The organism is Streptomyces sp. NPDC006516 (genome assembly GCF_040611875.1).
In the GTDB taxonomy this organism is placed as follows: Bacteria; Actinomycetota; Actinomycetes; order Streptomycetales; family Streptomycetaceae; genus Streptomyces.
This window is the reverse complement of record NZ_JBEXPD010000002.1, coordinates 1,182,528-1,240,198: the sequence shown is the minus strand read 5'-3', so window position 1 is coordinate 1,240,198 and position 57,671 is coordinate 1,182,528. Positions and strand designations below refer to the sequence as shown.

The following is a 57,671-nucleotide window of genomic DNA, read 5'->3' as shown; positions in this document are numbered from 1 at the left end:
CTCGGTCCAGCTGATCGTCACCATGTGATCGGTGAAGTGGCGGCCGAAGCCGGGGCTGGCCAGGATCGCCTCGCGCTCCGCGTCGGACAGCGGATTCGAGGAGGGCTTGAGCTCGATCGTGGGCGTCGTCATGAGTGCGTGTCCTTCACCGGTCTTGTGTCTGATGGACCACGCTCGCTCCCGCCCTCGCCCGGCGCCGGCCGGAAAGGTTGTAGGACGTCCGAGCACTACCGCGAGCCGCGGTCCCGTTCGATTATCTCTCTCGGGCGGCCCTGCACGAAATGACGTGTTTGCGGTGACGTCGACCGTATCGCTACGGCGACGCGAAAACGCGGTCCTGGGGTCGATGGTGGCACCCGGGGACCGCAAGGTGAAGCCGCCGGGTGCGGTTGCGACCCGGCGGCTTCGAAGTGGAGACGTCGGGTCAGCCTGCTACGCGTACCGCGAGCGCGTCGCCGATCTCGTCGGTGGTGCGCGGGTTCTTTCCGTCACGCTCCGCGAGATCGGCGGAGACGGCGTCCTCGATGCGCACGGCCTCGGTCTCGTAGCCGAGGTGGCGCAGCAGGAGGGCGACGGAGAGGATCGTGGCGGTCGGGTCGGCCTTGCCCTGGCCCGCGATGTCGGGGGCAGTGCCGTGGACCGGCTCGAACATGGACGGGAAGGCGCCCGTCGGGTTGATGTTGCCGGAGGCGGCCAGGCCGATACCGCCGGTCACGGCAGCGGCGAGGTCGGTGAGGATGTCACCGAAGAGGTTGTCGGTGACGATGACGTCGAAGCGCTCCGGCTGGGTGACGAAGAAGATCGTCGCGGCGTCGACGTGCAGGTAGTCGGTGGTGACCTCGGGGAACTCGGCCGCGACCTTGTCGAAGGTGTTCTTCCACAGGTGGCCCGCGTACACGAGGACGTTGTTCTTGTGGACGAGCGTCAGCTTCTTGCGCGGACGGGCGGCGGCACGCGCGAAGGCGTCACGCACGACGCGCTCGACACCGTAGGCGGTGTTGACGCTGACCTCGGTGGCGACCTCGTGCTCCGTGCCGGTGCGCAGGGAACCGCCGTTGCCCGTGTACGGGCCCTCGGTGCCCTCGCGGACGACGACGAAGTCGATCTCGGGACGGCCGGCGAGCGGCGTCGTGGTGTTCGGGAAGAGCTTCGACGGCCTCAGGTTGATGAAGTGGTCGAAGGCGAAACGCAGCTTGAGCAGCAGCCCGCGCTCCAGCACGCCGGACGGGACCGAGGGGTCACCGATGGCTCCGAGCAGGATGGCGTCGTGGCCCTTGAGGGCTTCGAGCTCCGCGTCCGGGAGGGTTTCACCGGTGCGGTGCCAACGCTGGGCGCCGAGGTCGTACTCCTTGGTCTCCAGCTTCACATCCTGCGGGAGAACAGCGTTGAGGACCTTGAGGCCCTGGGTGACGACCTCCTGGCCGATACCGTCGCCGGGGATCACTGCGAGATCGATGCTGCGAGACATGCATGCACCCTAGCCCCCGTCCCACCCCATGACATCCGACGTCCATCATGCGGACAGGGCCCGACGTCGGCGGCCCTGGGGCGGGAGGCCGGCCTCAGTGACCCGTCGACCCGCCGTTGTCCCTGCGGTCGAGGGCACGCTGCAGTGCTGCGGCGGCGTTCTTGCGCTCCGGCTCGGTGGTGCGGGGGGTGTGACGGACGCGGCGGGCAGTGGTCTCGGCCATGACGGATCGACTCCTTGAGATCGCGTGGATTTCGAGATCGGGACTTCGCGCAACGGATGTCGAGATCGGGATTTCGAGGCGCCGGAAGGGGCGGGGAGCGGATGCCGCAGGGGTTGCCTGCTTCGGGGCGCGCTCACTTCCGCCGGTCGCTGGTCATGCGATTCGTTCGGCTCCTACAAAGCTAGGGCAGCTGGAGCCATCTGTCTCCACAGATACTCGGACTTCCTACTATCTGAGACGGTGCGGCCGGCTGCCGTACCGCGCGGCCCGCCCTCCGACGCACGCCATGCGCCTCCTCCCGGCTCAGAGATCCACGGTGAGCTGCGCCTGGAGGTGTGCGCGCAGGACGCCGGCCATGTCCGTCGCACGGTCGCTGAGCAGCCACTGCACCTGGAGGCCGTCCATCAGGGCGATCAGCTGCCGGCCCGCGTCGTCCGGGGTGATCCCGGCACGCAGCGCGCCGTCCAGGCCCGCCTGGGCGTACGCACGTTGGGCGCCCGCCACCGAATTCTCGTAGCGGCGGACGAAGTACCCGTGCGCAGGGTGGTCCGCGGCCGTCGCCTCGGCGGAGACCACCGAGAAGAGCTCGACGATCCCGCGCCGGGTGGAGTTCAGCTCCGCCAGTTCGGCGAACCGCCGCAGCCGCCCGACCCCCGTGGTGCCGCCCAGCGACAGCCACGCGCCGTCCACCTCGTCGCGATGCTCCAGGACGGCGAGCAGCAGCGCCTCCTTGGTCGGGAAGTGGTGCAGCAGTCCGGTGTGCGAGATGCCGCACCTGGTCGCGAGAACCCGGAGCGACGCGCCCCGGTAACCGGCCTCGCCGAACAGGGACATGGCCTGGTCGAGGATCTCCAGCCGTTTCGCCCGGCCCTTCGCGTATCCACGCGGCGCTCCGGCCGTCACTCGCCACTCCCCCGGCCCGCCGGCGCGGGGCGGGCCGGCTGTTCGGTGCGTCGGATCGCCATGCGTCCTCCAGAGACTCGGCCGGAGATTCGGCTCCGGAGATACTTACCAGGTGGTCGGGATTGACTCTATGGTGAAGGTGAACCGTGTCGCGAAAGGACCCCCCGTGGCCCCCTCCCTGCCCTACCTCGACCCCGCGCTGCCCGTCGCCGAGCGGGTCGGCGACCTCATCGGCCGCATGACCCTGGCCGAGAAGGCCGGCCAGATGCTCCAGCTGAACGCCAAGGACGGGGTGCGCCACCTCATCGAGGACCTGCACGCGGGCTCGATCCTGCACGCCTCCCCCGACCGCGTACTGGAAGCGGCGGCGCTGACCGAGCGGACCCGCCTGCGCATCCCGCTGCTGGTCGCGGAGGACTGCATCCACGGCCACTCCTTCTGGGAGGGGGCCACGATCTACCCCACGCAGCTGGGCCTGGCCGCCACCTGGGACGCCGGTCTCGTGGAGCGCGTCGCCCGCGCCACCGCCGTCGAGGTGGCCGCCACGGGCGTGCACTGGACGTTCTCGCCGGTCCTCTGCATCACCCGGGACCTGCGGTGGGGCCGGGTCAGCGAGACCTTCGGCGAGGACCCCTTCCTGATCGGCGAACTGGCATCGGCGATGGTGCGCGGCTACCAGGGCGACGGGCTCGCCGACCCGACGGCGGTCCTCGCCTGCGCCAAGCACTTCGCGGGCTACTCCGAGACACAGGGCGGCCGTGACGCGAGCGAGGCGGACATCTCCCGCCGCAAACTCCGCTCGTGGTTCCTGCCGCCGTTCGAGCGCGTGGCCCGGGAGGGCTGCCGTACGTTCATGCTCGGCTACCAGTCCATGGACGGCGTGCCGATCACCGTCAACGACTGGCTGCTCAACGAGGTGCTGCGCGGCGAGTGGGGCTACACCGGCACGCTGGTCACGGACTGGGACAACGTCGGCCGCATGGTGTGGGAGCAGAAGGTCTACGCCGACCACACCCAGGCGGCGGCCGCCGCCGTCCGCGCGGGCAACGACATGGTGATGACCACCCCGCAGTTCTTCGAGGGCGCGCAGAACGCCGTTGCCGAAGGCACCCTGGACGAGGCGGAGATCGACGCGGCGGTACGGCGCGTCCTCACCCTGAAATTCGAGCTCGGCCTCTTCGAGAACCCGCGCCACCCGGATGCCGCCCGGCAGGCAGCGGTCATCGGCAGCGCCGGTCACACCGAGCTGAATCTGGAGGCCGCGCGCCGTTCCCTGGTGCTGCTCACCAACGACGGCACCCTGCCGCTGGCGGGCGGCCTGGTGGCGGGGCCGGACGGACGCGCCCTCGCCGAGGACGGTTCGGCTCCCCGCCGGGTCGCCGTCGTCGGCCCCAACGCCGATGACGCCCAGACCCAGCTGGGCGACTGGGCGGGTTCCTCGGGCCAGGCGGACTGGCTGCCGGACGGCCACCCGCGCCACATGATCCGTACCGTGCTCGACGGCTTCCGCGAGCACGTACCGGCCGACTGGACCGTCACCTACGCCCGGGGAGCCGAGATCCTCTCCGTGGGCCCCGACCCGGAGGGCGCGTTCTTCCCGGACGGGCAGCCCCGCCCCGAGGTCGTCGTGCCGGCCGAGCCCTCCGGCGAACTGATCGGTGAGGCCGTCACCGCCGCAGAGGCCGCCGACTACGTCGTCGCCGTCGTGGGCGACCGTATCGAGCTGGTCGGCGAGGGCCGTTCGACGGCGACCCTGGAACTCGTGGGAGACCAGGTCGCGTTGCTCGACGCGCTCGCCGCGACCGGCAAGCCGCTCGTCGTCGTGGTCATCAGTTCCAAGCCCCTGGTGCTGCCGCCGTCCGCCCACGGCGCGGCGGCGATCGTGCACGCCTTCAACCCGGGCATGCAGGGCGGCAGGGCGGTGGCCGAACTCCTGCTGGGCCTCGTCGAACCCTCGGGCCGGCTGCCCGTCTCCTTCGCCCGGCACGCGGGCCAGCAGCCCACGTACTACAACCAGATCAGGGGTCAGCACGGCTCCCGGTACGCCGACCTCACCCAGCGCCCGGCCTTCGTGTTCGGCGAGGGCCTGAGCTACACGACCGTCGCCTACTCCGGTCTGGAGGTGCTCACCGCCTGCGTCGGCGAGGCCGACACGCTGCGGGCGCGTGTCACCGTCCACAACACGGGCGCGCGGCCCGCCGTGGAGACGGTGCAGATGTACGTCAGCGACAGCGTGACGTCCGTGACCTGGGCGGAGAAGGAACTGAAGGGCTACCGGCAGGTCACGCTCGCCCCGGGCGAGCGGAGCGAGGTGCTGCTCGAACTGCCGGTCGCCGACTGCACCCTGGTGGACGCGGCCGGCCGTCGCGTGGTGGAGCCGGGCGCCTTCGAACTGCTCGTCGGCCCCTCCTCGCGCGACGACGCCCTTCTGCGGGCGGGCTTCACCGTGAAGGGCTGAGGCCACGCGGAGAGCACCCGGCACGCGTGACACCCATCCGGGTGCGGCAGCCGTCGGCGGGCCGCCCGCCGACGGAGGACATGGCGGGCAACCGCCGCTCGACGGGAGCCGATCCCTACGAGGGCGCCAGCGTGGTGCGGGTGCCCCGGCGCCACACCTCACGCAGGTTGAGGGTGTCGCCGATCGTGACGGTGGGGTCGCCGTCCACGAGCAGCAGGTCGGCCCGCAGGCCCTCGGCGACGCGCCCACGGTCCTCCAGGCCGAAGCGACGCGCCGGGGTGAGGGTCGCCGCGCGCAGGGCCTGGACCGGGGTGAGACCAGCCCGGACGAGGTACTGGAGCTCTTGGTGGACGCTGGCACCGTGGACCATGCCGCCGAGGAACGGCAGCGGCATGGGGGCCGCGTCGGTGCCCGCCATCAGGTCGACGCCGGCGTCGTGCAGGGCCTTGACCGAGGCCAGGACATCCTCCAGTTCTCCCTGCGGATAGCGGTCGTAGCTGCTGACCAAGGTGTTCGTCCAGGCCTCGTCCAGGCGTGATCCGACGCGCGGGTCCTCGGCGAGGGACGATCCGGTGACGCCCGTCATGGAGGCGTTCAGGACGACGCACGGGACGACGAACGCACCCGAGGCGGCGATGAGTTCGATGATCTCCCCGGTATGCGGCCGGTCCATGAACAGGTGGGCGAAGCCGTCGACGCCGGCCTCGACCGCCATCCGTGTCGCATCGACGGTCAGGGTGTGGGCGATGGCGAGCATCCCGTGCCGGTGGGCCTCGGCGACACCGGCGGTCAGGGTCGCCTGGTCGAGCATGGGCAGACCGGGGTGCCCCTCGACCGTACCGTCGTCGACCATGAACTTGATGTAGTCCGAGCCCGCGGCGACCAGCCGGGGGACGAAGGCGACCGCTTCCTCGGGCGTGGTGGAGAACGGCATCAGGGGCATCTCACGCGGAGCGGGCCGATCGCTGTGGCCGTCCGGTTCTCCGTGGCCGCCCGGCTTGAAGCCCTTGGGCATGAGTTCGCTGGGGTGGCCACCGGGAGGCGTGATGCCGAACCCGGCGGAACGGACATCGGCGAGGGAGTCGTTCTCCGTGATGTGCGCGCGGCGGTCCCTGGTGTTCAGTCCCTGCATCTCCAGCTCGGTGGTGATCCCGAACCGCAGGGCCAGCGAGAGGGCCTCGTCGGAGGTGTGCACATGGGCGTCGATCAGGCCGGGCAGGAGTGTGCCGCCCCTGGCGTCGACGATGTCCGCCCCGGCGGGCGGCCGGCCTCCGACCGCCACGATCCGCGTTCCGTCCAGCACGACGGTGGTGTCCTCCAGCACGTGCTCACCGTCGAACACCCGGCCGTTGATGATGGCTGTGATCATGACTCTCTCCTCCGGGCGGGCACGTCGCTCTGCTGGCGCCGAGCTCTCCCACCGCGTCGACCACATTAATGCAAGTTGCAATTTCATGCACGATTGCATGTATCTGCCGCCGTGCAGATACATGCGATAGGCTGCGGGGGTGACCGACAAGGACGCCTCCATGCCGCAGGGCCAGGCCCTCCTGGACGCCGTCGGCACGGCCTTCGCCCGCTTGCGGCGGCGCACCATGCAGGCGCCGGTCGACCCCCCTACGGGGCCCAAGGACCTGAAGCGCAACCTTGTCCTCAACATCGTGGACGAGGCGGCCGAGACGGACACGGAGATGACGGTCGGCGGGCTCGCCGACCACCTGCTGGTGGACCCGTCGGTGGCGAGCCGCATGGTCAGCGACTGCATCTCGCACGGCTATCTGATCCGCGCGGCCTCGCAGCAGGACGGCCGCCGTACGGTGCTCCACCTCACGGAGGAGGGCACAGCCCTCCTCCGTCGCTTCCGCCACCAGCAGCGGCAGGCATTCGAATTCATCACCCGGGACTGGCCCGAAGCCGAGCGGCTCGAATTCGCACGCCTCCTGCTCAAGTACGCGGACTCCACCGCCCAGCTGCCCGCACCGGGCGCTGCGGGCGGACAGCCGCCGGTCACTCCGTAGGGCGGCCGGGTCGCCGAGCCTGCGACGGCGCGTCGGTCGGCTCGTCGGCCGCCCGGAGCCCTCACAAGGGGGCGATGACCCGCTGGCCCTGCGGCCGGGAAGGCCGGACACCACCATCCAGAACCGGGCGCGCTCCGAGGAAGCGAGGGCCCGGAAATGGAAACCGCCTCCCGGCAGGCGGGGGGAGCCGGCCGGGAGGCGGAGTGCGGGGCGGGGCGCCCGTGACGGGCGCCCCTGGGCGTCAGCCCTGGTGGGGGTAGGTGTACTCGGTCGGCGGAACCAGCGTCTCCTTGATGGCGCGGGTCAGCGTCCAGCGCTGCAGGTTCTGCGGGGCGCCCGCCTTGTCGTTCGTCCCGGAGCCACGGCCGCCGCCGAAGGGCTGCTGGCCGACGACGGCACCGGTCGACTTGTCGTTGATGTAGAAGTTGCCCGCGGCGTAGCGGAGCTTCTCCATCGTGTACGCGGCGGCGGCGCGGTCACCCGCGATGACGGATCCGGTCAGGGCGTAGTCGCTGACCGACTCCATCTGCTCCAGCATCGCGTCGTACTTCTCGTCCTCGTAGACGTGCACGGCGAGGATCGGGCCGAAGTACTCGGTGGTGAACACCTCGTTGGCCGGGTCGTCGCAGACGATGACCGTGGGGCGGACGAAGTAGCCGACGGAGTCGTCGTAGGTGCCGCCGGCGATGACGGTGCAGGTCGGGTCGGCCTTGGCGCGGTCGATCGCGGCCTTGTTCTTGGCGAAGGAACGCTCGTCGATGACGGCGCCCATGAAGTTCGACAGGTCGGTGACGTCACCCATGGTGATGCCGTCGACCTCGGCCGCGAACTCCTCCTTGAAGCCGGAGTTCCAGATGGAGGCCGGCACGTAGGCGCGGGAGGAGGCGGAGCACTTCTGGCCCTGGTACTCGAACGAGCCACGGGTCAGCGCGGTCTTCAGGACGGCGCGGTCGGCGCTGGGGTGCGCGACGACGAAGTCCTTGCCACCGGTCTCGCCGACGAGCCGCGGGTAGGTGCGGTAGTTGGCGATGTTGTTGCCGACCGTCTTCCACAGGTGCTGGAAGGTGGGCGTCGAGCCGGTGAAGTGGATGGCGGCCAGGTCACGGTGGTTCAGCGCGACCTCGGAGACGGCGATGCCGTCGCCGGTGACCAGGTTGATGACGCCCTTGGGCAGACCGGCCTCCTCCAGGAGCTGCATCAGCAGCACGGCGGCGTGGGTCTGCGTCGGGGACGGCTTCCACACCACGACGTTGCCCATGAGGGCGGGCGCGGTGGGGAGGTTGGCCGCGATGGCGGAGAAGTTGAACGGCGTGATCGCGTAGACGAAGCCCTCGAGCGGACGGTGGTCCATGCGGTTCCACACGCCGGGGGAGTTCGCCGGCGGCTGCTCGGCGAGGATCTGGCGCGCGTAGTGCACGTTGAAGCGCCAGAAGTCGACGAGCTCACAGGGACAGTCGATCTCGGCCTGCTGGGCGGTCTTGCCCTGGCCCAGCATGGTGGAGGCGGCGAGCGTCTCGCGCCAGGGGCCGGAGAGCAGTTCGGCGGCGCGCAGGATGATCGCGGCGCGGTCGTCGAAGGACATCGCACGCCAGGCCGGGGCGGCGGCGAGGGCGGCGTCGATCGCGTCCTGCGCGTCGGCCTCGGTGGCGGCGGCACCGGTACCGATGACGGAACGGTGGTTGTGCGGCTGCACGACGTCGAAGCGCGCGCCGCCACCCAGCCGCTTCTCGCCGCCGATGGTCATCGGCAGCTCGATGGGGTTCTGGCTGAGCTCCTTGAGCTTCGCCTCCAGACGGGCGCGCTCCGCGGTGCCGGGGGCGTAGGAGTGGACCGGCTCGTTGACCGGCGCGGGGACCTGGGTGACAGCATCCATGAGTGCCTTGTCTCCTTGGTTGAGGTGGGTGGTCGGCCGGGCAGGTCAGCCCTTGTTCAGCCGGGGTGCGGCCCTTGGTCCGGACCTCGGTCCAGCGCGGTGGCTCAGCCCTTGGTGAGGATGGACCGGCCGAAGAACAGCAGGTTGGCCGGCTTCTCCGCGAGGCGGCGCATGAAGTATCCGTACCAGTCGGTGCCGTACGCCGTGTAGACGCGCATCCGGTGGCCCTCTGCGGCGAGCCGGACGTGCTCCTCGCTGCGGATGCCGTACAGCATCTGGAACTCGTACTCGTCCAGTTTGCGCCCGGCCTGGCGCGCGAGCTCCTGGCCGATGGCGATGAGACGGGGATCGTGCGAGCCGATCATCGGGTAGCCCTCGCCGTGCATCAGCGTTTTGAGGATGCGGACGTACGCCTTGTCGATCTCCGGCTTGTTCTGGTACGCGACGGAGGCGGGCTCCTTGTAGGCGCCCTTCACCAGGCGGACCCGGCTGCCCGCGGCGGCGAGGCGGCGGGCGTCGGCCTCGGTGCGGAACAGGTAGGACTGGATCACGCAGCCGGTCTGCGGGAAGTCCTTCCGCAGCTCCTCGTGGATGGCGAACATCGAGTCCAGCGTGGTGTGGTCCTCGGCGTCCAGCGTGACCGTGGTGCCGATCGCGGCGGCGGCCTCGACGACGGGGCGGACGTTGGCGAGGGCCAGCTCGTGACCGCCCGGGAATTCGGGGGCGGGCCCGGAGGGCTCTCCGTCGAGGGCGGTGGTGGGTGACGGGAGGGATTGGCCGAACATCGACAGCTTGACGGACATCTCGGCCCGGGCACCGAGCCCGAGCTCCTTCAGACGCCCGATGAGCTCCAGGTAGGCGTCACGCGCGGCGGCGGCCTGCTCGGGGGTGGTGATGTCCTCACCCACGACGTCCAGGGTGACCTCGAGGCCCTTGGCGGCGGCGTCCTGGATGACGGGGACGACCTGGTCGACGCTCTCACCGGCGATGAAGCGGTCGACGACCTGCTTGGTGCCCGGCGCTGCCGAGATGAAACGACGCATCTTGTCGCTGCGTGACGCGGCGAGAATCACGGGACCCAGCACGGGGCACCTCCACGGAGTACGAACGAGGCCGGACCGGGACGGAAGTGAACGGACCGGGACGGCACGGAGAACCACTGTGAAATCTAGGTACCCCCGCATTCCCGTGCCATCGACAGCTGTCACGCATCCGTGCACCGGTTCTCAGACATATGTCTGAAGGGGTGCGAGAATGGCGAGGTGAAGGGCGATTACCAGGAGCTGGTCGACGAGATCTCCGCGCTGCTCAGCGCCCCCGCGACCCTGGAGAACCGCGATTTCGGCCTCGTCGCCTTCGGGGCGCACGACAGCGACGACGACACCGCCATGGATCCGGTCCGTACACGCTCGATCCTGACCCGTCGCTCCACCCCCGCCGTCCGGTCCTGGTTCGAGGGCTTCGGCATCACCCGTGCGACGGGACCGGTCCGTATCCCGGCCGCCCCGGAGGCGGGGGTGTACCGGGACCGCATCTGCCTCCCGGTACGCCATCGGGGTGTCGTCCTCGGCTACGTGTGGCTGCTGGACGCCGATCCTGGACCGACCGAGGGACAGCTGGCGTCAGCGATGGACGTCGCGGCCCGGATCGGCGCCCTGCTCGCCGACGAGGAGCGGGCCGGAGCGGACCTCTCGCGGGAATTCGGCGCGGCGCTGGCCGCCGGGCGCGGCTGGCAGCGGGACATGGCGCTGGCCGCGCTGCACGAGGCCCTCGGCACCGACGCGGACGGCCTGCACACGGTGGTGTGCGTGACCCCGTGGCAGAGCGAGACCCCCTCCGTGCGTACGGTGCCCTCGGCCGCCGCCCTCGCCACGGTGCCGGGGGCGGCAGGCCAGGATCTGGCCGCCCTGATCCGCTTGCGGTCCCCCGACGCCCTCGACCCGGCGACGACCGCCGCCGAACGGCTGCGCGGCGCGGCCGGGGGCGCCGCCACCGGTGGCTTCGCCACCGCCCGCCGGGGCCTCGCGGAACTGGCCGGCTCCTGGCACGAGGCCCTGTCCGCCGCCCGCGCGGCCTCCGCCGAATCCCGCTACGGGCCGGTCGCCGGCTGGTCGGCCATCGGCCCGTACCGGCTGCTGGCCTCCCTGCCCCACGGCCAGGACAGCGCACCGGACCAGGCCGTCCGGCCCCTGCTGACCCCGCCCCACGCGGAACTGGCCCGTACCGCCGAGGTCTTCCTCGACCGCGCGGGCCAGGCGAGCCGTACGGCCACGGAGCTGGGCATCCACCGCCAGACCCTGTACTACCGCCTGGCCCGGGTGCAGCAGCTCACCGGCCTGGACATCAACGACGGCGAGGACAGGCTGCTGCTCCACATGGCGCTGAAGCAGGCCCGGCTGTAGACACCCGGGCGGTTGAGTACGCCACCGGCGCGTCCTGAGTACTCCGGCGGAGGAGCCGGGGTCGCGCGGGCGGTGAACTGGAGCCATGAGCAACGACATCCGGACGCCCGTCTCACTCGCCCCGCGCGCACTGTCCGGCTCGCGGTGGTGGGCGGTCCCCCTGACGGGGACCCTGGCGGCGCCGGCACTGACCGTGATCGTCTCCTCGGCGGAGAACGCCTTCGCCGGCAGGACGTTCCTCCTGACCGGCGGGATGGTCCTGGCCTACGCGCTGATCCTGCCGAGCTGGTTCCTCGGGCGGACACCGGACCGGCGGCATCGGCGGACCGGGCTCGTCGTGTCCGGCTGCGCGATCGCCTTCTCGTTCCCCGCCCTGATCTCCACGCTCGGCTGGACCGTGTTCCTCGTCGCGCTCCTCACCGGGCAGGTGGACGGCTAGAGCGTGTCTCCTTGGTGCTGTCCGCCGTGCGAAGCTGTGCGCCATGGAGCCTTCGATAGTCCGTGGACTTGCTCTGCCCGCCCTGCTGACGTCGCTCATCGATCGCGACCTCTGGCGTCACCCGGGCGATGTGGTGCTGGCGAAGGCCATTCCGTGGTTCAAGGACCCACTTGGCTTCGTGTCGAACCCCGAGCAGATGGCGTACGCGTCCCAATCGATGGACATGTTCGCCGATGATCCGCACTCCGCCTTCTTTCGCCAGGCACGCGGAAGCAGAAGCGTCGCCCCGCTCGAACTTCCTTGGCTTGACGTTGACCAGGCAGTGCTGATCGCCACCACTCGCAACCCCGGTGATGACGGCGCCTTGGCTCTCGACTACCGGACTGACCCCTCAGATCCCCGCATCGTCGGCAGTGACTTCTGGACGGACCCACTTCTGTGCCAGTGGAGGGTCGTAGCACCTACTTTCTCAGGCTTCGTCTCAAGCTTGGGCCTGTAGCTTCCGCAGTCATGTCACTGCCGCGCCCAGAGAAGGATGGACGCGACGTGGAGTGCGGCCTGGTAGGCGATGGCTAGTTTGTCCGTCCGCAGGGCCAGGCCGCGCCACTGCTTGAGGCGGGCGATGCACCGCTCGACGGCATTGCGCTCCTTGTATTTCGCGGCGTCGAAGCTGGGTGGGCGGCCTCCGGCACGGCCTCGCCGCAGGCGGTGACCGATCTGGTCTGCGGGCTGCGGGATGACAGCCCGGATGCCTCGGCGACGAAGGTGTCCACGGATCGCGCGGGACGAGTAGGCGCGATCCGCCAGGACGGTTGTCGGGCGGGTTCTTGGCCTTCCGGGTCCGCTGCGCGGGATCCGAATCCTGGCCATGACCGCCTCGAAGGCCGGCGCGTCACCAGCCTGGCCGGCGGTGACGTGGATGCCCAGAGGACGGGCCCGGCTGTCACCGGCCAAGTGGACCTTCGTGCTCAGCCCGCCACGGGAACGTCCGAGCGCGTGATCCTCAGGCTCCGACCGGCCGGGCGCCCCCTTTTCCTGGCTCCGGCCGAATGTCGGTGAGCCCGGCAGACAGTGGAGTCCACAGAGACTGTCCAGTCCATATCGTCACCCTCATCCGCCGCAGCAAGTAGTGCCGCGAAGATGCGTTCCCACGTGCCGTCCACGGCCCACCTGATCAAACGCTTGTGAGCGGTCTGAAAAGACCCGAGCTCGCTGGGCAGGTCCCGCCAGGGCGAGCAGGTGCGGTACTTCCACGCAATGGCCTCAAGGGTTCGGCAGTGGTCAGCCCACCGTCGCCCACGGGCCGGATCGGCCGGCATCAACGGTTCGATCCGGTCCCACATCGCATCGGTGATCACCAATCGGACAGACACATCCGATCAACTGGCCAGCCCATCAAAGAGACACGCTCTAGACCCCGTCCGGGGCCCGAACGGCCCGCGCCCGGGCGCAGATCGGAATCTGCGCCCGGGCGCGGGCTGTCGCACGACTGCGGATCAGTCGGTGAGGTTCACCGAACGGGCCGAGGTGGCACCGATCTCCTCGGCGATCTCGGTCAGGACCGACTGCGGAATGGTGTCGTCGACGGTGAGGACGACCAGCGCCTCGCCGCCCGCGTCCTGCCGCGAGACCTGCATACCGGCGATGTTCAGCCCGGCCTCGCCGAGGATCTTGCCGACCGCGCCGACGACGCCGGGGCGGTCCTCGTAGCGCAGGACGACCATGTGGTCGGCGAGCGCCAGGTCGACGTCGTGCTCACCGATCGCGACGATCTTCTGGAGGTGCTTGGGGCCGGCCAGCGTGCCGGAGACCGCGACCTCCTCGCCGCTCGACAGCGTGCCGCGGACGGTGACCACGTTGCGGTGGTCCGGCGACTCGGAGCTGGTGGTGAGGCGGACCTCGACACCGCGCTCCTGCGCGAAGAGCGGGGCGTTGACGTAGCTGACGGTCTCGTCGACGACATCCTCGAAGACGCCCTTGAGCGCGGAGAGCTCCAGCACCTTCACGTCGTGCTGGGTGATCTCGCCGTAGACCTCTACGTCGAGACGGGCCGCGACCTCGCCCGCGAGCGCGGTGAAGATCCGGCCGAGCTTCTCGGCGAGCGGCAGACCGGGACGTACGTCCTCGGCGATCACGCCGCCCTGGACGTTGACCGCGTCGGGCACGAGCTCACCGGCGAGGGCCAGACGGACGGACTTGGCGACCGCGATGCCCGCCTTCTCCTGCGCCTCGTCGGTGGAGGCACCGAGGTGCGGGGTGCAGACGACCTGGTCGAACTGGAAGAGCGGGGAGTCCGTGCAGGGCTCCTTGGTGTACACGTCCAGACCGGCGCCGGCGACCCGGCCCTCCTTGAGGGCGGAGGCGAGCGCCTCCTCGTCGACGATGCCGCCGCGCGCGGCGTTGACGATGCGCACCGAGGGCTTCACCTTGTGCAGCGCCTCGTCGCCGATCAGGCCGAGCGTCTCGGGGGTCTTGGGGAGGTGCACCGTGATGAAGTCGGAGACCTCGAGCAGCTCGTCCAGAGTGAGGAGCTTGACGCCCATCTGCGCGGCGCGCGCGGGCTGCACGTAGGGGTCGTACGCGACGATCTTCATGCCGAACGCGGACATGCGCTGCGCGACCAGCACGCCGATGCGGCCGAGGCCGACGACGCCGAGGGTCTTCTCGCTGAGCTCGACACCCGTGTACTTGGAGCGCTTCCACTCGCCGTTCTTCAGGGCGGTGTTGGCCTGCGGGATGTTGCGCGCGGTGGCGACGAGCAGACCACAGGCCAGCTCGGCGGCGGTGACGATGTTGGAGGTCGGCGCGTTGACGACCATCACACCGGCCTTGGTGGCCGCGGAGACGTCGACGTTGTCCAGACCGACGCCGGCCCGGGCGACGACCTTGAGCTGCTTCGCGGCGGCGATGGCCTCGGCGTCGACCTTGGTCGCGGAGCGCACCAGGATCGCGTCGACGTCGGCGATCGCGGGGAGGAGTTCGGCGCGGTCCGCGCCGTTGCAGTGCCGGATCTCGAAATCCGGACCCAGAGCGTCGACCGTGGCGGGCGACAGCTCTTCGGCGATGAGTACGACAGGTTTCGAGCTCACGTGAGTCCTCACAAGTCCAGTGCGGACGGCCGTCCCGACGGCCGCAGGCGGTGGAGGGGCTAGCCGCGTGGAAGACGCACGACACTGTGGGCCCTGACGCGTGTATGTGTTGTTGAGAGTGTAGTCATGCGGCCGGGCACATACTGCGCCCCGGTGGAAGGATCACCCGCACGGGGTGGACGGTCTGTACAGACGTACGGCCGCGCTTCGCTGCCACCCACCTCCCCCGCAGTGACACGGGAGTGAGGCCGGCCTGGTGCCGGGGGCGGGTCCGCGCGGACCCGCCCCCGGCGAGAACTCAGGCGTCCTCGTTGTCGACCCAGCTCATGAGCTTGCGGAGCTCCTTGCCGGTGGTCTCCAGCAGGGACTCGCTGTCGGCCTTCTTGTACTCGTTGTACTTGGGCAGACCGTTGTGGTACTCGGCCATCCACGCCTTGGCGAAGGTGCCGTCCTGGATCTCGGCGAGGACCTTCTTCATCTCGGCCTTGGTGGCGTCCGTGATGATGCGCGGGCCGGTGACGTAGTCGCCCCACTCGGCGGTCTCCGAGATGGACCAGCGCATCTTCTCCAGGCCGCCCTCGTACATGAGGTCCACGATGAGCTTCAGCTCGTGGAGGCACTCGAAGTACGCGATCTCCGGCTGGTAGCCGGCCTCGGTCAGGGTCTCGAAACCGGCCTTGACCAGGGCGGCGGTGCCACCGCAGAGGACGGCCTGCTCACCGAACAGGTCGGTCTCGGTCTCCTCGGTGAAGGTGGTCTTGATGACGCCGGCGCGGGTGCCGCCGATGCCCTTCGCGTAGGAGAGCGCGAGCTCCAGGCCCTTGCCCGAGGGGTCCTGCTCGACGGCCACGATGCACGGGACGCCGCGGCCCTCCTCGTACTGACGGCGGACGAGGTGGCCCGGGCCCTTGGGCGCGACCATGCAGACGTCGACGTTGGCCGGCGGCTTGATGAAGTCGAAGCGGATGTTCAGGCCGTGGCCGAAGAACAGCGCGTCGCCGTCCTTGAGGTTGTCCTTGACGGACTCCTCGTAGACCTGGGCCTGGATCGGGTCCGGGACCAGGATCATGATGACGTCGGCCTCGGCTGCCGCCTCGGACGGGGTCACCACGCGCAGGCCCTGCTCCTCGGCCTTGGCCTTGGACTTCGAACCCTCGTGCAGACCGACACGGACGTCGACACCCGAGTCACGCAGCGACAGCGCGTGGGCGTGGCCCTGGCTGCCGTAGCCGAGAACCGCGACCTTGCGGCCCTGGATGATGGACAGGTCGGCATCGTCGTCGTAGAACAGCTCGGCCACTGGGTCTTCTCCTTGGTGTGCAGGTGTTGCGTCCCACCGTACGGCGGGGTGCGTGGGGTACGTTGCCGGGTCTCGCCATACGAGCGGCGAGGGGTCCCTGAGGGTTACGCCGTACGGTCGAGAGCGCGCAGGGAACGGTCGGTGATCGAGCGCGCGCCGCGCCCTATGGCGATGGTGCCGGACTGGACGAGCTCCTTGATGCCGAACTGCTCCAGCATCTTGAGCATGGCCTCCAGTTTGTCGGCCCCCCCGGTCGCCTCGATCGTGACGGCCTCCGGGGAGACGTCCACGGTCTTGGCGCGGAACAGCTGGACGATCTCGACGATCTGGGAGCGGGTCTCGTTGTCTGCGCGGACCTTCACCAGGACGAGCTCCCGCTGGATCGCTGCGGTGGGCTCGAGTTCGACGATCTTCAGGACGTTGACCAGCTTGTTGAGCTGCTTGGTCACCTGCTCCAGGGGCAGGCCCTCGACGTTCACGACAATGGTGATGCGTGAGATGTCGGGATGTTCGGTGGTACCGACCGCGAGCGAGTCGATGTTGAAGCCGCGCCGGGAGAACAGGGCCGTGATCCTGGCGAGGACGCCCGGCTTGTTCTCGACCAGGACGGAGAGCGTGTGCTTGCTGGACATGGAGTCGGTCTCTCTCTGTCTCTCAGTCGTCTTCGTTGTCGCCGAAGTCGGGGCGGACGCCGCGCGCTGCCATGACCTCGTCGTTGGAGGTGCCGGCGGCGACCATCGGCCACACCATGGCGTCCTCGTGGACGATGAAGTCGATGACGACCGGGCGGTCGTTGATCGCGTTGGCCTCGGCGATGACCTTGTCCAGGTCGGCCGGGTCCTCGCAGCGGATCGCGTAACAGCCCATGGCCTCGGACAACTTGACGAAGTCCGGGACGCGGGTGCCCTTGGCGGGGACTCCGTCCGTGTCCGCGCCGGAGTGGAGCACGGTGTTGGAGTACCGCTGGTTGTAGAACAGGGTCTGCCACTGGCGGACCATCCCGAGCGCGCCGTTGTTGATGATCGCGACCTTGATCGGGATGTTGTTGAGCGCGCAGGTGGTGAGTTCCTGGTTGGTCATCTGGAAGCAGCCGTCACCGTCGATGGCCCAGACGGCGCGCTCCGGCATGCCTGCCTTGGCTCCCATGGCCGCCGGGACCGCGTAGCCCATGGTGCCCGCGCCGCCGGAGTTGAGCCAGGTGGCGGGCTGCTCGTACCGGATGAAGTGCGAGGCCCACATCTGGTGCTGGCCGACGCCGGCGGTGAAGATGGTCCCTTCCGGGGCCAGCTCGCCGATGCGCTCGATGACCTGCTGCGGCGAGAGGCTGCCGTCCTCGGGCAGGTCGTAGCCGACCGGGTAGGTCTCGCGCCAGCGGTTGAGGTCCTTCCACCAGGCGCTGTAGTCGCCCGCGTTGCCCTCGGTGTGCTCGGCCTGGACCGCCTGCACGAGGTCGGCGATGACCTCCCGGGCGTCACCGACGATCGGGACGTCGGCGGCACGGTTCTTGCCGATCTCCGCCGGGTCGATGTCCGCGTGGACGATCTTGGCGTACGGCGCGAAGCTGTCCAGCTTGCCGGTGACGCGGTCGTCGAACCTGGCCCCGAGCGCGACGATCAGGTCGGCCTTCTGCAGCGCGGTGACTGCGGTGACCGAACCGTGCATGCCGGGCATTCCCACGTGCAGCGGGTGGCTGTCGGGGAAGGAGCCGAGCGCCATCAGGGTGGTGGTGACGGGCGCTCCGGTGAGCTCTGCCAGGACCTTCAGCTCGGCGGTCGCGCCGGCCTTGATGACGCCGCCGCCGACGTACAGCACCGGGCGCTGGGCCTGGGTGATGAGCTTGGCGGCCTCACGGATCTGCTTGGCGTGCGGCTTGGTGACCGGGCGGTAGCCAGGCAGGTCCATCACCGGCGGCCAGCTGAAGGTGGTCCTCGCCTGGAGCGCGTCCTTGGCGATGTCGACGAGGACGGGGCCCGGGCGGCCGGTGGAGGCGATGTGGAAGGCCTCGGCGATGGTGTGCGGGATGTCCTCGGCGCGGGTGACCAGGAAGTTGTGCTTGGTGATCGGCATGGTGATGCCGCAGATGTCGGCTTCCTGGAAGGCGTCCGTACCGATGGCGGACGAGGCCACCTGGCCGGTGATCGCGACCAGCGGGACCGAGTCCATGGCGGCGTCGGCGATCGGGGTGACCAGGTTGGTCGCACCGGGGCCCGAGGTGACCATGCAGACGCCGACCTTGCCGGTGGCCTGCGCGTAACCGGTGGCGGCGTGCCCGGCGCCCTGCTCGTGGCGGACCAGGATGTGGCGGACCCGGGTGGAGTCCATCAGCGGGTCGTACGCCGGGAGGATGCAGCCGCCGGGGAGCCCGAATACGGTGTCGGCGCCGACTTCCTCGAGAGAACGGATGAGGGACTGCGCGCCCGTGAGGTGCTCAACGGAGGCGGAGGACGGTCCGCCGTTACGGGCCCGCGGCTGCGGGTGCTGGGCCCCGGTGGCCTGCTCGGTCATCGGCATTCTCTTCTCGAAGCTGAGGGTTTATGCGGTGTGTTTGTGGGGTTTTGAGAGGTCCCGGTGCAACAAAAAACCCCTCGTGCCGTGAGGCAAGCGAGGGGAGCGCGCCGGTGCGGTCTGCAAGGTGTCCATGAGTGACCCTGCTTCAGCCGACGCGCTTTCCAAGTACGAGAATTCGGGTGCGCATGGCATTGACCCTCTCTCCGGCACGCGTGCGGTGTCAAGTGGGTGGGACGGGAGTCTCATCATGTGAGCGGCTCTGGAGCGGGATCGAGCCGCCCGCGAGCACCGGCTGAGCGGTCGGCCCGATGCCCGGGACGGGGTACTTCCCGCGGATCAGGGTGCGTCGCAGCCGGTACTCGTCCAACGGCCCGTTGAAGGCCATCCCCTGGCCGTGCGTGCACCCCATGGCCCGCAGGGCGCGCACCTGCTCGGGTACGTCGACCCCGTCGGCCACGGACTGCATGCCGAGATCCCCTGCGATGCGCAGCAGACCACTGGTGATCTTGTGCAGTCTCGCGGACTCCACGACGCCCTCCACCAGGCACCGGTCGAGCTTCAGTACGTCGATGGGCAGCCGGCGCAGCGCGTTGACGGCGGCGTACCCGCTGCCGAAGCCGTCGAGTGCGATCCGTACACCGAGGCGCCTCAGCGCGACCAGCCGCTGTTCCAGCTCGTCGAAGGAGATCCGGGGGTCGCTGTCGGCCACCTCGATCATCAGCGCGCCCGAGGGCAGCCCGTACCGCGTCAGCAGCGCCTCCACGGAACCGGGGGGCAGGGTCCGGTCCAGGAGTCTGGCGGCCGACACCCGCACGGAGACGGAGACGGGATGCCCGGCCCTGGCCCGGTCGGCCGCCTGCTCCACGGCTTCCTCCAGGAGCCAGCTGCCCAGCTCCGCGGCGCGGTCGCCGCCCTCGGACACGCGGAGGAATTCGGCGGGGGTGAACAGGAGCCCCTGGGTGGAGCGCCAGCGCGCCTGTGCGGAGACGGCCGCGACCGTGCCGCTGGCCAGATGGACCACGGGCTGGTGGAGCAGCGCGAATTCGCCCTCGCGGAGCGCGGTGCGGAGCCGGGCCGCGAGCTCCGAGCGGCGCACGACGTCGGCCTGCATCTGGGGGGCGTACAGCTCGACGCGGTCCTTGCCGCCCGCCTTCGCGCGGTACATGGCGAGGTCTGCGTTGCGCATGAGGTCCTTGGGTGTGATGGAGGGCTCCGCGAAGGCGACCCCGATGGAGGCGGCCACCCGCACCTCTCCCGTGCCGATCCGGTACGGCTGGGAGAGCTTGAGACGCAGCCGGTCGGCGATCTCGTGGACCTGGTACTCCCGGGCGGCCTGGTCGCGGGTGCCGTCGCCGACGATGAGCGCGGCGAACTCGTCGCCCCCGAGGCGCGCGGCGGTGTCCGAGGCCCGTACGGATTCCTGGAGGCGCCGGGCGGCCTGGACGAGGAGTTCGTCGCCCGCCTGGTGGCCGATGGAGTCGTTGACCGCCTTGAAGCCGTCGAGGTCGATGAAGAGCACGGCGGTGCCCGGGTCCCCGGCCCGGCGTCCGCCGAGCGCCTGTCCCACCCGAGCGGTGAAGAGGGCGCGGTTGGGCAGGTCGGTGAGGGGGTCGTGCTCGGCGTTGTGCTGGAGCTGCGCCTGCAGTCTGACCCGCTCGGTCACATCACGGCTGTTGAGGAGGAGGCCGCCCTGGTGGCGGTTGACGGTGGACTCCACGTGCAGCCAGTCACCGGTGCCCGAGCCGAAGCGGCACTCGATGCGGGTGGTCGGCTCCTCGCGGGGGGAGGCGGCGAGGAAGCGCCGCAGCTCGTGGACGACTCCCCCGAGATCCTCGGGATGGATGATCGACGACAGCTCCGTCCCGATCAGGTCCTCGGCGTCCCGGCGGTAGACACCCGCCGCCGCGGGGCTGACGTAGCGCAGGACGCCGTTGGGCTCAGCGATCATGATGACGTCGCTCGAACCCTGGACCAGGGAGCGGAAGTGGTTCTCCTTCTGGGCCAGTTCCTGGGTGAGCGAGATGTTGTCGAGCAGCATGATGGCCTGCCGGACGACCAGGGCGAGGGCGACCGTGCAGCCGGTGAGGACGACGACCCCGTCGATCCTGCGGCCCTCCACCACGTTGTACAGGATTCCTAGCGTGCAGACCGCGGCGGCCAGGTAGGGCGTGAGCGCGGCGAGGGACCCGGCGATGGGGCGGCTGGCGGGCGGCGTCCGGGCGTCGGACTCGACAGCGTTGTCCTCGCCGCGCCTGGCGGCCCAGGGGGCGTACGCGAGGAGCAGCGAACCGGCGAACCAGCCCGCGTCCAGGAGTTGGCCCGACTGGTACGCCGAGCGGAGCAGCGGGGCGGTGAACAGGGCGTCGCACAGCACGGTCAGGGCCAGACCGGCGATCGCGGTGTTCACCGAGGAGCGGTTCGCGCTGAACCGCCTGAAGTGCAGGGCGAGGACCATGGACACCAGCACGATGTCGAGGAGCGGGTAGGCCAGCGAGAGCGCAGCCCTGGCCACGCTCACTCCCGCCGCGTTGGCGACGTGGGCGGTGTGGGCGAGCGCGAGGCTCCAGGAGAGCGTCAGCAGGGAGCCGCCGATCAGCCAGGCGTCCAGCACCAGGCAGACCCATCCGGCCCTGGTCACAGGACGTTTGGCGAGGACGAGCAGCCCGACGATGGCGGGCGGGGCGAAGCAGAGGAAGAACAGGTCCGCGAGGGACGGGGTGGGCACGGAGCGGCCCAGCACCACCTCGTACCACCCCCAGACCGCGTTGCCTCCGGCAGCCATGGCCGAGGAGAGCGAGAAGAGGAACCAGGCGGGCCGGAACCGGATGCCGCCGGCGCGGGCGTAAAGGAAGCAGGACACCGCGGCGATCAGCGCGGCGACGCTGAGGCCGAAGTCGCCCATGAAGAGCGCGAGTTCGGGTGAGCCCCAACCGAAGGCCGCACCCACCGCGTATCCGGCGCAGACCGCGGCGAGGGCGAGCCGGGAACGCAGCCCCGCACTCTGTCCGGTGGCCGCCCGCCCGGAGAGCAGGGCCCCGGGGGCGCTCACCGGAGAGCTCCACGAGCCGGTCCCGGCACCACCGGCCGCTCTCGCGCGCCCTGCCCGCTCGTCCCGTCTCTCCATCGGCCGCACATCGCCCGTCGCCCCCTCGCGTTCCTCTGCCGCCCCGGCGCCGCCCCTTCCACGGCACTGCCCTCATGTGGACGATACACCAGAGCCGTCACTCAGGGACATAGCTTCTCTACTCTCCGTGACGACCTGCCGTGTTGCCGGTACGGAGAGCTGCTGATCCGGTTCACAGCGTGTTCAGCCGGTGGTGAGGACGAGGTTCGCGACCGGCTCCCCCGCGGCGAACCGGGTGAGCTGTCCGGCCAGCAGACGCTTGGCCCGGGGCAGGAACGCGGATGTGCTGCCGCCCACATGCGGACTGATCAGCGTGTGGGGAGCATGCCAGAGCGGGTGACCGGCGGGCAGCGGTTCCGGATCGGTCACGTCCAGCGCGGCACGCAGCCGCCCGGACTCGAGCTCCGGCAACAGGGCGTCGGTGTCCACGACGGAGCCCCTCGCGACGTTCACGAGCAGGGCGCCGTCCTTCATCGCGGCGAGGAAACCGGAGCCCACCAGCCCTTGTGTGGACGGGTTCAGCGGGGTGGACAGGATGACGATGTCGGCCTCGGGCAGCAGTGCGGGCAATGCGTCGATGGCGTGGACGGGGCCGCGCGCAGTGGTACGTGCGGAGCGTGCGACGCGTACCACCCGCGCGCACTCGAAGGGTTCGAGCCGGTCCTCGATGGCCGAGCCGATCGATCCGTAGCCCACGACGAGAACGGACTTGTCGGCGAGGGCCGGATAGAAGCCGGAGCGCCACTCCTCCTTGTCCTGGCCCTCCACGAAGCCGGGGATGCCCCGGAGCGAGGCGAGGATCAGCGCGAGGGTGAGCTCCGCGGTCGATGCCTCGTGCACGCCCTTGGCGTTGCACAGCCGCACCCCGGCGGGCAGGAGGGAGAGCCCCGGCTCCACGTGGTCGATGCCGGCGGAGAGGGTCTGGACGACCTGGACGGCGCCCATCTCGCCGAGCGGCCGGACCGCGACGTCGGCGCCCTTCATGTACGGAACGACGTAGAAGGCGCAGCCGGACGGGTCCGCGGGGTAGTCCCGGCCGCCGTCCCAGAACCTGTAGTTGAGACCCTCGGGGAGTCCGTCGATGTCCTCGGCCGCGAACGGCATCCATACGTCGGTGGCAGGTGTGGAAGTCATGGTCAGGAGGCTATGCGAAGGGTCAGGAGCGGCAGAGGCTAGTTTGGGGTGCTGGTGGGCCTGTGATCATGGGGCCGAGGGAGGGTTCGGGGAGTTGGAGCGCAGGACTATCGGTGCGGCGGCGCTCGCCGTGGGTGCGGTCGGGCTGGGCTGTATGCCGATGAGCTGGGCCTACAGCACGTCGCAGCAGCGCGGTGACCGTTCGGTGCGCACGGTGCACGCCGCACTGGACGCGGGCGTCCAACTGCTCGACACCGCCGACATGTACGGCCCCTTCACCAACGAACTCCTCGTCGGGCGGGCGCTCAAGGGCCGCCGCTCCGAGGCGTTCCTCTCCACCAAGTGCGGTCTGCTGGTGGGTGACCAGCACATCGTGGCCAACGGGCGCCCTGGCTATGTGCGCCGGGCCTGCGACGCGTCGCTGCGGCGGCTGCAGACCGATGTGATCGATCTCTACCAGCTGCACAGGGCGGATCCCGAGGTCCCGGTCGAGGAGACCTGGGGTGCGATGGCGGACCTGGTGACCGCCGGCAAGGTGCGGGCGCTCGGGCTCTGTGCGGTGGGCGCGCGTGCCGGCCGCGGCCGGGGAGCGCGGATGCACGACGCGACCGTCCGGCAGCTGGAGCGGGTGCAGCAGGTCTTTCCGGTGAGCGCGGTCCAGGCGGAGCTCTCCGTGTGGTCGCCGCAGGCGCTGGAGGACCTGCTGCCGTGGTGCGCGGCCCGGGGTGTGGGGGTACTGGCCGCGATGCCGCTGGGCAACGGCTATCTGACGGGGACGCTCAAACCGGGCCAGGGCTTCGAGCCGGACGACCCGCGGGCCAGGCATCCCCGCTTCACGGCGGAGATGATGGCGGCCAACCAGCCGGTCGTGGTGGGGCTGCGGCGGATCGCGGAGCGGCACGGCGCCACCCCCGCGCAGGTGGCCCTCGCGTGGGTCCTGCGGCAGGGCCGCCATGTGGTGCCCGTACCCGGCGCGAAGCACGAGCGGTGGGCCGTGGAGAACGCGCAGGCGGCGCGGCTGACGCTGACCGACGCGGACCTGGCCGAGATCGCCGCACTGCCACCGGCCCGCGGGTCGTGGGACTGACCCGTGGCGGGGCAATTGGCGAGATCGGGAACTCCGGGCGGATCGGCGGGGTAAGAACAGTAGTCGTGCGACCGTCGAAAGGATTCGGTGCTGTGCAAACTCCCGTGCTGCGCAAGGGGGTGGTGGCCCTGCTCGCCTCGGCCTCCCTCCTGCTGTCCGCCTGCTCGTCCGACGACGGCGGCGCGACGGACGAGAGTTCCGCCCCGTCCGCGGCGGGCACCGCGTCCTCCCCCGCGGTATCCGCGAGCCCTTCGGCGGACCTCGCTCCGGCCAAGGGCTCGGTCGAGGTGGTGAAGACGCTCACGGACGGTCTCGCCTCCCCTTGGGGCCTGGCGGCGCTGCCCGGGGGTGATCTGCTGGTCGGCTCACGTGACGAGGCGACGATCACCCTGGTCGACGGGGAGAGCGGCAAGAAGACGCTGCTCGGGTCGGTGCCGGGGGTCTCCCCCGCGAGCGAGGGCGGTCTGCTCGGACTCGCGGTCGCCCCGACGTTCGGCGCGGACCATCTGATCTACGCGTACTTCACGACCGAGTCCGACAACCGCGTCGCGCGCCTGCTGTACGACGAGAGCAAGCCCGCCGGGCAGCGGCTGGGCGCGCCGGACACCATCCTGCGCGGGATCCCCAAGGGCGCGGTGCACAACGGCGGGCGCATCGCCTTCGGGCCCGACCGCATGCTGTACGTCGGCACGGGTGAGACGGGGGACACCGGACTCGCCCAGGACAAGGAGTCCCTGGCGGGCAAGATCCTGCGGATGACGCCCGACGGGGAACCCGTACACGGCAATCCCGAGGCCGACTCGGTGGTGTACACCTACGGGCACCGCAATGTGCAGGGCCTGGCCTGGGACCGCCAGAAGCAGCTCTGGGCAGCCGAGTTCGGCCAGGACACCTGGGACGAGCTGAACCGCGTCGAGCCCGGGAGGAACTACGGCTGGCCCGAGGCCGAGGGCCGGCAGGGCACGTCCGGCTTCGTCGACCCCGTGGCCCAGTGGAAGACGTCGGAGGCGTCGCCGAGCGGCATCGCGTACGCCGAGGGGTCGGTCTGGATGGCGGGCCTGCGAGGCGAGCGGCTCTGGCGGATCCCGCTGTCGGGCGAGGCGGACAGGAAACCCCTGGCGGCGCCTCAGGCGTTCCTGAAGGGGAAGTACGGCCGGCTTCGTACGGTGCTCGCGGCCGGGGGCGACACCCTGTGGCTGGTCACGAGCAACACGGACGGCCGGGGCGCCCCGAAGGCGGGCGACGACCGGATCCTGCTCCTGAAGGTGCGGTAGCGGCTCACCGGGGAGGTGCGCCGGCGGGGGCACCGGCACGAGACCGGAGTGCGCCCGGAACCGCGCCCGCGGGGAGCCGTGGGCCTGTCGAGCCCGGGCCGGCCCGGGCTCAGCTCGGCGCGTACAGCCGGAGGCGGTGGGCCAGGGCCGCCGCCTCCCCGCGGCTGGAGACGCTCAGCTTGGCCAGGATGTTGGAGACGTGCACGCTCGCGGTCTTGGGCGAGATGTACAGCTCCTCCGCTATCCGGCGGTTGGTGTAACCCGCGGCGACCAGCTGGTGCACCTCCTGCTCCCGTGAGGTCAGCCCGAAGGACCCGATGGCGTCCACGGCCGGGCCGGGCTCGGACGCCTCGTCCTGTGCCGCCTCTTCGCCCGCCCCCGCCAGCGCGACGCGGGCCCGGCCGGCCAGCAGTTCGATGCTCTCGGCGAGCGGTCGCGCCCCGAGGTGTGACGCCACCGTGTGGGCCGCGCGCAGGAGGTGCGCCGCCGGAGCCCGGTCGCCGGACGCGACGAGGATCGCCTCGGCCCAGCGGTGGCGGACCTGGGCCAGCTCGTAGGGCCGCTGGAGCGGGGCGAACGCCTCGGCGGCCCGGCGCCAGTGGTCCGGGGTGTCCACGCCCTCCGCACGGGCGAGTTCCGCCTCGACCAGCACTCCGTAGGCGGTCCATACGGGCACGAGTGTGGGCAGCTGCTTGAGGTGGCGGCGGACGCGCTCCAGGATCGCGGGGCGGCCGGCCTCCATGGCGGGCAGCCCTCGCGCGTCGGCCTCGATCGAGGCGACGGCGTGCAGGAGCGGCAGGGAGTACCGCTGGGTGCCCGGCGGCAGGCCGGTCTCGGACTGCGCCTCGAACGCGGCCCGGGCGTCGAACAGCCGGCCCTGGTGGGCGGCGAGGATCACCGCGTGCCGGACCGGGCTGATCAGGTGCTGCGGCTGCGGGTCGTGGAGGCCGAGATGGCGGCGGTTCAGGGCGAGCTGCTCCTCCGCCTCCTCGAAGTCCCCCCGGGCCAGGGCGAGATCCGTACGCCGGGAGGCGACGAGCCCGCTCGCCTTGCGGGAGCGGGCCAGCGGGGCCGCGGCGTCGACGGCCGACCGGCTCTCCTCCCAGCGGCCCAGCGAGAAGTAGGACTGGGCCTGGTTGGCCCGCACCCAGGCCTCGGAGTCCGGCAGTCCGTGGCTGTGACAGATGTCGATGCCGTGATCGGCCGCCGTCACCGCCTCCTGGGAACGGCCGGTGGATTCGAGCGAAGAGGGCAGGTTGATGCTGGCCCGGCTCATCACCCCCACCAGGTGCAGTTCCTCCGCGCGGTCCCGCACGCCGTACATCTCCGCGAGGCCCTCCTCGACACCGCCCGCGTCGATCGTGAGCCAGCCGCGGGTGAGCCGGGCCTGGAGCTCGATGGACTCCTCGCCGACCAGCTGGGCGTATTCGACGGCGCGGTCGGCGGCGGTCAGCGTCTCCGGTCCGGGTCTGTGCAGGGCGCCCCAGCTCGCCGCGGCGGCCAGGACCTCGGCGTGCACCGCGGAGGGCTGCATCCCGCGCACCAGGTCCTGGGCGGTGGCGAGCTCCTGCCAGCCGTCGCCCCTGGAGAGGCTCTGCATCAGGGTGGAGCGCTGCACCCAGAACCACGCGGCGCGCAGCGGCTCCGTCTCCGTGCTCAGGATCCGCAGGGCCTTCTTCGCCAGGGCCAGGGCCCGTTCGCGGTCGCCGCCGAAGCGGGCGGCCACCGCCGCCTCGGCCATCAGGTCGAGGTAGCGCAGCGGACTCGTCCCGTGATCTCCGGCGCAGCCCGGGTAGACCTCGGCGTGGTCGAGGGGGCGCAGGGTGGCGCGTACCTCGTCGGGGACGTCGTCCCAGAGTTCCATCGCCCGGTCCAGCAGGCGCAGTTGCTCGGAGTAGGCGTATCGGCGCCTCGCCGCGACGGCCGCCTGGAGCACGGCGGGGAGCGCCTTGGCGGGGTCATGTGCCGCGTACCAGTAGCTCGCGAGGCGTGCGGCGCGCTCGTCGGCGCGCACGAGAGACGGATCGGCCTCGAGGGCTTCGGCGTAGCGGCGGTTGAGGCGGGTGCGTTCGCCGGGCAGCAGGTCGTCGCTGACGGCCTCGCGGACCAGGGAGTGCCGGAAGCGGTAGCCGTCGGTGTCGGGCGCGGGCAGCAGCAGGTTGGCGCCGACGGCGGCGCGCAGCGCCTCGTCGAGCTCGTCCTCGTCGAGTCCCGCCACGGCGGCGAGGAGCGGGTGTTCGACCGTGGAGCCGCCCTCGGCGAGGGTGCGGGCGATCCGCTGGGCGTGTTCGGGAAGCGCCTCGACGCGTACGAGCAGGAGGTCGCGCAGCGAGTCGGAGAGGCCGGAGCTGTCGCCGCCGCAGCACTCCATGCTGCGGGCGAGTTCCTCGACGAAGAAGGCGTTGCCGTCGGAGCGGTCGAAGATGTCGTCGACCAGCGCCGCGTCGGGGAGCACCGCGAGGATGCCGGTGAGCTGGCGGCCGACCTCCGCGCGGCTGAACCGGTCGAGCTCGATGCGGCGGACCGTGCGGAGCCGGTCCAGCTCGGCCAGGAGCGGGCGCAGGGGGTGACGGCGGTGGACGTCGTCGGCGCGGTACGTGGCGATGACGACGAGCCGGCCGCTGCGGAGGGTCCGGAAGAGGTAGGCGAGCAGATGGCGTGTGGAGGCGTCGGCCCAGTGGAGGTCCTCCAGGACGAGGACGACCGTGCGGGTGGCGGAGACCCGCTCCAGCAGCCGGGCGGTGAGCTCGAAGAGACGGGCGGTGCCGTGCTCGTCGTTCGCCGCCCGCTCGGCCTCGCCCAACTCGGGCAGCAGCCGCGCGAGTTCGCCCTCCTGGCCGGCCAGGGCCTCGGTCAGTTCCTCCGGCAGCGCCCGGCGCAGGGCCCGGAGAGCGGTGGCGAACGGAGCGAAGGGCAGGCCGTCGGCCCCGATCTCCACACAGCCGCCGACGGCCACCACCGCCTCCCGGCGGCAGGCCGCGTCGAGGAACTCCTCGACCAGCCGGGTCTTGCCGACCCCAGCCTCGCCGCCGACGAGCAGCGCCTGCGGCTCGCCCGCGCCGGCGCGGGCCAGCGTGTCGGTGAGCGCGGCCAGTTCGGCGGCCCGGCCGACGAATACGGGGCTGACGGTGTTGGTCTCCACATCGCCGAGCATCGCATATGCGTACGACGCGCCGGAGACCGTTTTCTGCCGCGCGGCCATCGCTACGCGGCGTGGACGAAGCTGCCCCGCTCCCTGCCCACCTGCCCTCCGGTCTCGTCCGGCCCGGAACGCCGGGCCGATCGCCGGGCGGCCCGGCGGGCGAGCACGGCCTGGCGGACGGTGCGCTGCTCGTCGGCGCGGCGGATCAGCTCGGCGACGTTGAGCTGGTGGAGCTCGTACTCGTACATGTTCTTCTCCCTGGTGCGGAACGCGGTGGGGGCACGGCTTCTGCCGTGCCCCCACTCTCGTCCGCCAGGGGGTGCCGCCACATCGGGCGACTGCCGCATCTCTGCGGCCGGGGGGCCTTAGGCCCGGGTGACGGATGCCTTAGGTACCTGCCGACGGGGACTCAGCCGGCGGTGGCGGAGGGCAGGGCGAGGAAGAGGTCGAAGTACATGCCTACGGAGATCAGTACGCCGAGCACACCGAGTGCGACGCCCGCCCGGCCGACGGAACGGACCCAGCCGGCCTGCGGGCGTTCGGAGGGTGCGCCGAACGCGGGGCGGACCAGGACGAAGACGCCGATGAGCAGGGCGAGGAGGGCGAAGACGCCGTTGACGAGCGCCGTGCTGTGCCAGGCGTCACCGTAGATCTCGGAGATCTGCTGGGCGGCGCTCCCGCCGCCCGACGTCTTGATCTGGCCCATCAGGGTCTCGCGTTCGGCGGCCACCCGGCCGGTCCACGCTCCGGAGAGGGAGACGACACCCAGCCCGGCGGCCGCGACGGCCGCGGCGCCGGTGCCCGCTCCCGCGGCTGCAACGGCCTCCGCCTCGGCGTACGGGTCGGGCTCGAGCTCGGCCTCCGGGCCGTCCTCGGCGGCGGCGTCCGTGGCGGCGACGTCCATCTCGGTCACGTCCGCCGCGGTCAGGCCCGGCGCGACCCCGTCCGGCACAGCGTCCTCCGCGGGACCTGCCTGCTTCGTGATGTCCGGTGCGGCGGCGGTCCCGGCCGCCGCCTTCTTCTCCTCGGTGTCGTCGGTGGTCGCGGTGGAGGGAGTGGTGTTCATGCGCCGCACGCTAGGGGCCCCGTATGAGAGCCTCCTTAACGCCGGACGTCCCCGTCCCTCGCTCCACGCCGCTCGGGGGCCGGTACGGTCCAGATCGCCTCGTCGTGCCGAGCCGCGGCGTCCCGCGACGTGTCAGTGGACGCGCCGCCCGACGGGCCGGTCCGGGCTGCCGGTGCGCTCCTGGGGGATTTCCGCATGCGTCAGCGGACGGTCCGGCGGCTCGATGCTGATGCGGGGAAGGAGCCGGTCGATGCGGGTCGGCAGCCACCAGTTCGCACCTCCGAGCAGGTGCATCAGGGCCGGCACGAGCAGGGTGCGCAGGACGAACGCGTCGAGCGCGACGGCGGCGGCCAGCGCGATGCCGAACATCGCGATGACCCGGTCGCCGCTGAGCACGAACGCGAGGAAGACCGAGATCATGATCACGGCCGCCGAGTTGATCACCCGGCCGGTCTCGGCGAGGCCCACCCGCACGGACCTGCGGTTGTCCCCGGTCTCGAGCCATTCCTCGTACATCCGGCCGACGAGGAAGACCTGGTAGTCCATCGACAGCCCGAAGAGTACGGAGACCATGATCACCGGGAGGAAGGGCTCGATGGGTCCGGCGCTGCCGAGCCCGAGGAGCTCGCTCCCCCATCCCCACTGGAAGACCGCGACGACGACGCCGAACGAGGCCGCCACCGCCGCCACGTTCATCACGGCGGCCTTGAGCGGTACGGCGAGCGAGCGGAACGCCACCAGCAGGAGGAGGCAGCCGAGTGCGACGACCACCCCCACGAAGAGGGGCAGCTTGCCGATGATGATGTCGGCGAAGTCGTCGTGACCAGCCGTCACGCCGCCCACGTGGGTCCGGAGCGAGGTGGTCTCCTCCGTATGCGGCAGGACGTCGTCCCGCAGCCGGTCCACGAGTTCGCTGGTCCGCTGCGACTGCGGGGCGGACTCGGGGACGACGGTGACGAACGCGGTGTCCCCTGCGGCGTTGTACGTCACCGGGGACACCGACGCGACGCCGTCGGTCTCCCGGAGTACGGCGGGCAGACCGTCCAGGGCGAGCCGGTCGTCGGCCCCGTCCAGCCGGGCGGCTATCGTCAGCGGGCCGTTGACGCCGGGGCCGAACCCGTCGGCCAGCAGGTCGTAGGCCTGCCGGGTGGTGGCCGTGGCCGGGTTGTTGCCCTGGTCGGAGGTCCCCAGGTGCAGCCCGAGGGTGGGCAGCGCGAGCACCGACATGACGGCGGCCGCGACCACTCCGAGCGGCTTGGGGTGCCGCTCGACGAACGCGGACCACCGGACGGCGAAGCCGGTGGCCTGTTCGGGCCTCGGTCCGTGCGCGGCGAGCCGGTCGCGTTCGCGCCGGCCGAGCGCCCGCATGCCGATGAGGGAGAGCAGCGCGGGCAGCAGTGTCACGGAGGCGGCGACGGTCAGCACCACGGTGAGGGAGGCAGCGATCGCGACACCGTTGAGGAAGCCGAGGCGCAGCACCAGCATGCCCAGCAGGGCGACGCAGACGGTGGCTCCCGCGAAGACGACGGCCCGCCCGGTGGTCGCGACGGCGTTCTGCGCCGCTTCGGTCACGGACAGGCCGCGCCGCAGGCCCCGCCGGTGCCGGGTGACGATGAAGAGCGCGTAGTCGATGCCGACGCCGAGCCCGATGAGCATGCCCAGCATGGGGGCGAAGTCGGCGACGGTCATGACATGGCCGAGCAGCACGATGCCCGCGTAGGCCGTGCCGACGGAGACGAGAGCGGTGGCGATGGGCAGCAGACTGGCCGCGACCGAGCCGAAGGCGAGGAAGAGCACGACGCCGGCGACGATCACACCGACTGCCTCGCCCAGGTGGAGGGAGGGCGTTTCGGTCAGTGCGACGGCGGCCCCGCCGAGCTCCACCTGGAGCCCTTCCGTCTCCTCGGCGCGGGCGGTGTCGACGACGGCCTGGGCCTGCTCCGGCGGGATCCGGTCCGCCCGGTGGTCGAAGGTGACCGTGGCGTACGCGGTGTGCCCGTCCGCGCTGATCTGCCCCTGGCCCGACGCCCCGTAGGGGCCGGTGACGTCACCGACGCCGGGCAGCGATCCGATCCTGTGGAGCGTCTCGGTCATGGTCCGCTCGACGTCCGTGGCGTGGACGGTGGAGCCGGAGGTGTGCCAGACGACGGTTGCGGTGTCGCCGCCGAGGTCTTCGAAGCCTGACTCCAGGAGCTCGCCCGCCCGGCCCGATTCGGTGCCGGGCACCTCGTAGTCGTCGGAGTACGAGGTGCCCGCGAGCCCCGCCGCGGTGGCCGCGCCACCGAGGGCGAACAGCCAGATGAGGACGGCGGCGAGGCGGTGCCTGAGGCACCAGCGTGCGATGGCGGCCAACGGACGTGCTCCTGAGCGCTGGTGGAGACTTGTCCGGCATTGGCGTGACAACGACGAGGAAAGCCTCACATGACCTGAACCGTCACTCTGACAGCCGGAGGTGATCAACGGCACCGTTCGTGGCCATGGTCACACCGGTGGTCCTCAGGTCCCGCCCCTCGCCCTGTCCGCCGCCCTCCCCCTCACTCGCCCGGCCGGGGGAAGCGTTCAGCCGGAGACGCTGGCCCTGCCGTTCTCCATGTGCCCCATGAGCCGGCGCCGGAAGGAGCTCTCCTCGTCGGCTGTCACCAGGAGGTCGTACCAGCCGTGGGCGTCGGCCGCCGAATGCACCAGCGTGCGGCTGCGCCCCGGCTTGACCTTGACCGTCCGTCGCCAGTCCCGCAGGTCGTCCTCGTCGACGTACCCGAGCGGGCGCACGGTGTACGTCAGCGTCCGGCTGCCGTCGTTGCGCAGGGTGACGTGCAGGTCCCTCTCGCGGGCGTCGATGCGCGTGGACACCCCGGCGGCTCCGTCGGCCGCCCCCGCGAACTCCCGCCGGAAGCCGTTCGGGCCGGTGACCGTGAAGCGGTACCCCTCACCGGTCGACGGCACCTGCCACCGGGCCGTCCCCCTGACGTCCAGGTGCTGCGGAGCGGGGAACTCGTTCGCGTAGGGGTAGAGCGTGAAGTGCGCCGAGGACCGTCCGGAGTTACTGAGGGCCACCACCAGGCCGGAGCCCTCCCGCTCGGCCTGGGCGTCGGGCTGGTACGGCAGGGGCCTGGCCGGGCGGGTGCCCGGTTCCTGCACGGGCATGTGCTGGACGGCCGGAGGCTTCGGCCGCCAGCGTCCGCCGAACGGCGGAATCGCGGCGGGGCGCTCCGTCTCCGGCTGCCGCCGCGCCCGCGTGAAGTCGAAAGCCGAGGTGAGGTCACCGGTGATCCTGCGCCGCCACGCGCCGATGTTCGGCTCCTCCACCCCGGTCCAGCGTTCCAGGAGGCGGATGACGGAGGTGTGGTCGAAGACCTCGGAGCAGACGTATCCGCCGACGGACCACGGCGAGACGACCAGCAGGGGCACCCGCACCCCGAGCCCCGTGGGCCTGCCCTGCCAGTGCTCCTCGGTCACCTCTGCGGGGGCGACGGGCGGCGGCACGTGGTCGAAGAAGCCGTCGTTCTCGTCGTAGTTGATGAGGACGACGGTGCGCCGCCACACGTCGGGATGCCGGCCCAGCGCGTCGAGGATCTTGTAGACGACCGTCGCGCTGTGCACCGGCGAGGAGACGCTCGGATGCTCGGAGTCCACCGCCGAGGGCACCAGGTAGGAGACCTCGGGCAGCGTCCCGGCGGCGACGTCCCGGGCGAACTCGTCGGCGAGCGTGCCGGTGGGGACTCTGCGCAGCCCTCGTTCGAACAGACTGCGCTCGGCCGTCGTCAGAGTGGCGACGCCCTCGTCGAGGAGGGCCAGCAGCCGTTCCCGCTCGCCGGCCGTGTCCGCGTCGCGCACGGTGGCGTAGAAGGACTCCATGTAGGTGTGCCCGGTCCGCGTCAGCGCCTTGCGGGCGAGGGCCTTGAAGGTGGAGAAGAACTCGATCTGGTTGTCGGTGAAGTTCTCCCACTCCGTGTACGTCCTCCAGCTGCGCCCGGCCTTCTCCAGCCGCTCGGCGTACGTGCCCCAGTCGTAGCCGGGGTGGGAGCCCTCGTCGTACGCGTCGTTCCCCACGGCCCGCCTGCCGTCGGCCTCGTAGCCGGTCCGGCCGCTCCACAGGTGGTTGCGGTTCGGGCTGGTGGAGGTGTGGATCGAGGAGTGGTAGGCGTCGCAGACCGTGAACGTGTCGGCGAGCTCGTAGTGCAGCGGGATGTCACCCCGGTCGTAGTACGCCATGGTCGCGGCCGTCTTGGCGGTGACCCATCCGTTCATCCAGCCGCCGGCCCAGGCCCTGGCGCCGCCGTTCCAGGAGTGGTCGAGGTCGCCTATGTACTGCAGGTCCTGCTGCTGCGCCTCCGCCGCCCCGCGCACCGGGAACGGCAGGACCGTCGTGCCCAGGGGGCCCGGCTGCTCGAAGACGGGCTTGCCGGAGGGGAGTTCGATCGCGTTCCGGTCACCGAAACCGCGCACCCCGCGGAGCATGCCGAAGTAGTGGTCGAACGAACGGTTCTCCTGCATCAGGATCACCACGTGCTCGATCGCGTCCAGACCCCCGTGACCGGACCTGTCCGCGGGCTGCGCGGCGATCGCCGCCTGGAGCGACGGGGGCAGGAACGATCCCGCCGCGGCGGTGCCGAGTGCGCCGCCGCCGAGCGCGAAGAGCCGCCGTCGTGACATGTCCGTGGTCAATTGAGCCTCCCGGTTCCGTATCTAAGGCGGGAAGCTAGTCACGCCGGATGGCGGCGGGAAGTCGGCGGCACGGCCCGGCGGTGAACGTCCCGGCGCCTCTTTCGGGCGAGCCGTGGCGCACACACGCGAGAGGGGGCGGGGAAACCGCGTCGCGGTTTCCCCGCCCCCTCTCGCGGAGCGTGGCGTGGATCAGCCTTCGACGCCGAGCTTCTCCAGGATCAGCTCGCGCACGCGCGCCGCGTCCGCCTGACCTCGGGTCGCCTTCATGACCGCGCCGACCAGGGCGCCCGCGGCGGCGACCTTGCCGCCACGGATCTTGTCGGCGATCGCGGCGTTGGCCGCGATGGCCTCGTCGACCGCCGTGCCCAGCGCGCCTTCGTCCGAGACGACCTTCAGTCCGCGCTTCTCGACGACGGTGTCCGGGTCGCCCTCGCCCGCGAGGACACCCTCGAGGACCTGGCGGGCCAGCTTGTCGTTGAGGTCGCCGGACGCGACGAGCTCGGCCACGCGGGCGACCTGCGCCGGGGTGACGGGCAGCTCGTCCAGGCTGCGGCCGGTCTCGTTGGCGTTACGGGCGAGCTCGCCCATCCACCACTTGCGTGCCTGGTCGGAGGGGGCGCCCGCCTCCGTCGTGGCGACGATCAGGTCGACCGCACCCGCGTTGAGGATGGACTGCATGTCGTGCTCGCTGACACCCCACTCCTCCTTCAGCCGCTTGCGGCGCAGCCGGGGCAGTTCGGGAAGCCCCTTGCGGAGCTCCTCGACCCACTCGCGGGACGGGGCGACCGGCACCAGGTCCGGCTCCGGGAAGTAGCGGTAGTCCTCGGCGTTGTCCTTGATGCGGCCGGCCGTGGTGGAGCCGTCCTCCTCGTGGAAGTGCCGGGTCTCCTGCACGATCGTCCCGCCGGAGTTCAGTACCGCCGCGTGACGCTGGATCTCGAATCGCGCGGCGCGCTCGACGGAGCGCAGCGAGTTGACGTTCTTCGTCTCCGAGCGGGTGCCGAAGGTCTCGGTGCCGTTGGGGCGCAGCGACAGGTTCACGTCGCAGCGCATCTGGCCCATCTCCATCCGGGCCTCGGACACGCCGAGCGCCTTGATGAGCTCGCGGAGCTCGGCGACGTACGCCTTGGCGACCTCGGGGGCCCGTGCGCCCGCTCCCTCGATCGGCTTGGTGACGATCTCGATGAGCGGAATGCCCGCGCGGTTGTAGTCCAGCAGCGAGTGGGAGGCGCCGTGGATACGGCCGGTGGCACCGCCGACGTGTGTCGACTTGCCGGTGTCCTCCTCCATGTGCGCGCGCTCGATCTGCACACGGAAGATCTCGCCGTCCTCCAGCTGGACGTCCAGATAGCCGTTGTAGGCGATCGGCTCGTCGTACTGAGAGGTCTGGAAGTTCTTCGGCATGTCCGGATAGAAGTAGTTCTTCCGGGCGAAGCGGCACCACTCGGCGATCTCGCAGTTCAGCGCGAGCCCGATCTTGATGGCGGACTCGACGCCGATCTCGTTGACGACCGGCAGCGCGCCCGGCAGCCCGAGGCAGACCGGGCAGGTCTGCGAGTTGGCGTCCTGCTTGAGCTCGGTCGAGCAGCCGCAGAACATCTTCGTCTTGGTGCCGAGCTCCACATGGACCTCGAGGCCCATGACGGGGTCGTACGCCGCGAGGGCGTCCTCGTACGACTCCAGGTCGATGACAGTCACGTTGAAAACTTTCCCTCTCAGCCCAGCAGGACGTCGTCGTCGCCGAGACGCTTGAGCTCGCGGTAGAGGATCGCGAGTCCGGTCACGATCGCGGCGGCGGATACGGCGGCGTCGATGAGCCGCAGCGTGTCGTTGTCCTGGCGGGCCATCCTCGCCTGCTTGACGACGCTGAGCGCGCCGAAGGCCGTGGTGCCCAGGGACACGTACACGCCGGACTTGGACTTCTTGAAGTTCTTGGCCTTCTTAGCCATGGCGCTCATAGCGACGGAGCCTCCTCGAGCAGCGGGTGTCCCCACTTTTCCACGAAAGCGGCCTCGACGGCTGCTCCGACCTTGTACAGACGGTCGTCCTTCATGGCGGGCGCGATGATCTGCAGCCCCACCGGCAGGCCGTCCTCCGGGGCCAGGCCGCAGGGCAGCGACATGGCGGAATTGCCGGCGAGGTTGGTCGGAATGGTGCACAGGTCCGCGAGGTACATCGCCATGGGGTCGTCGGCGCGCTCGCCGATCGGGAAGGCGGTGGTGGGCGTCGTCGGCGAGACGATCACGTCCACCTGCTCGAACGCCTTCTCGAAGTCCTGGGTGATGAGGGTGCGGACCTTCTGCGCCGAGCCGTAGTACGCGTCGTAGTAGCCGGAGCTCAGCGCGTACGTACCGAGGATGATGCGGCGCTTGACCTCGTCGCCGAAGCCGGCCTCACGGGTGAGGGCGGTGACGTCCTCGGCGGAGCGCGTGCCGTCGTCGCCGACGCGCAGCCCGTAGCGCATGGCGTCGAACCGCGCCAGGTTGGAGGAGCACTCCGACGGGGCGATCAGGTAGTACGCCGAAAGAGCGAGGTCGAAGGACGGGCAGTCCAGCTCGACGATCGTGGCGCCGAGCGACTTCAGCAGCTCGACCGACTCGTTGAATCGCTGGACGACACCGGCCTGGTAGCCCTCGCCCGCGAACTGCTTGACGACACCGACGCGCATGCCCTGGACCGAGCCGTTGCGCGCGGCCTCGACGACCGGCGGGACCGGTGCGTCGATCGACGTCGAGTCCAGCGGGTCGTGTCCGCCGATGACCTCGTGCAGCAGGGCCGCGTCCAGGACCGTACGGGCGCAGGGGCCGCCCTGGTCGAGGGAGGACGAGAAAGCGACCATGCCGTAGCGGGAGACCCCGCCGTAGGTGGGCTTGACGCCGACGGTGCCGGTGACGGCGGCGGGCTGGCGGATGGAGCCGCCGGTGTCCGTGCCGATGGCGAGCGGTGCCTCGAAGGACGCGAGCGCGGCGGAGGAGCCGCCTCCGGAGCCGCCCGGGATACGGGTGAGGTCCCAGGGGTTACCGGTCGGGCCGTAGGCGCTGTTCTCGGTGGAGGACCCCATGGCGAACTCGTCCATGTTGGTCTTGCCGAGGATGACGACGTCGGCGGCCCGCAGCTTCTTGGTGAGGGTCGCGTCGTACGGCGGGACCCAGCCCTCGAGGATCTTCGAGCCGACGGTGGTCGGCATGTCCCGCGTGGTGAAGATGTCCTTGAGCGCGAGCGGGACGCCGGCCAGCGGGCCGAGCTTCTCGCCCGCCTCACGCTTGGCGTCGACGGCGCGGGCCTGCGCGAGCGCGCCCTCCCGGTCGATGTGCAGGAAGGCGTGGACCTTCTCGTCGATGGCGTCGATCCGGGCCAGGTGGGCCTCGGTGACCTCGACGGCCGTCAGCTCGCCGGAGGCGATCTTCGCGGCGATCTGGGCCGCGGTGAGCTTGATGATGGTGCTGATGTCCGTCATGGCTGTTAGTCCTCCCCCAGGATCTGCGGCACCTTGAAACGCTGCTGCTCCTGGGCCGGGGCGCCGGAGAGCGCCTGCTCGGGGGTGAGCGACGGACGGACCTCGTCCGCCCGCATGACGTTGGTCAGCGGCAGCGGGTGGGAGGTCGGCGGTACGTCTTGGTCGGCGACCTCGGAGACGCGGGCGACCGCGCCGATGATGTCGTCGAGCTGACCGGCGAAGTGTTCGAGCTCTTCGCCCTTCAGCTCCAGACGCGCCAGCCGGGCGAGGTGGGCGACCTCCTCGCGCGTGATGCCAGGCATGCAGCGATCCTCAGGGGTTGGTGTGTGGTTTTGGCTGGGGGTCGGTGGCACATTTCCACCGTCCGTCCGGAGGACGGGCCGCGCGGCGTATGGTGCGTGCGATCGCAAGGCGCCGGAGCGCCCTCGTGGCGGAGCCACGTGGGCGTTTCGGCAACGCGGCGAGCGTGCGTGCCAGGCGTCGCGCGGCAGGTGGAAATGTGCCACCGACCCCCAATCCTATGGGGTCGCGGCACAGTGCCCCGCCTGCTGTCCCACCCACGGCGTCACAATCCCGGTCCGGCCGCGCCGGGCCCGCCGGGCGGCTGCGGACAAAACGGCCGGCGGAAGGCTCCCGGTCACCCGCCGCTCCCCCGAAAGCCCCCGGTCAGGCGGTCGCCGGACCGGACACCGTCCGGCCTGCCGGCCGCTGCTGCTCCGCCTCGGGCTGCGCCGCCACCGCCGCGTCGGCCGCCGCCCGCAGCTCCGCCGGGCGCCGCCAGCCGTGCTCGCCGCGCGCCCGCAGCCATGCCGTCGTCTCCTGGGGCGGCATCGCGGCGGCCACGAGCCATCCCTGCACGGCGTCGCAGCGCAGATCGCGCAGCCGCTCCCAGGTCTCGTCGTCCTCGACGCCCTCCGCCACGACCAGCAGCCCGAGCGAGTGGGCCAGGTCGATGGTGCAGCGGACGATCTCCGCGTCCTCGTTGTCGACGGCCAGCCGTGCCACGAAGGACCGGTCGATCTTGAGCTCGCTGACCGGCAGCTTCCGCAGGTGGACGAGGGAGGAGTAGCCGGTGCCGAAGTCGTCGAGCGACATCTTCACCCCGTGGCCCGTCAGCCCGGCCAGGGTGTCGGCCGCCCGCTGCGGGTCCTCCAGCAGGACGTGCTCGGTTATCTCCAGTTGCAGGGCCCCGGCCGGGACGCCGTGCCGGGCGAGCCGGGCGGCGACACTGCCCGCGAAGCCGGGGGTGTGGACGTCGCGCGGCGAGACGTTGACGGCGACGGGCACGTACAGCCCCTGCGCGCGCCACCGGGCGACCTGGGCCAGCGCGGTCTCCAGGACGTATTCGGTGAGGTGGGGCATCAGCCCGGAGGATTCCGCGATCGCGATGAACTCGTCCGGGGGGACCCGGCCTCGCTCGGGATGCACCCAGCGTACGAGCGCTTCGAGGCCCGCCACCTGGCCGTCGAAGCGGACCTTGGGCTGGTAGTGGAGCTCGACCTCGCGGGCGTCGAGCGCGCGGCGCAGATCGCCCAGCAGGCCCAGCCGGTCCGGGGTGTTGCTGTCCCGCTTGGACTCGTACACCTCCACGCCCGTACGGTCCCGCTTGGCCTGGTACATGGCCACGTCCGCCCGCCTGAGCAGCCCTTCGGCGTCCAGCGCGTGGTCGGGGTGGACGGCGACCCCGGCGCTCGCCTCCAGCACCAGGGTGAGCCCGTCGAGGTCGAGGGGCGAGGAGAGTTCGGCGACCAGGTGGCGGGCGATGCGCTGGGCGCTGGTGGTCGAGTCCGCCGTGGGGAGCAGTACGGCGAACTCGTCGCCGCCGAGCCGTGCGGCCTCCGCGCCGCGCGGCAGGGCCAGCCGGAGCCGCTCCGCTATCTGGAGCAGGAGCCGGTCCCCGGCGAGATGGCCGAGGGTGTCGTTGACGGCACGGAAGCGGTCGAGGTCGATGAGGACGAGGGCGGACCGGCTGCCGGTGCTCGCCGCCTCCTCCAGCGCCGTCCACGTCCGCTCCAGGAGCCACTGGCGGTTGGGCAGCCCGGTCAACGGGTCCCGCAGCTGCTCCTCGGCCCGCGCGCGGGCGATCCAGAGCGTGGAGTCCAGGGCGATGAGCGGGACGGCGAAGAGCGGCAGCAGCACCGGCATGGCCGAGGCCACCACGCAGATCAGCGGTGCGATGCCCAGAAGGGCGACCGCGACGAGGCCCTGGCGCAGCAGCGCGGTGCGGGCGATCGTCGGCAGCCCGCCCGTCTGTGACGCGTGGGCGTACCAGAGCAGGACGCGGGTGACGAGGAGATACGCCCCGGCGGCGAGCAGCACCTCCGGAACGGCGTCGATGCCCCAGTGCAGGGGCCGCCACGGGGTCTCGACGCTCGGTACCTCGCCGAAGGCGGAGAGGACCAGCGCGGCGGCCCCGATGCCGAGTATGTCCACCGCGCCGTGCAACAGCCCCTGCCACCAGCGGTGGCGTCGCGCCGTACCGACGAGCACGACGACGACCAGGCTCACGAGGCCCGCGGCCACCCAGCCGTAGAGCAGCAGGACGGCGAGTGTCAGGGCTGCGCCCGAGCCCGTGCCGCCCCACCACCGGTCGCGCCCGAGGGCGACCAGATGGCCCACGATGACGCCCGTGAGCAGGGCGAGCGACCAGCCCGCCGTGCCGTCGGGGAAGAGGGCGTGGCCGTCGCGGACCGTGCGGTAGAAACCGGTCGCGAGCTGCACCGCGGCGACCGCCACGACGACGGCGCCCACTCTCGACGTGAGGCCCACGAAACCCTGCAGCCGCGACACCGGTGCGGCGCTCTCGGTCGGTTCCATTCCGTCCCTCTCACAGCCGGCGGTGCCGATGCCCCACGGTGGCCCCCGCTCCCATGCCACCACGGCCCGAATCCCACCACACGGCCGGGCACGTCAGGTGCTCGTTCAACAGTAGGCCGCCGAGGGCCCGCGCGGGCAGCGCTCTGCCGCTCTTGCCCGAATGCGGACCTGGCACCCCTGCCTCTCTGATATGCGCCGAACGGGTGGTGCGGGTGGGCCGGTCGGAGGTCCAGGGCCTCGCTCGTCCCACCTCGTCCGCTTACTTCCCCGCACGCACCCGGCCACGCGTCGCGGGTGTCTCGATCGCGCCTCGATCAGGCCTCGGCGGGGACGGCTGCCTCCCGTGCGGCGTCCGGCCCCTGTTCGAGGAGCACGGCGAAGCCCTCCTCGTCGAGGACGGGCACCTTCAGCTGCATCGCCTTGTCGTACTTGGACCCGGGGTTGTCGCCGACCACGACGAAGGAGGTCTTCTTCGAGACGGACCCGGTCACCTTCGCGCCCTGGGCCTGGAGCGCGTCCTTGGCGCCGTCGCGGGTGTGGGACGTCAGCGTGCCGGTGACGACGACGGTCAGCCCCTCCAGCGGTCGCGGCCCCTCGTCGCCGCCCGCGCCCTCGTCCTCCATCCGGACCCCGGCCTCCCGCCACTTGCGCAGGATCTCCCGGTGCCAGTCCTCGGCGAACCACTGCTTGACCGACGCGGCGATGATGGGGCCCACTCCGTCGGCCGCGGCCAGCTCCTCCTCGGACGCCTCGTCGATCCGGTCGATCGACCGGAACTGCCGGGCCAGTTCCACGGCGGCCACCGGTCCCACATGGCGGATGGAGAGCCCCGTGAGGATCCGGGCGAGCGGTGCCTCCTTGGCCGCCGCGATGCCCTCCAGCATGCCGAGGGCGTTCTTCTTCGCCTCGCCCTGCTGGTTGGCGAAGACGGTGGCGACCTTCTCCTCGCCGGTCTTCGGGTCACGCTTGGGCAGCCCGCTGTCCGGGTCCAGGACGTACGCCCGGATCGGCAGCAGCTGCTCCACCGTCAGCCCGAAGAGGTCGCCCTCGTCCACCAGGGGTGGTTCGGCGGGCTCCAGCGGCTTGGTCAGGGCCGCCGCCGCCACATAGCCGAAGTGGTCGATGTCCAGGCACTTGCGGCCCGCCAGATAGGCCACGCGCTCCCGCAACTGGGCGGGACAGGACCGCGCGTTGGGGCAGCGGAGGTCGATGTCGCCCTCCTTCATGGGGCGAAGCGGCGTCCCGCACTCGGGGCACTGGGACGGCATGACGAACTCCCGCTCGCCGCCGTCCCGCAGGTCGACGACCGGTCCGAGGATCTCCGGGATGACGTCGCCCGCCTTGCGGAGCACCACCGTGTCCCCGATGAGGACGCCCTTGGACCTGACGACGTTCTGGTTGTGCAGGGTGGCGAACTCGACCTCGGAACCCGCCACGACGACCGGCTCGACCTGAGCGTACGGCGTGACCCGCCCGGTGCGGCCGACGCCCACCCTGATGTTGACCAGCTTGGTGTTGACCTCCTGCGGCGCGTACTTCCAGGCGATCGCCCAGCGCGGCGCGCGTGAGGTGGAGCCGAGCCTTCCCTGGAGGGGGATCTCGTCCAGCTTGACGACGACCCCGTCGATCTCGTGCTCGACGGAGTGGCGGTTCTCGCCGAAGTACGCGATGAACTCCCGCACCTCGTCCAGGGATGCGACGACCTTGTTGTGCCGGGCGGTCGGCAGGCCCCACTCGCTCAGCAGGTCATAGGCCTGGGAGAGCCGGTCGATGTCGAAGCCCTCGCGGGCGCCGATGCCGTGCACCACCATGTGGAGCGGGCGGGTGGCGGTGATCTTCGGGTCCTTCTGCCGCAGCGAGCCCGCCGCCGCGTTGCGCGGGTTGGCGAAGGGCTTGTCGCCGGCCTCGACGAGCCGGGCGTTGAGCCCCTCGAAGGCCTCCATGGGGAAGAAGACCTCACCGCGGATCTCGACGAGTGCGGGGATCCGGTCGCCCTCCAGGCGGTGCGGGATCTCGGCGATCGTCCGGACGTTGGGGGTGATGTCCTCGCCCGTGCGGCCGTCGCCCCGGGTCGCGGCGCGGGTCAGCCTGCCGTGCTCGTAGGTGAGGTTGACGGCGAGGCCGTCCACCTTGAGCTCGCACAGGAAGTGGTAGCCGCCCCGCCCCACGTCCTTGGCCACCCGGTCGGCCCAGGCGGCGAGCTCCGCGTCGTCGAAGGCGTTGTCCAGCGAGAGCAGGCGTTCGCGGTGCTCGACGGAGGTGAATTCCGTGGTGTACGGACCGGCGACCTTCTGGGTGGGCGAATCCGGGGTGCGCAGCTCGGGGTGCTCGTCCTCGACGGCTTCCAGCTCGCGCATGAGCCGGTCGAACGTGGCGTCGTCGACGACCGGCTGGTCCTTCACGTAATACCGGAAGCGGTGATCCTCGATCTGCTCGGCGAGGAGTGCGTGCCGCTCCCGCACCTCCGCCGGCACACCGGTCAGCTGCTGTGCCTGCTGTTCGCCGGCCATCTCCCGTTACCTCCCGTTGCCCCGCTGAACTCGACCGTCACTCAGGGTTGTCCGCGAGCGACCTCGCGGCCCGCGCGCAGTGGGCGAGCGCGGCCCGGGCGTAGGCGGGCGACGCGCCCGCCAGCCCGCACGCGGGGGTGATCACGACGGACTCCCCGAGAGTCCCCGGATCCAGCCCCAGCCTGCTCCACAGCGTCCTGACCCCCATGACGCTACCGCCCGGGTCCGACAATGCGGTCGAGGCGGCGTCGACACCGGGGACGACTCCGAGGAAGAGGTGGGTGCCGCCCTCGACGGCTTCCCCGATCGCCTCCTCCTCACGCTCGGTGAGCAAGGAGAAGTCGAAGGACACCGCGCCCGCTCCGGCGCGGCGCAGGAGCGCGAAAGGCACCTCGGGGGCGCACGAGTGGACCGCCGTCGGCCCCTCACCGTTCACCGCGAGCACGTCCCGCAGCGCCCCCTCGACGATCTGCCGGTCCACGGCGCGGTAGGTGCGGTAGCCGCTCGCCGACCTGATCCGTCCCTGCAGGACGGCGGTCAGCGAGGGCTCGTCGAGCTGCAGGACGACCTCGGCGCCGGGAATCCTGCGCCGTACCTCGTCGAGGTGGGAGCGCAGCCCCTCGGCCAGGGAGCCCGCGAGATCGCGGCAGGCACCTGGGTCCGCGAGCATCGCCTCGCCGCCGCGCTGTTCGAGCGAGGCGGCGAGGGTCCAGGGGCCCACGGCCTGCACCTTGAGGAGTCCCTCGTAGCCCTGGGTGAACTCCTCCAGCGCGTCGAGGTCCTCGCCGAGCCAGGAGCGGGCCCGGCGGGTGTCGCGGCCCGGGCGGTCGCTGACGCGCCAGCCGCTGGGCTCGACGTGGCCGTACATCTCGACGAGCAGGCCGATGGTCCGCCCGATCATGTCCGCGCCGGGGCCCCGCGCGGGCAGCTCCGCGAGGTAGGGCATGCCCTGGCCGTCGGCGAAGGACCCGGTGACGGTCCTGGCCGCCTCCCGGGCGTCTCCTCCCGGCATGGATCCGATCCCGGTCGCCGCTACGGTGCTGAACCCGCTCTTCTCGCTCACGCGCAAAGCCTACGGGCCGAAGGGACGACTGCGGATCCGCGGGTTCTCAGCGGCCGGGACGGACCGTCAGGTCGTTGACCTCGGCGTCGCGCGGCAGGTCGATCGCCAGCAGGATCGTGGTGGCCACCGACTCCGGGTCGATCCAGCGCGAGGCGTCGTACTCCTTGCCCTCCTGCTGGTGGACCTTGGCCTGCATGGGGCTGGCGGTGCGGCCCGGGTAGACGGAGGTGACCCGTACGCCGTTGCCGTGCTCCTCGTGGCGCAGCGAGTCGGCGAGCGCCTTGAGTCCGTGCTTGCTCGCGGCGTACGCACCCCATTCGGCGTGGGCGGCGAGCCCCGCGCCGGAGTTCACGAAGACGACCTGCCCCTGGGAGACGCGCAGCTGGGGCAGCAGCAGGCGGGTCAGCTCGGCGGGGGCGACGAGGTTGGCGTTGAGCTGGAGGTGCCAGGTCTTGGGGGTGAGGTCGCCGATCCGGCCGAGCTCGACGACACCAGCGATGTGCAGCAGCGAGTCGAGGCGTTCGGGCATGGGCTGCTGCCCGAAGGCCCAGGAGAGCCGGTCGGGATCGGCGAGGTCGCCGACGAGGGTACGGGCCCCGGGGTACAGCGCGGCCAGTTCCCTGGCGCGTCCCGCGTCCCGGGCCAGCAGCAGGAGCTCGTCGCCGCGCTCCAGGAGACGGCGGGCGACGGCCGCGCCGATCCCGGAGCCGGCGCCGGTGATGAGGTGTGTAGGCATGGCCTCATGCTCGCATCCGGGGCGCGTCCTCGATCACCTCAGAGGTGGCCGGCGGACTCCTCCAGGTAGGCCAGCGCCCCGACGCCGTCCTTGGCGAAGAAGACCAGCTCGGTGAGCGGGACCGGAAGGAAGCCCTCGTCCTCCATGCGCTGGAACTGCTGGTGCAGGCCGTCGTAGAAACCGGCGGTGTTCAGCAGGACGACGGGCTTGGTGTGCTTGCCGTGCTTCTTCAGTTCCAGGATCTCGGTCGCCTCGTCGAGGGTCCCGGTGCCGCCGACCATGATCACGATCGCGTCGGCCTTCTCCAGGAGCAGCGCCTTGCGCTCGGCGAGGTCCTTGGCGATCACCATCTCGTCGGCGTTCGTACGGGCCTTCGCGGCCAGGAAGTCCACCGACACCCCGACGAGCCGGCCGCCGGACTCCTGCACCCCGTCGGCGACGACCTTCATCAGGCCGCTCTCCGACCCTCCCCACACCAGGGTGTGGCCGCCCCGGCCCAGCAGTTCGGCGAATTCCCGCGCAGGCACGGTGTAGCGGTCGTCGAGGTCGGCTGCGGAGAGGAAGACACAGATGTTCATGCGGACACCGTACGGCCGCTCCCCGGTGCGGGAAGAAACCGTCGTTCCGCGGGGCTGAACCCGGTATGACCTCCATCACAGGACACACCATCACCGTCGAACCCTCCGCCACGCACGTGCGCGCGGTGCACGACGGGCAGGTGCTCGCCGAGAGCCGTCGCCCGCTGGTGCTGCGCGAGACGGGCTGCCCCGTCCGCTACTACCTGCCGCCCGAGGACGTCCGCACCGACCTGCTGACCCCGTCGGACACCCGAACGCACTGCCCGTTCAAGGGGGATGCCTCCTACTGGTCGGCGCCCGGGGCGACGGATCTCGTCTGGTCGTACCCGGAGCCGAAGGAACAAGTCGTCGCGATCAAGGATCACTTGTGCTTCTACGCGACAGAGGTGGTCTCCGACTGAACGTCAGAAGTTTTCTGCCGTACCGGCGATGAGTTCTGCGAGGCGCGGCGGTCCACCCTCACATGGACAAGACTCTCTCCCGTGACGGCACGTCGATCGCGTATCGCCGTCACGGCGACGGGCCGCCGGTGATCCTGGTCGGCGGGGCCCTGAGCACCGCCACCGACGAGGCACCGCTGGCCGCCGTGCTGGCACGGCGCTTCACGGTCGTGACGTACGACCGCCGGGGCCGTGGCGCCAGCGGCGACAGCGGGCCGTACACGGTCCGGCGCGAGATCGAGGACCTGGCGGCCGTCGCGGCTCGGGTGGGTGGGAGCGTCTCGCTGTTCGGCATGCTGTCGGGAGGGGCGCTGGCGCTGGAGGCGCACGCCGCGGGGCTTCCCGTGGACCTGCTCGCGGTCTACGAGCCTCCGTACGCCCAGGGGGCCGAGCACCTGCTGCGCGCCTCCCGGCGGACGGCGCTGCTGCACCGGTTGCTGGAGAGGGGCGACCGGGCCGGCGCCGTGGAACTGCACCTGTCCGGGACCGGGGTGCCGCCGGAGACGATCGCGCACATGCGCCGGGCCCCGCTCTGGCCTCGCCTCGAAGCGATGGCACACACCCTCGCGTACGACGACGCACTGGTGGGCGGCGGAGCCGTTCCCACGGAGCGGTTCGCCTCCCTCACGGCCCGCACCCTGGTGGTGACCGGCGGTTTCAGCACCCCGCAGGCCCACGGGACGACCCTGGCCCTCGCTGCGGCGATCCCCCGGGCCAGGCACCGCACCCTGACCGGCCAGACCCGCGAACTGGCGCCGCACGTCATCGCCCCGGTGCTGGCGGACTTCTTCGGCCGGGCCCCGTCCTTGCGGACGGCGTTCTGACGGGAGGCGGGGCGGGGCCGGAGCGTCACAGGGGAGCGCTCCGGCCCCGCGCGTGCCGTCTCAGCCCGCTCCGGCCCCGCGCGTGCCTGTCCCAGCCCGTCGCGGCCCCGCGCGGGCCGGTCTCAGCCCGCTGCGGCCCTCTCGCGGCGTACGGTCGTCGCGATCGTCGCCGAGCCGACGACCCGCGTCCCGTCGTAGAGCACGACGGCCTGGCCGGGGGCGACGCCCCGGACCGGTTCCGTGAAGGTGACGGACAGGGTGCCGTCGACCAGCTCCGCCGTCACCTCGGTCTCACCGCCGTGCGCGCGGAGCTGCGCCGTGTACGTCCCGGCGCCGGTGGGGGCCTCGCCGCACCAGCGGGGCCTGATCGCGGTCAGGGCGGTCACGTCGAGCGCCTCGACGGGGCCGACCGTCACCGTGTTGTTCACCGGGGAGATGTCCAGGACGTAGCGCGGCTTGCCGTCAGGGGCGGGGTGGCCGATCCGCAGGCCCTTGCGCTGGCCGATGGTGAAGCCGAAGGCGCCCTCGTGGGTGCCCACCTTCGTGCCCTCCTCGTCGAGGATGTCGCCCTCCGCCGGGCCCCCGAGACGGCCGGCCAGGAAGCCCTGGGTGTCGCCGTCGGCGATGAAGCAGATGTCGTGGCTGTCGGGCTTCTTGGCGACCGCCAGGCCCCGGCGCTCGGCCTCGGCGCGGATCTCCTCCTTGGTGGTGAGCGTGTCACCCAGGGGGAACATGGCGTGGGCGAGCTGGCGCTCGTCCAGGACACCGAGGACGTAGCTCTGGTCCTTGGCCATGTCGGAGGCGCGGTGCAGTTCCCTGCCGCCCTCCTCGGTCAGCACGACGGTGGCGTAGTGGCCGGTGCAGACCGCGTCGAAACCGAGGGCCAGCGCCTTGTCGAGCAGCGCGGCGAACTTGATCTTCTCGTTGCAGCGCAGACAGGGGTTGGGCGTGCGCCCCGCCTCGTACTCCGCGACGAAGTCGTCCACGACGTCCTCGCGGAAGCGTTCCGCGAGGTCCCAGACGTAGAACGGGATGCCGATGACGTCCGCCGCGCGGCGGGCGTCCCGGGAGTCCTCGATGGTGCAACAGCCGCGCGCGCCCGTACGGAAGGACTGCGGGTTCGCGGAGAGGGCGAGGTGCACCCCGGTCACGTCGTGGCCCGCCTCGGCGGCTCGGGCCGCCGCGACGGCGGAGTCGACTCCGCCCGACATGGCGGCGAGCACACGGAGGGGGCGCTGGGAGGTCTGAGTCATAGCTTCTCCAGGGTACGGGGCGCCGGGAACCGAATGCTCGCCGATATGCGTTGACGACGTCGTGGAGACGAACAGGAGTGCCGGGTCGCCGGGGAAGCCCGGGCGCGGTATCAGCAGACGCGCGCTGCTCATCGGCGGTGGAGCGGCGGCCGTGGGCACGGCAGCGCTGGCCGTGGATGACATCCGGCGCGTCTGGTGGCGGGTTCCGGGTGTGGAGAAGCCCCGCAAGGAAGGTGAGCTGGATTACACCCCCGCGCGCTGGATCGCGGCCTCCGAGGCGAACTGGCGGCGGGCCGACCGCCCCGACGACTACGGCGTGGACCGGGTGATCATCCATGTCACCCAGGGCAGCTACGCGAGCGCGGTCAAGGTCTTCCAGGACCCCGCGCACCAGGCGGCGACGCACTACATCGTGCGGCAGAACGGCCGCGTGACGCAGATGATCCGCGAGCTCGACGTGGCGTACCACGCGGGCAACCGGTCCTTCAACGAACGCAGCATCGGTATCGAGCACGAGGGCTTCGTCGACCGACCGCAGGACTTCACGGCGAAGATGTACGAGTCGTCGGCGCGGCTGACGGCGGCGATATGCGCGCGGTACGGCATCCCGGTCGACCGCGAGCACATCATCGGGCACGTCGAGGTGCCCGGCGCGGACCACACCGACCCCGGGCCGCACTGGGACTGGAAGCGCTACATGAAGCTGGTGCGCGCCGCGTCCACGGGCGGTTCGCAGGCCGGCTGAATCCTGCTGCCACGCCCCTGCGGAGGCCGGGTTCGCAGGCCGGCTGAGGCCCGCTGTTCCCGCCCCGCCGGGGCGTGGCGGCTCAGCTGAGCCCGGCCGTCCTGGCCCGCTCGACGGCGGGGCCGATCGCCCGCGCGAGTTCTTCCACGTCGCTCGCGGTCGAGGTGTGGCCCAGCGAGAAGCGCAGCGTGCCCCGCGCCAGCCGGGGGTCGGTCCCCGTGGCCAGCAGCACATGGCTGGGCTGGGCGATGCCCGCCGTGCACGCGGAGCCGGTCGAGCATTCGATGCCCTGGGCGTCGAGCAGCAGCAGGAGGGAGTCGCCCTCGCAGCCGGGGAAGGTGAAGTGGGCGTTGGCGGGCAGCCGGCCGCCGGGCGCCTGGTCACCGCCCGCGATCGCGTCGGGTACGGCCTTGAGCACGGCGGCGGCGAGTTCGTCGCGCAGCGCCCCGATCTCACGGGCGAAGTCCGCACGTCCCTCGGCGGCGTGCCGTCCGGCCACGGCGAACGCGGCCACGGCGGGTACGTCGAGGGTGCCGGAGCGCACGTGCCGCTCCTGCCCGCCGCCGTGCAGCACGGGCACCGGAGTGTGGTCGCGGCCCAGCAGCAGCGCGCCGATCCCGAAGGGTCCGCCGATCTTGTGCGCGCTGACGGTCATCGCCGCCAGCCCGGAGCCGGCGAAGTCGAGCTCCAGCTGCCCGAAGGCCTGCACCGCGTCGGCATGCATGGGCACGCCGAACTCCTCCGCCACTGAGGTGAGTTCGCGTATCGGCATGATGGTGCCGATCTCGTTGTTGGCCCACATCACCGTGATCATGGCGACGTCACCGGGATCGCGGAGCAGTGCCTCGCGCAGCGCCTCGGGGTGCACCCGCCCGTACGCGTCGACGGGGAGGTACTCCACGGTGGCGCCCTCGTGCTCGGCGAGCCAGTCCACGGCGTCGAGGACCGCGTGGTGCTCCACGGGACTGGCGAGGACGCGGGTCCGCCGGGGGTCGGCGTCGCGGCGGGCCCAGTAGAGGCCCTTCACGGCGAGGTTGTCGGCCTCGGTGCCGCCCGAGGTCAGGACGACCTCGCTGGGCCGGGCGCCGAGCGCCTCGGCCAGGGTCTCTCTGGACTCCTCGACGGTACGGCGGGCCCGGCGCCCGGCGGCGTGCAGTGAGGACGCGTTGCCGGTGACAGCGAGCTGCGCGGTCATCGCCGCGATCGCCTCCGGAAGCATCGGCGTGGTCGCGGCGTGGTCGAGGTAAGCCATGGTGGACCCGATTCTACGAGCCCGTGGCGCGGCCCGTGCGAGGGCGGCGTCCCGGCGTCCCCGGAGGAGCACCCGGCGCTCCTCGTCCCGGGTGTCCGGAGCCCCCCGACCCCGGCTCGCGGCGGACGAGGCCGCCCGCCTCCTGCCCGACCGGATCCGGCGGCACGGACCACCAGGTCAGCCCACCAGGTCAGCCCGTGAGGCTCCAGGAGACCGTGCCGTTCCCGGCGACGAGGACCGCGAGGACGACCAGGTCGGCGACTCCGAGAGCGAGTCCGAGCAGCGCGCGCCCACGGCGGGCGGTGGCGCGGGCGAGCGCGATCAGCGCCATGACGATGGCGACGGGCCCGAGCAGGATGTTCATCACCAGCAGGCCGAGCAGCCCCAGCACGAAGGAGGCGACGGCCAGGCCGTCCGCCTCGCGTGCGGCCGGGCGGGTGGGGGTGGGACGGGCGGTGCGAGCGGTGGTGAGTGTCATGGTGCGGGCTCCTTCGTCAGCGGGTGCGACGGGCGAGGTGTTCACGGACACCGAAGACCGCAAGCCACAGGCCGATCACGGCCGCGGCGGTCAGGGCCAGGGGCAGGGGCAGGTGCGCGACCGCCCCGAGGACGACCCCCAGCAGGAGCAGTGCGGCGACGAGGACGAACATGTCCGGTTCTCCCTTCCGCTATTTGAGAGTACGACTGTTCACTGACTTCTGAGTCTAAACCTCCTGCCCCTTCCAGGACTCGGAGAACGGTTGTTTACTGAATGGCATGAGTCACACCATCGGCGTCCGCCAGGCCCAGAAGCTGAAGACACGTCAGGCGCTGCTCGACGCGGCACTGGGACTGCTGGAGCACCAGAGCCTGAGCAGCCTGGGCCTGCGCGAGGTGACACGCGCCGTGGGTGTGACCCCCACCGCCTTCTACCGGCACTTCGACGGCACGGCGGCCCTGGGCGTGGCACTCGTGGAGGAGACCCTGGGAAGCCTGCACGGCATGATCGGCGCGATACTCGCCGACACGGGCGACAGCGAGGAGCGCCTTGACCGCAGCGTCGGCCTGATAGCCCGCCACGTCGCGGCGCAGCCCGCCCATTTCCGCTTCATCGCCCGTGAGCAGCACGGCGGCGTGGGCCAGGTCCGCGAGGCGATCGCCGCCCAGCTGCGCCTCTTCGCCGAGGAGGTGGCGCGGGTCCTCGGTGAGGAGCCGGAGTCGGCCGGCTGGGATCGTGAGGACCTCCTGATGCTGGGCGGGCTGTACGTCGACCACATGGTGCTGACCGCGTCGGCACTGCTGGACGCGGGTCCGGAGGGCGAGCAGGAGGTCGTACGGGTGGCGCGACGCAGGCTGCGGCTGGTCACGCTGGGCAGGGCCCACTGGCTGGACAGGCCGTAGGGTCGGCGCCATGAGCGACTGGACGCTGGACCGGACCTTCACCAGTTCGTCGGGCGAGGTGCGCTGGGCCGTGCTCGGCTCCGAGCAGGCTCCGCCCGTCGTCCTGGTGCACGGCACGCCGTTCTCCTCGTACGTCTGGCGCGGCATCGCGCGGGCGCTGGCCCAGGACCACCGGGTGTACGTGTGGGACCTGCCCGGTTACGGCTCCTCGGCGCAGTACGCCGAGCAGGACGTGACGCTGCGCGCCCAGGCCTGGGTGCTCGTCGAGCTCCTCGGACACTGGGGGCTGAGCCGGCCCGCCGTCGTCGCCCATGACTTCGGAGGGTGTGTCGCCCTGCGCGCCCACATCCTGCACGGCGCCCTCACCCGTTTCCTGCGTACAACTCCGTGACGGAGGACGCCGTCTCCGCGAGGATGTGGCGCGCCTCGGGAGGCGACAGCACTTCGACGTCCGCCCCGAAGGAGAGCAGGGAGCGGGCCCACCGCACCTCGGGCACGGCGAGCTCGGCCAGCAGCCACTCCCCCGGCGGCTCCCCTTCGGGCTCGGGGCGGCCCGTCAGCAGGCCCGTCTGGAGGCGTACGAAGAGGTCGAGCCGGGAGCGGCGTACCCGCACCCGGAGCCGCACGTCACCCGGCCGCTCCTCGACCTGCCGGCGCAGTTCCTCCCAGACGGCGGCGAGTTCCACGCCCGCCCGGCGTTCCACGGGCTCCTCGGTGAGGACCGCGCCCTTCACCCGGTCCGCGCGGAAGAGCCGGGGCGCGCCGTCCCGGTCGGCGACGAGGTACCAGACGCCCGCCTTGACGACGAGGCCGTACGGATCGACGGTGTAGGCGCGCGGCGCGTCCGTACCGCTGTGCCGGTAGTGGAGCAGCAGCCGCCGGTCGGCGAGGACGGCGTCGTGGAGTTCACCCACGTCCACGGCGGCGTGCGGGCCGCTCATCCAGCGGACCGGGTCCACCAGGACGCGGCGGCTCGTCTGCTCGGCGGCGGGCCGGTGCGGAGCCGGAAGCGCGGCCATCACCTTGCGCAGGGCGGAGCCGAGCGCGGCGTCGAGCCCCAGGGCCGCGTGGGCGCCCTGCGCGGCGAGGACGAACAGGGCGCGCGCCTCGTCGGCGGTCAGCCCGGTGACATCGGTGCGGAAGCCCGGCAGCAGCGCGATCCCGCCGTTGCGCCCCCGCGCCGCGTACACGGGCACACCGGAGGCCGAGAGCGCCTCGACGTCCCGGTAGACGGTGCGTACGGAGACTTCGAGACGCTCGGCCAGCTCACCCGCGGTCACCAGGCCGCGGGTCTGGAGCAGCAGCAGGATGGAGAGCAGCCGGTCGGACTTCACCGCTCCATCATGGCGCGGGGCTCAGCCGCGCGGCGCGCGGGCCAACTGGCGGGACTGGGCGACGAGACGGCCGGCGCTGTCCCAGACGTCCGCGTCCTCCTCCAGGAAGCCGCCCGCGAGGTTGCGGGTGGTGATGGAGACGCGCAGCGGCCCGGGCGCGGGGCGGCAGCGGATGTGGGTGGTGAGCTCGATGGTGGGCGTCCACCCCTTCAGGCCGAGCTCGAAGGAGGTCGGCGGCAGCGCGTCCACGGTGAGCAGCAGCGAGAGCGGGTCTGCGTCACGGCCGTCGGCGAGCCCGAACCAGCCGCGCATCTCCCCCTTCCCGGACGGAGCGCCGACGGCCCAGCCGATCGTGGCGGGGTCGATCCGGACGTCGAGACGTTCGGTGATGGCGGAGCTGCCGGGGACAGGCGCCGTGCCGTCGCTCGAACCGAGGCACTGCTCCAGCGGCGGCATGGCGGGCGGCTCCACCGACGTACGGACCTCGTCGCTGAGGCCGTCCAGGTCGCCGTAGGTGGCCAGCACACGGATGCGTTCGATCTCGGTGCCGTCCTCGGCGAACTGGAAGAGTGAGGCCTCGCCGGTGGAGAGCGTGCGGCCGGTGCGGACGACCTGGGTGCGGATCACCGCGGGGCCCGGCACGGAGGCCGTGAGGTAGTGCGCGGAGACCGAGAAGGGGTCGGGGTGCGGAAGCGCCTCGCCGAGCGCGCGGCCGAGCATGGCCAGCAGGTAACCGCCGTTGACCGCGTGGATGATCGTCCAGCCCGCCGAGAGCTCGGCGTCGTAGACGCCCTCCTGCCGGAGGGTGACGGCGGTGTCGCGGTCGAATTCGCTGTCACCGATGGTCGCCTGTGTGCGCGACTCGTGCGCTGCTGCCTGTGCCATGGAGTGCACGGTACACCGATCGTATTACTGAGCGGTAGCTTTGTGTTGCGGTCAGATGACGGCCGGGTTCTCCTCCGCCGTCGCCGAGCGCCGGTTGTAAGCACGCGGGGCGCGCCAGTGGAACCGCATGGCCAGCAGCCGCAGCACGAAGGCGGCGACGGCGGCGGTACCGCTGGTGTAGGCGTTCAGGGCGTCGAAGCGGATGCACAGCACCACCATGACGGCCCCGACGATGGCGGGCACGGCGTACAGGTCGCGGTCCCAGCGCAGCAGCGAGGGCACCTCGTTGGCCAGCACGTCGCGCAGCACGCCACCGCCGACGGCGGTGGCGAGCCCGAGGGCGGCGGACGAGGTGAGACCGAGCCCGTAGTCGTAGGCCTTGACCGTGCCGGCCACGCAGAAGAGCCCGAGCCCGGCGGCGTCGAAGACGTTGACGCCGACCTGGATCCGCTCGACGTGCGGGTGCAGGAAGAAGACCAGGCCGGCGGCGAACAGCGGCGTCAGGAAGTAGCCGAGGTCCGTGAAGGCCGCCGGGGGCAGGGCGCCGATCATCACGTCACGGAAGATCCCTCCGCCCAGCGCTGTCACCTCGGCGAGCACCGCGATGCCGAAGACATCGAAGTTCTTCCGGACGGCGAGCAGGGCACCCGAGATCGCGAAGACGAAGATTCCGACGATGTCGAGCGCATGCTGGACGGAGGGGGCGAAGAGTTCGTTGAGCACCGGGCAATTGTGCCGGTACTACTCCTTGGGCTCCGCCTCCGCCTCCGCACCCGTGGACGGCGCGGCGGGGGCCTCGTCGTCGCCGGCGGCCTTGGCCGCCTTCTCCGGCGCGGGCGTCTTCTCCGGGCCGGACGGCGCGGACACCTTCTCCGCCTCTGCCGCCTTCTCCGTTGCGGGCGCCTTGTCCGCCTCCACCGCCTTCTCGGGCGCGGAAGGCGCGGATACCTCCTTCGCCGCCGCAGCAGGCGCCGCGGCAGGCTCCGGCGTCACCGGTTCCGGCGTGACCTCCGCCACGGCCGTCGACTTCACCGTGATGACATCGGCGGTAAGCGGCGCGTCCCCCGGGACCTGGTCCTCGCCGTTCTCCGGGTGATGGCACGCCACCTGGTGCCCAGTCTTCAGCTGGAGCAGCGGCGGCTCCGTCGTGGCGCAGACCTGCGTCGCCTTCCAGCACCGGGTGTGGAACCGGCAGCCGCTCGGCGGCGAGATGGGCGACGGCACATCGCCCTTGAGCAGGATGCGCTCGCTCTTGGCACCACGCCGACGCGGGTCCGGGACCGGCACCGCGGACATCAGCGCCTTCGTGTACGGGTGCATCGGCGCCTCGTACAGCGAGCTGCGGTCGGCGAGTTCGACGATCTTGCCGAGGTACATGACCGCGATCCGGTCGGAGACATGGCGGATGACCGAGAGGTCGTGCGCGATGATCATGTACGTGAGCCCGAGCTCCTCCTGGAGGTCGTCCAGGAGGTTCACGACCTGCGCCTGGATCGACACGTCCAGTGCCGAGACCGGCTCGTCCGCGACGACCAGCTTCGGCTTCAGCGCGAGCGCGCGGGCGATGCCGATGCGCTGGCGCTGGCCGCCGGAGAACTCGTGCGGGTAGCGGTTGTAGTGCTCGGGGTTGAGCCCCACCAGCTCCAGCAGCCGCTGGACCTCCGCCTTCACGCCGCCCTCGGGCTTGACGCCCTGGAGACGGAAGGGGGTGCCGACGATCCCGCCGACCGTGTGGCGCGGGTTCAGCGAGCCGTACGGGTCCTGGAAGATCATCTGGATGTCGCGGCGCATCGGCCGGAGCCGCCCCGCGGACATGTGCGTGATGTCGCGGCCCTGGAACTCGACCTTTCCGCCGGTCGGTTCCAGCAGGCGGGTCACGAGCCGGCCCATGGTCGACTTGCCGCAGCCCGACTCACCGACCACGCCCAGGGTCTCCCCGGGACGCACGTCGAAGGTGAGCCCGTCCACGGCCTGCACCGCGCCGACCTTGCGCTTGAGCACACCCTTGGTGATCGGGAAGTGCTTGACCAGGCCCTCGACCTTGAGGAGCGGCTCCGACCCGGACCCGTCGGACCCGGCCGCGGTGGACGCGGGAGTCTTCTTGTTCAGATCAGTCACAGCTTCGGCGCAATCTCTTCGGTCCAGATACGGTCACGCTGCTCGCGCGACATGTGGCACGCGGAGTAGTGCCCGTCGCTGACCAGTTGCAGCTCAGGACGCTCGGTGCGGGTGATGTTGTCCGGCGGCACGTCGGCGTACGGGCAGCGCGGGTGGAAGGCGCAGCCGGACGGGACGTTGATGAGGCTGGGCGGCGAGCCCTTCACCGGGATGAGCCGCTCGGTCTGCTCCCGGTCGATGCGCGGCATCGACCCGAGCAGACCCCAGGTGTAGGGGTGCTGGGGCTCGTAGAACACCTTCTCGGCGCTGCCGCGCTCGATGCAGCGTCCCGCGTACATCACGAGCAGGTCGTCCGCGATCTCGGCGACCACACCGAGGTCGTGGGTGATCATGACCACCGCGGAGCCGAACTCCTTCTGCAGATCACGGATCAGGTCGAGGATCTGCGCCTGGACGGTCACGTCGAGGGCGGTCGTCGGCTCGTCCGCGATGAGCAGCTGCGGGTTGTTGACCAGGGCCATCGCGATCATGGCGCGCTGGCGCATACCGCCGGAGAACTGGTGCGGGTAGTCCTCGTAACGGCGGTGCGGCTCGGGGATCCCGACACGGTCGAGCATCTCGATCGCGCGCTTCTTCGCGGTCTTCTTGTCGACCTTGTTGTGGACCCGGTGGGCTTCGACGATCTGCGCGCCGATGCTGTAGTACGGGTGCAGGGCCGACAGCGGGTCCTGGAAGATCATGGCCATCTTCTGGCCGCGCAGCTCCCGTACCCGCTCCGGACCGGCGCCGATGAGCTCCTCGCCGTCCAGCCAGATCTCGCCGTTGATCCGGGCCCGCTCGGAGGTGTGCAGGCCCATGATCCCCAGTGAGGTCACGGACTTGCCCGAACCGGACTCGCCGACGATGCCGAGGGTCTGGCCGGCCTTCAGGTCGAAGCTGACGCCGTCGACGGACTTGACCAGACCGTCGTCGGTGTCGAAGTGGACGCTGAGGTTGCGTACGGAGAGGAACTCCTTGCCGTCGCCGGACCTCTGTGCCGGAACGGTGTCCGCCGCCGGGGAGTCCTTCTTGATTGCGTCGCTCATGAGAGCCTCACCCGGGGGTCGATCGCGGCGTACACGAGGTCCACCAGCAGGTTGCAGATGACGATGAAGAAGGCGGCGACCAGGGTCACGCCCATCACCTTGGGCAGGTCGGCGGTGGTCACGCCCTGGATGGCGAAGGCACCCAGCCCCTGGAAGGAGAAGACCCGTTCGGTGATGACCGCGCCGCCGAGCAGCAGCGCGAAGTCCATGCCGAAGATCGTGACGAGCGGGGTGAGCGCCGAGCGCAGCCCGTGCTTCACGACCACCTTGCGTTCCTTGAGGCCCTTGGCCCGCGCGGTCCTGATGTAGTCCTCCCCCATGGTCTCCAGCATCCCGGCCCGGGTGAGCCGGGCGTAGAGCGCGGAGTACAGGAGGGCGAGGGTGCACCAGGGCAGGACCAGGCTGCCCGCCCATTCGACCGGGTTGTCGGCGAACGGTACGTACTCCCCGTTGCCGAACAGCGCCAGGACGACGAGGCCGGTGAAGAACATCGGCAGGGAGACACCGGCGAGGGCGACGCCCATGGAGAGGCGGTCGAAGAGCGAGCCCCGCTTCAGCGCGGAGACGACGCCGATCGCGACACCGGAGACGACCCAGATGACCGCGGCACCGACGGCCAGCGACAGCGTGACCGGGACACGGTCGACGAGCTGCGGCCAGATCTCGGTGTGCGTCTTGAAGGAGTAGCCGAAGCACGGGGCGTTGCAGGTGACCGGGTCGGGGCCGAACTGGTAGTCGGCGCCGACGACGATGCCCTTGATGAAGTTCCAGTACTGGACGTAGAGGGGCTGGTCGAGCCCCAGGTTCTTCTTGACCGCGGCGATGACGTCCGGGTCGGGGCTCTTCCCGACGTACTGGGCGGCCATCGAGTCGAGGGTCTGCCCACCGAGCCGGGGGACGAGGAAGAAGATCGCGAACGTGACTGCGCTGACCACCAGCAGCAGCAACACCGCGGCGAATACGCGTCGGATGATGTACGCAGCCACAGCCGTGCGGCGCCGGGCGGGCGGACGGGGTACGC

At 71.2% G+C, this 57,671-nt stretch carries 49 protein-coding genes and 1 pseudogene (1 of these 50 only partly in view); 12 read left to right on the top strand and 38 right to left on the bottom strand.

What is annotated here, in order from left to right; all coding sequences use genetic code 11:
• The 4 genes from ABZY45_RS11790 to ABZY45_RS11775 all read right to left on the bottom strand — a co-directional run.
• Window positions 1-132, bottom strand: the 5' end (the start) of a protein-coding gene (locus ABZY45_RS11790; protein WP_356738615.1) for a branched-chain amino acid aminotransferase. Its footprint begins 972 nt before the window's first position; the window shows 132 of its 1,104 coding nt (coding positions 1-132); it begins with the start codon at window positions 130-132; its stop codon lies beyond the left edge, outside the window.
• Window positions 133-424: 292 nt separating this feature from the next.
• Window positions 425-1,468, bottom strand: a complete 1,044-nt coding sequence (locus ABZY45_RS11785) for a 3-isopropylmalate dehydrogenase (RefSeq protein WP_356738611.1) — start codon at window positions 1,466-1,468, stop codon at window positions 425-427.
• Window positions 1,469-1,562: 94 nt separating this feature from the next.
• Window positions 1,563-1,691, bottom strand: coding sequence for a hypothetical protein (locus ABZY45_RS11780; protein ID WP_356738609.1), 129 nt, complete (start codon window positions 1,689-1,691; stop codon window positions 1,563-1,565).
• 303 nt (window positions 1,692-1,994) lie between these two features.
• Window positions 1,995-2,594: a TetR/AcrR family transcriptional regulator gene (locus ABZY45_RS11775; protein ID WP_356738607.1), complete on the bottom strand. Its 600-nt coding sequence runs from the start codon at window positions 2,592-2,594 to the stop codon at window positions 1,995-1,997.
• Window positions 2,595-2,760: 166 nt separating this feature from the next.
• Here ABZY45_RS11775 and ABZY45_RS11770 point away from each other — a divergent pair, with 166 nt between their 5' ends.
• On the top strand, window positions 2,761-5,052 hold the full coding sequence (locus ABZY45_RS11770) for a glycoside hydrolase family 3 N-terminal domain-containing protein (protein WP_356738605.1): 2,292 nt from the start codon (window positions 2,761-2,763) through the stop codon (window positions 5,050-5,052).
• Window positions 5,053-5,167: 115 nt separating this feature from the next.
• On the opposite strand, the gene ABZY45_RS11765 is transcribed toward ABZY45_RS11770, so the two are convergent.
• A complete protein-coding gene (locus ABZY45_RS11765; RefSeq protein ID WP_356738603.1) occupies window positions 5,168-6,421 on the bottom strand; it encodes an amidohydrolase family protein in 1,254 nt (417 codons plus the stop codon).
• A gap of 139 nt (window positions 6,422-6,560) precedes the next feature.
• On the opposite strand from ABZY45_RS11765, the gene ABZY45_RS11760 reads away from it, so the two are divergent.
• Entirely contained in the window at window positions 6,561-7,070 is a 510-nt protein-coding gene (locus tag ABZY45_RS11760) for a MarR family winged helix-turn-helix transcriptional regulator (protein ID WP_356738601.1), read from the top strand.
• A gap of 241 nt (window positions 7,071-7,311) precedes the next feature.
• On the opposite strand, the gene pruA is transcribed toward ABZY45_RS11760, so the two are convergent.
• Together pruA and ABZY45_RS11750 are read right to left on the bottom strand one after the other, a co-directional pair.
• Window positions 7,312-8,943, bottom strand: coding sequence for an L-glutamate gamma-semialdehyde dehydrogenase (gene pruA / locus ABZY45_RS11755; RefSeq protein ID WP_356738599.1), 1,632 nt, complete (start codon window positions 8,941-8,943; stop codon window positions 7,312-7,314).
• A 104-nt stretch (window positions 8,944-9,047) separates the two neighbouring features.
• Complete coding sequence (locus ABZY45_RS11750) at window positions 9,048-10,028, bottom strand: proline dehydrogenase family protein (protein WP_356738597.1); 981 nt, start codon at window positions 10,026-10,028, stop codon at window positions 9,048-9,050.
• 177 nt (window positions 10,029-10,205) lie between these two features.
• Between ABZY45_RS11750 and ABZY45_RS11745 the strand changes: the two genes are divergently transcribed.
• The 3 genes from ABZY45_RS11745 to ABZY45_RS11735 all read left to right on the top strand — a co-directional run bounded on the left by ABZY45_RS11745 (window position 10,206) and on the right by ABZY45_RS11735 (window position 12,283).
• A complete protein-coding gene (locus ABZY45_RS11745; protein WP_356738595.1) occupies window positions 10,206-11,345 on the top strand; it encodes a helix-turn-helix domain-containing protein in 1,140 nt (379 codons plus the stop codon).
• Between the two features lie 85 nt (window positions 11,346-11,430).
• On the top strand, window positions 11,431-11,784 hold the full coding sequence (locus ABZY45_RS11740; RefSeq protein WP_356738593.1) for a hypothetical protein: 354 nt from the start codon (window positions 11,431-11,433) through the stop codon (window positions 11,782-11,784).
• Between the two features lie 43 nt (window positions 11,785-11,827).
• The gene (locus ABZY45_RS11735; protein WP_356738591.1) at window positions 11,828-12,283 is read left to right on the top strand and encodes a hypothetical protein; all 456 of its coding nucleotides are present in this window, start codon (window positions 11,828-11,830) and stop codon (window positions 12,281-12,283) included.
• A gap of 14 nt (window positions 12,284-12,297) precedes the next feature.
• Here the strand turns inward: ABZY45_RS11735 and ABZY45_RS11730 are convergent.
• From ABZY45_RS11730 to ABZY45_RS11700, 7 genes are all read right to left on the bottom strand, one after another.
• A protein-coding gene (locus ABZY45_RS11730; RefSeq protein WP_356738589.1) for an IS5 family transposase occupies window positions 12,298-13,157 on the bottom strand; the annotation gives its coding sequence in 2 pieces (ribosomal slippage) (window positions 12,298-12,806 and window positions 12,806-13,157; 861 coding nt in all).
• Between the two features lie 123 nt (window positions 13,158-13,280).
• Window positions 13,281-14,873, bottom strand: coding sequence for a phosphoglycerate dehydrogenase (gene serA, locus ABZY45_RS11725; protein ID WP_356738587.1), 1,593 nt, complete (start codon window positions 14,871-14,873; stop codon window positions 13,281-13,283).
• A 298-nt stretch (window positions 14,874-15,171) separates the two neighbouring features.
• Window positions 15,172-16,173, bottom strand: a complete 1,002-nt coding sequence (ilvC, locus tag ABZY45_RS11720) for a ketol-acid reductoisomerase (protein ID WP_356738585.1) — start codon at window positions 16,171-16,173, stop codon at window positions 15,172-15,174.
• A 104-nt stretch (window positions 16,174-16,277) separates the two neighbouring features.
• Entirely contained in the window at window positions 16,278-16,805 is a 528-nt protein-coding gene (gene ilvN, locus ABZY45_RS11715; RefSeq protein WP_103760243.1) for an acetolactate synthase small subunit, read from the bottom strand.
• Window positions 16,806-16,827: 22 nt separating this feature from the next.
• A complete protein-coding gene (locus ABZY45_RS11710) occupies window positions 16,828-18,684 on the bottom strand; it encodes an acetolactate synthase large subunit (RefSeq protein WP_356738582.1) in 1,857 nt (618 codons plus the stop codon).
• 217 nt (window positions 18,685-18,901) lie between these two features.
• The gene (locus tag ABZY45_RS11705) at window positions 18,902-21,730 is read right to left on the bottom strand and encodes an EAL domain-containing protein (protein ID WP_356738580.1); all 2,829 of its coding nucleotides are present in this window, start codon (window positions 21,728-21,730) and stop codon (window positions 18,902-18,904) included.
• Window positions 21,731-21,988: 258 nt separating this feature from the next.
• Complete coding sequence (locus ABZY45_RS11700; protein ID WP_356738578.1) at window positions 21,989-22,939, bottom strand: 2-hydroxyacid dehydrogenase; 951 nt, start codon at window positions 22,937-22,939, stop codon at window positions 21,989-21,991.
• 94 nt (window positions 22,940-23,033) lie between these two features.
• Between ABZY45_RS11700 and ABZY45_RS11695 the strand changes: the two genes are divergently transcribed.
• Together ABZY45_RS11695 and ABZY45_RS11690 are read left to right on the top strand one after the other, a co-directional pair.
• Entirely contained in the window at window positions 23,034-24,026 is a 993-nt protein-coding gene (locus tag ABZY45_RS11695) for an aldo/keto reductase (RefSeq protein ID WP_356738576.1), read from the top strand.
• A gap of 92 nt (window positions 24,027-24,118) precedes the next feature.
• Window positions 24,119-25,300 carry a PQQ-dependent sugar dehydrogenase gene (locus ABZY45_RS11690; RefSeq protein ID WP_356738574.1) on the top strand — a complete coding sequence of 394 codons (1,182 nt, stop codon included), beginning with the start codon at window positions 24,119-24,121 and terminating at the stop codon, window positions 25,298-25,300.
• 109 nt (window positions 25,301-25,409) lie between these two features.
• Here the strand turns inward: ABZY45_RS11690 and ABZY45_RS11685 are convergent, their stop codons facing one another.
• From ABZY45_RS11685 to ABZY45_RS11620, 14 genes are all read right to left on the bottom strand, one after another.
• Window positions 25,410-28,454 (bottom strand): AAA family ATPase, encoded by a 3,045-nt coding sequence (locus ABZY45_RS11685; protein WP_356738572.1) that lies wholly within the window; start codon window positions 28,452-28,454, stop codon window positions 25,410-25,412.
• A gap of 50 nt (window positions 28,455-28,504) precedes the next feature.
• The gene (locus tag ABZY45_RS11680) at window positions 28,505-28,690 is read right to left on the bottom strand and encodes a hypothetical protein (protein WP_356738570.1); all 186 of its coding nucleotides are present in this window, start codon (window positions 28,688-28,690) and stop codon (window positions 28,505-28,507) included.
• 161 nt (window positions 28,691-28,851) lie between these two features.
• The gene (locus ABZY45_RS11675) at window positions 28,852-29,517 is read right to left on the bottom strand and encodes a hypothetical protein (protein ID WP_356738568.1); all 666 of its coding nucleotides are present in this window, start codon (window positions 29,515-29,517) and stop codon (window positions 28,852-28,854) included.
• Window positions 29,518-29,640: 123 nt separating this feature from the next.
• Entirely contained in the window at window positions 29,641-31,860 is a 2,220-nt protein-coding gene (locus tag ABZY45_RS11670; RefSeq protein ID WP_356738566.1) for an MMPL family transporter, read from the bottom strand.
• Between the two features lie 207 nt (window positions 31,861-32,067).
• Window positions 32,068-34,173, bottom strand: coding sequence for a phosphocholine-specific phospholipase C (locus ABZY45_RS11665; protein WP_356738564.1), 2,106 nt, complete (start codon window positions 34,171-34,173; stop codon window positions 32,068-32,070).
• Between the two features lie 189 nt (window positions 34,174-34,362).
• Window positions 34,363-35,871 carry an Asp-tRNA(Asn)/Glu-tRNA(Gln) amidotransferase subunit GatB gene (gene gatB / locus ABZY45_RS11660; RefSeq protein WP_356738562.1) on the bottom strand — a complete coding sequence of 503 codons (1,509 nt, stop codon included), beginning with the start codon at window positions 35,869-35,871 and terminating at the stop codon, window positions 34,363-34,365.
• A 17-nt stretch (window positions 35,872-35,888) separates the two neighbouring features.
• Window positions 35,889-36,131 (bottom strand): hypothetical protein, encoded by a 243-nt coding sequence (locus tag ABZY45_RS11655; protein WP_136329351.1) that lies wholly within the window; start codon window positions 36,129-36,131, stop codon window positions 35,889-35,891.
• Entirely contained in the window at window positions 36,128-37,630 is a 1,503-nt protein-coding gene (gene gatA / locus ABZY45_RS11650) for an Asp-tRNA(Asn)/Glu-tRNA(Gln) amidotransferase subunit GatA (RefSeq protein ID WP_356738560.1), read from the bottom strand. Before gatA ends, ABZY45_RS11655 begins: the two co-directional genes overlap by 4 nt.
• A 5-nt stretch (window positions 37,631-37,635) precedes the next feature.
• Entirely contained in the window at window positions 37,636-37,932 is a 297-nt protein-coding gene (gene gatC / locus ABZY45_RS11645) for an Asp-tRNA(Asn)/Glu-tRNA(Gln) amidotransferase subunit GatC (protein WP_014153935.1), read from the bottom strand.
• Between the two features lie 364 nt (window positions 37,933-38,296).
• Window positions 38,297-40,447, bottom strand: a complete 2,151-nt coding sequence (locus ABZY45_RS11640; protein WP_356738557.1) for a bifunctional diguanylate cyclase/phosphodiesterase — start codon at window positions 40,445-40,447, stop codon at window positions 38,297-38,299.
• Window positions 40,448-40,761: 314 nt separating this feature from the next.
• Entirely contained in the window at window positions 40,762-42,957 is a 2,196-nt protein-coding gene (ligA, locus tag ABZY45_RS11635; RefSeq protein ID WP_356738555.1) for an NAD-dependent DNA ligase LigA, read from the bottom strand.
• Between the two features lie 37 nt (window positions 42,958-42,994).
• Entirely contained in the window at window positions 42,995-44,020 is a 1,026-nt protein-coding gene (locus tag ABZY45_RS11630; protein WP_356738553.1) for a methionine synthase, read from the bottom strand.
• A 46-nt stretch (window positions 44,021-44,066) separates the two neighbouring features.
• Complete coding sequence (locus ABZY45_RS11625; protein ID WP_356738551.1) at window positions 44,067-44,756, bottom strand: SDR family oxidoreductase; 690 nt, start codon at window positions 44,754-44,756, stop codon at window positions 44,067-44,069.
• A gap of 38 nt (window positions 44,757-44,794) precedes the next feature.
• A complete protein-coding gene (locus ABZY45_RS11620; RefSeq protein ID WP_356738549.1) occupies window positions 44,795-45,334 on the bottom strand; it encodes a TIGR00730 family Rossman fold protein in 540 nt (179 codons plus the stop codon).
• 65 nt (window positions 45,335-45,399) lie between these two features.
• Between ABZY45_RS11620 and ABZY45_RS11615 the strand changes: the two genes are divergently transcribed.
• Window positions 45,400-45,735, top strand: coding sequence for a DUF427 domain-containing protein (locus tag ABZY45_RS11615; protein ID WP_356738547.1), 336 nt, complete (start codon window positions 45,400-45,402; stop codon window positions 45,733-45,735).
• 62 nt (window positions 45,736-45,797) lie between these two features.
• Window positions 45,798-46,598 carry an alpha/beta fold hydrolase gene (locus ABZY45_RS11610; protein WP_356738545.1) on the top strand — a complete coding sequence of 267 codons (801 nt, stop codon included), beginning with the start codon at window positions 45,798-45,800 and terminating at the stop codon, window positions 46,596-46,598.
• Between the two features lie 122 nt (window positions 46,599-46,720).
• Here the strand turns inward: ABZY45_RS11610 and mnmA are convergent, their stop codons facing one another.
• Window positions 46,721-47,851, bottom strand: coding sequence for a tRNA 2-thiouridine(34) synthase MnmA (gene mnmA, locus ABZY45_RS11605; protein WP_356738543.1), 1,131 nt, complete (start codon window positions 47,849-47,851; stop codon window positions 46,721-46,723).
• Window positions 47,852-47,912: 61 nt separating this feature from the next.
• Here mnmA and ABZY45_RS11600 point away from each other — a divergent pair, with 61 nt between their 5' ends.
• Complete coding sequence (locus ABZY45_RS11600) at window positions 47,913-48,596, top strand: peptidoglycan recognition family protein (RefSeq protein WP_356738541.1); 684 nt, start codon at window positions 47,913-47,915, stop codon at window positions 48,594-48,596.
• 82 nt (window positions 48,597-48,678) lie between these two features.
• On the opposite strand, the gene ABZY45_RS11595 is transcribed toward ABZY45_RS11600, so the two are convergent.
• The 3 genes from ABZY45_RS11595 to ABZY45_RS11585 all read right to left on the bottom strand — a co-directional run bounded on the left by ABZY45_RS11595 (window position 48,679) and on the right by ABZY45_RS11585 (window position 50,498).
• Window positions 48,679-49,848, bottom strand: a complete 1,170-nt coding sequence (locus tag ABZY45_RS11595) for a cysteine desulfurase family protein (RefSeq protein WP_356738539.1) — start codon at window positions 49,846-49,848, stop codon at window positions 48,679-48,681.
• 190 nt (window positions 49,849-50,038) lie between these two features.
• On the bottom strand, window positions 50,039-50,326 hold the full coding sequence (locus ABZY45_RS11590) for a DUF4190 domain-containing protein (protein ID WP_356738537.1): 288 nt from the start codon (window positions 50,324-50,326) through the stop codon (window positions 50,039-50,041).
• 16 nt (window positions 50,327-50,342) lie between these two features.
• Window positions 50,343-50,498 carry a hypothetical protein gene (locus ABZY45_RS11585; RefSeq protein WP_356738535.1) on the bottom strand — a complete coding sequence of 52 codons (156 nt, stop codon included), beginning with the start codon at window positions 50,496-50,498 and terminating at the stop codon, window positions 50,343-50,345.
• Between the two features lie 106 nt (window positions 50,499-50,604).
• Here ABZY45_RS11585 and ABZY45_RS11580 point away from each other — a divergent pair, with 106 nt between their 5' ends.
• Window positions 50,605-51,228, top strand: a complete 624-nt coding sequence (locus tag ABZY45_RS11580; RefSeq protein ID WP_356738533.1) for a TetR family transcriptional regulator — start codon at window positions 50,605-50,607, stop codon at window positions 51,226-51,228.
• Window positions 51,229-51,238: 10 nt separating this feature from the next.
• A pseudogene (locus tag ABZY45_RS11575) lies at window positions 51,239-51,589 on the top strand (alpha/beta fold hydrolase); the annotation flags it as partial.
• Window position 51,590: 1 nt separating this feature from the next.
• Here ABZY45_RS11575 and ABZY45_RS11570 read toward each other — a convergent pair.
• From ABZY45_RS11570 to ABZY45_RS11545, 6 genes are read right to left on the bottom strand one after another with little or no spacing between them, the layout of a single operon-like run.
• The gene (locus tag ABZY45_RS11570) at window positions 51,591-52,562 is read right to left on the bottom strand and encodes a YafY family protein (protein ID WP_356738531.1); all 972 of its coding nucleotides are present in this window, start codon (window positions 52,560-52,562) and stop codon (window positions 51,591-51,593) included.
• Window positions 52,563-52,583: 21 nt separating this feature from the next.
• The gene (locus tag ABZY45_RS11565; protein ID WP_356738529.1) at window positions 52,584-53,447 is read right to left on the bottom strand and encodes a thioesterase family protein; all 864 of its coding nucleotides are present in this window, start codon (window positions 53,445-53,447) and stop codon (window positions 52,584-52,586) included.
• Between the two features lie 51 nt (window positions 53,448-53,498).
• A complete protein-coding gene (locus tag ABZY45_RS11560; protein WP_356738527.1) occupies window positions 53,499-54,170 on the bottom strand; it encodes a trimeric intracellular cation channel family protein in 672 nt (223 codons plus the stop codon).
• 18 nt (window positions 54,171-54,188) lie between these two features.
• Window positions 54,189-55,565, bottom strand: a complete 1,377-nt coding sequence (locus ABZY45_RS11555) for a dipeptide ABC transporter ATP-binding protein (protein ID WP_356738525.1) — start codon at window positions 55,563-55,565, stop codon at window positions 54,189-54,191.
• Window positions 55,562-56,650: an ABC transporter ATP-binding protein gene (locus ABZY45_RS11550; RefSeq protein ID WP_356738523.1), complete on the bottom strand. Its 1,089-nt coding sequence runs from the start codon at window positions 56,648-56,650 to the stop codon at window positions 55,562-55,564. The genes ABZY45_RS11555 and ABZY45_RS11550 overlap by 4 nt, the downstream gene beginning before the upstream one ends.
• Entirely contained in the window at window positions 56,647-57,636 is a 990-nt protein-coding gene (locus tag ABZY45_RS11545; protein ID WP_356738521.1) for an ABC transporter permease, read from the bottom strand. Before ABZY45_RS11545 ends, ABZY45_RS11550 begins: the two co-directional genes overlap by 4 nt.
• Between the last annotated feature and the right edge of the window lie 35 nt (window positions 57,637-57,671).

Bases quoted from the DNA above. Each gene is read 5' to 3' on its own strand.
- ABZY45_RS11785 (WP_356738611.1), bottom strand. From the start codon at position 1,468: ATGTCTCGCAGCATCGATCTCGCAGTGATCCCCGGCGACGGTATCGGC.
- ABZY45_RS11780 (WP_356738609.1), bottom strand. From the start codon at position 1,691: ATGGCCGAGACCACTGCCCGCCGCGTCCGTCACACCCCCCGCACCACC.
- ABZY45_RS11765 (WP_356738603.1), bottom strand. From the start codon at position 6,421: ATGATCACAGCCATCATCAACGGCCGGGTGTTCGACGGTGAGCACGTG.
- pruA (WP_356738599.1), bottom strand. From the start codon at position 8,943: ATGGATGCTGTCACCCAGGTCCCCGCGCCGGTCAACGAGCCGGTCCAC.
- ABZY45_RS11740 (WP_356738593.1), top strand. From the start codon at position 11,431: ATGAGCAACGACATCCGGACGCCCGTCTCACTCGCCCCGCGCGCACTG.
- ABZY45_RS11735 (WP_356738591.1), top strand. From the start codon at position 11,828: ATGGAGCCTTCGATAGTCCGTGGACTTGCTCTGCCCGCCCTGCTGACG.
- ilvN (WP_103760243.1), bottom strand. From the start codon at position 16,805: ATGTCCAGCAAGCACACGCTCTCCGTCCTGGTCGAGAACAAGCCGGGC.
- ABZY45_RS11710 (WP_356738582.1), bottom strand. From the start codon at position 18,684: ATGCCGATGACCGAGCAGGCCACCGGGGCCCAGCACCCGCAGCCGCGG.
- ABZY45_RS11700 (WP_356738578.1), bottom strand. From the start codon at position 22,939: ATGACTTCCACACCTGCCACCGACGTATGGATGCCGTTCGCGGCCGAG.
- ABZY45_RS11685 (WP_356738572.1), bottom strand. From the start codon at position 28,454: ATGCTCGGCGATGTGGAGACCAACACCGTCAGCCCCGTATTCGTCGGC.
- ABZY45_RS11680 (WP_356738570.1), bottom strand. From the start codon at position 28,690: ATGTACGAGTACGAGCTCCACCAGCTCAACGTCGCCGAGCTGATCCGC.
- ABZY45_RS11655 (WP_136329351.1), bottom strand. From the start codon at position 36,131: ATGAGCGCCATGGCTAAGAAGGCCAAGAACTTCAAGAAGTCCAAGTCC.
- gatA (WP_356738560.1), bottom strand. From the start codon at position 37,630: ATGACGGACATCAGCACCATCATCAAGCTCACCGCGGCCCAGATCGCC.
- gatC (WP_014153935.1), bottom strand. From the start codon at position 37,932: ATGCCTGGCATCACGCGCGAGGAGGTCGCCCACCTCGCCCGGCTGGCG.
- ABZY45_RS11640 (WP_356738557.1), bottom strand. From the start codon at position 40,447: ATGGAACCGACCGAGAGCGCCGCACCGGTGTCGCGGCTGCAGGGTTTC.
- ligA (WP_356738555.1), bottom strand. From the start codon at position 42,957: ATGGCCGGCGAACAGCAGGCACAGCAGCTGACCGGTGTGCCGGCGGAG.
- ABZY45_RS11625 (WP_356738551.1), bottom strand. From the start codon at position 44,756: ATGCCTACACACCTCATCACCGGCGCCGGCTCCGGGATCGGCGCGGCC.
- ABZY45_RS11620 (WP_356738549.1), bottom strand. From the start codon at position 45,334: ATGAACATCTGTGTCTTCCTCTCCGCAGCCGACCTCGACGACCGCTAC.
- ABZY45_RS11615 (WP_356738547.1), top strand. From the start codon at position 45,400: ATGACCTCCATCACAGGACACACCATCACCGTCGAACCCTCCGCCACG.
- ABZY45_RS11610 (WP_356738545.1), top strand. From the start codon at position 45,798: ATGGACAAGACTCTCTCCCGTGACGGCACGTCGATCGCGTATCGCCGT.
- mnmA (WP_356738543.1), bottom strand. From the start codon at position 47,851: ATGACTCAGACCTCCCAGCGCCCCCTCCGTGTGCTCGCCGCCATGTCG.
- ABZY45_RS11595 (WP_356738539.1), bottom strand. From the start codon at position 49,848: ATGGCTTACCTCGACCACGCCGCGACCACGCCGATGCTTCCGGAGGCG.
- ABZY45_RS11590 (WP_356738537.1), bottom strand. From the start codon at position 50,326: ATGACACTCACCACCGCTCGCACCGCCCGTCCCACCCCCACCCGCCCG.
- ABZY45_RS11585 (WP_356738535.1), bottom strand. From the start codon at position 50,498: ATGTTCGTCCTCGTCGCCGCACTGCTCCTGCTGGGGGTCGTCCTCGGG.
- ABZY45_RS11580 (WP_356738533.1), top strand. From the start codon at position 50,605: ATGAGTCACACCATCGGCGTCCGCCAGGCCCAGAAGCTGAAGACACGT.
- ABZY45_RS11565 (WP_356738529.1), bottom strand. From the start codon at position 53,447: ATGGCACAGGCAGCAGCGCACGAGTCGCGCACACAGGCGACCATCGGT.
- ABZY45_RS11550 (WP_356738523.1), bottom strand. From the start codon at position 56,650: ATGAGCGACGCAATCAAGAAGGACTCCCCGGCGGCGGACACCGTTCCG.